The sequence below is a fragment of the Amycolatopsis sp. NPDC051045 genome (genome assembly GCF_040682955.1).
Lineage (GTDB): Bacteria > Actinomycetota > Actinomycetes > Mycobacteriales > Pseudonocardiaceae > Amycolatopsis.
Genome location: NZ_JBFBCC010000007.1, coordinates 172611 through 229040, shown reverse-complemented (window position 1 = coordinate 229040; position 56430 = coordinate 172611). Strand labels below are relative to the sequence as shown.

At 72.8% G+C, this 56430-nt stretch carries 53 protein-coding genes and 2 pseudogenes (2 of these 55 running past the window's edge); 38 read left to right on the top strand and 17 right to left on the bottom strand.

Annotation, left to right across the window (positions count from 1 at the left end; all coding sequences use genetic code 11):
* Positions 1-323, top strand: partial view of a GAF and ANTAR domain-containing protein gene (locus tag AB0M80_RS19230; RefSeq protein ID WP_364566236.1) — the 3' portion only. It extends 424 nt beyond the left edge of the window; only the last 323 of its 747 coding nucleotides appear in the window; its start codon lies beyond the left edge, outside the window; the stop codon is at positions 321-323.
* A gap of 148 nt (positions 324-471) precedes the next feature.
* Here the strand turns inward: AB0M80_RS19230 and AB0M80_RS19225 are convergent, their stop codons facing one another.
* From AB0M80_RS19225 to AB0M80_RS19215, 3 genes are all read right to left on the bottom strand, one after another.
* Positions 472-723, bottom strand: a complete 252-nt coding sequence (locus AB0M80_RS19225; protein WP_364566233.1) for a hypothetical protein — start codon at positions 721-723, stop codon at positions 472-474.
* Between the two features lie 17 nt (positions 724-740).
* The gene (locus AB0M80_RS19220) at positions 741-1523 is read right to left on the bottom strand and encodes an ANTAR domain-containing protein (RefSeq protein ID WP_364566230.1); all 783 of its coding nucleotides are present in this window, start codon (positions 1521-1523) and stop codon (positions 741-743) included.
* Positions 1524-1774: 251 nt separating this feature from the next.
* The gene (locus AB0M80_RS19215; protein ID WP_364566229.1) at positions 1775-2353 is read right to left on the bottom strand and encodes an XRE family transcriptional regulator; all 579 of its coding nucleotides are present in this window, start codon (positions 2351-2353) and stop codon (positions 1775-1777) included.
* Between the two features lie 161 nt (positions 2354-2514).
* On the opposite strand from AB0M80_RS19215, the gene AB0M80_RS19210 reads away from it, so the two are divergent.
* The 4 genes from AB0M80_RS19210 (at position 2515) to AB0M80_RS19195 (ending at position 5503) form a co-directional block, all read left to right on the top strand.
* Complete coding sequence (locus AB0M80_RS19210) at positions 2515-2997, top strand: DinB family protein (protein WP_364566647.1); 483 nt, start codon at positions 2515-2517, stop codon at positions 2995-2997.
* Positions 2998-3210: 213 nt separating this feature from the next.
* On the top strand, positions 3211-3711 hold the full coding sequence (locus AB0M80_RS19205) for a hypothetical protein (RefSeq protein WP_364566226.1): 501 nt from the start codon (positions 3211-3213) through the stop codon (positions 3709-3711).
* Between the two features lie 585 nt (positions 3712-4296).
* Positions 4297-4923 (top strand): choice-of-anchor P family protein, encoded by a 627-nt coding sequence (locus AB0M80_RS19200; RefSeq protein WP_364566224.1) that lies wholly within the window; start codon positions 4297-4299, stop codon positions 4921-4923.
* 4 nt (positions 4924-4927) lie between these two features.
* The gene (locus AB0M80_RS19195) at positions 4928-5503 is read left to right on the top strand and encodes a class F sortase (protein ID WP_364566221.1); all 576 of its coding nucleotides are present in this window, start codon (positions 4928-4930) and stop codon (positions 5501-5503) included.
* A 35-nt stretch (positions 5504-5538) separates the two neighbouring features.
* Here AB0M80_RS19195 and AB0M80_RS19190 read toward each other — a convergent pair whose 3' ends face one another.
* The gene (locus tag AB0M80_RS19190) at positions 5539-5952 is read right to left on the bottom strand and encodes an STAS domain-containing protein (RefSeq protein WP_364566218.1); all 414 of its coding nucleotides are present in this window, start codon (positions 5950-5952) and stop codon (positions 5539-5541) included.
* A gap of 192 nt (positions 5953-6144) precedes the next feature.
* Between AB0M80_RS19190 and AB0M80_RS19185 the strand changes: the two genes are divergently transcribed.
* The 5 genes from AB0M80_RS19185 to nrfD all read left to right on the top strand — a co-directional run bounded on the left by AB0M80_RS19185 (position 6145) and on the right by nrfD (position 13407).
* Positions 6145-7653, top strand: a complete 1509-nt coding sequence (locus AB0M80_RS19185) for an MFS transporter (protein ID WP_364566215.1) — start codon at positions 6145-6147, stop codon at positions 7651-7653.
* A gap of 55 nt (positions 7654-7708) precedes the next feature.
* Positions 7709-8002, top strand: coding sequence for a hypothetical protein (locus AB0M80_RS19180; protein WP_364566212.1), 294 nt, complete (start codon positions 7709-7711; stop codon positions 8000-8002).
* Positions 8003-8078: 76 nt separating this feature from the next.
* Entirely contained in the window at positions 8079-11360 is a 3282-nt protein-coding gene (gene fdh / locus AB0M80_RS19175) for a formate dehydrogenase (RefSeq protein ID WP_364566208.1), read from the top strand.
* Entirely contained in the window at positions 11357-12388 is a 1032-nt protein-coding gene (locus tag AB0M80_RS19170) for a 4Fe-4S dicluster domain-containing protein (RefSeq protein WP_364566205.1), read from the top strand. Before fdh ends, AB0M80_RS19170 begins: the two co-directional genes overlap by 4 nt.
* A complete protein-coding gene (gene nrfD / locus AB0M80_RS19165; protein ID WP_364566202.1) occupies positions 12385-13407 on the top strand; it encodes an NrfD/PsrC family molybdoenzyme membrane anchor subunit in 1023 nt (340 codons plus the stop codon). Before AB0M80_RS19170 ends, nrfD begins: the two co-directional genes overlap by 4 nt.
* Before the next feature lie 24 nt (positions 13408-13431).
* Here the strand turns inward: nrfD and AB0M80_RS19160 are convergent, their stop codons facing one another.
* Positions 13432-13848 (bottom strand): STAS domain-containing protein, encoded by a 417-nt coding sequence (locus tag AB0M80_RS19160; protein WP_364566199.1) that lies wholly within the window; start codon positions 13846-13848, stop codon positions 13432-13434.
* 327 nt (positions 13849-14175) lie between these two features.
* On the opposite strand from AB0M80_RS19160, the gene AB0M80_RS19155 reads away from it, so the two are divergent.
* The 4 genes from AB0M80_RS19155 (at position 14176) to AB0M80_RS19140 (ending at position 19238) form a co-directional block, all read left to right on the top strand.
* On the top strand, positions 14176-15540 hold the full coding sequence (locus AB0M80_RS19155) for a protein kinase (RefSeq protein ID WP_364566196.1): 1365 nt from the start codon (positions 14176-14178) through the stop codon (positions 15538-15540).
* Positions 15541-15703: 163 nt separating this feature from the next.
* Positions 15704-17083: a serine/threonine-protein kinase gene (locus AB0M80_RS19150; protein ID WP_364566193.1), complete on the top strand. Its 1380-nt coding sequence runs from the start codon at positions 15704-15706 to the stop codon at positions 17081-17083.
* A 125-nt stretch (positions 17084-17208) separates the two neighbouring features.
* Positions 17209-18300, top strand: coding sequence for a LacI family DNA-binding transcriptional regulator (locus AB0M80_RS19145; RefSeq protein WP_364566190.1), 1092 nt, complete (start codon positions 17209-17211; stop codon positions 18298-18300).
* A 92-nt stretch (positions 18301-18392) separates the two neighbouring features.
* The gene (locus tag AB0M80_RS19140; RefSeq protein WP_364566187.1) at positions 18393-19238 is read left to right on the top strand and encodes a protein kinase; all 846 of its coding nucleotides are present in this window, start codon (positions 18393-18395) and stop codon (positions 19236-19238) included.
* A 45-nt stretch (positions 19239-19283) separates the two neighbouring features.
* Here the strand turns inward: AB0M80_RS19140 and AB0M80_RS19135 are convergent, their stop codons facing one another.
* The gene (locus tag AB0M80_RS19135) at positions 19284-20396 is read right to left on the bottom strand and encodes a substrate-binding domain-containing protein (protein WP_364566184.1); all 1113 of its coding nucleotides are present in this window, start codon (positions 20394-20396) and stop codon (positions 19284-19286) included.
* On the bottom strand, positions 20396-22219 hold the full coding sequence (locus AB0M80_RS19130; RefSeq protein ID WP_364566181.1) for a heparinase II/III family protein: 1824 nt from the start codon (positions 22217-22219) through the stop codon (positions 20396-20398). The genes AB0M80_RS19135 and AB0M80_RS19130 overlap by 1 nt, the downstream gene beginning before the upstream one ends.
* A 107-nt stretch (positions 22220-22326) precedes the next feature.
* Here AB0M80_RS19130 and AB0M80_RS19125 point away from each other — a divergent pair, with 107 nt between their 5' ends.
* The 6 genes from AB0M80_RS19125 to AB0M80_RS19100 all read left to right on the top strand — a co-directional run bounded on the left by AB0M80_RS19125 (position 22327) and on the right by AB0M80_RS19100 (position 32267).
* Complete coding sequence (locus AB0M80_RS19125; protein WP_364566178.1) at positions 22327-23646, top strand: sugar ABC transporter substrate-binding protein; 1320 nt, start codon at positions 22327-22329, stop codon at positions 23644-23646.
* Positions 23646-24578 carry a sugar ABC transporter permease gene (locus AB0M80_RS19120; RefSeq protein WP_364566175.1) on the top strand — a complete coding sequence of 311 codons (933 nt, stop codon included), beginning with the start codon at positions 23646-23648 and terminating at the stop codon, positions 24576-24578. Before AB0M80_RS19125 ends, AB0M80_RS19120 begins: the two co-directional genes overlap by 1 nt.
* A 104-nt stretch (positions 24579-24682) precedes the next feature.
* Positions 24683-25492 carry a carbohydrate ABC transporter permease gene (locus tag AB0M80_RS19115; RefSeq protein ID WP_364566172.1) on the top strand — a complete coding sequence of 270 codons (810 nt, stop codon included), beginning with the start codon at positions 24683-24685 and terminating at the stop codon, positions 25490-25492.
* Complete coding sequence (locus AB0M80_RS19110; protein ID WP_364566170.1) at positions 25489-26502, top strand: hydroxyacid dehydrogenase; 1014 nt, start codon at positions 25489-25491, stop codon at positions 26500-26502. Before AB0M80_RS19115 ends, AB0M80_RS19110 begins: the two co-directional genes overlap by 4 nt.
* The gene (locus AB0M80_RS19105; RefSeq protein ID WP_364566167.1) at positions 26499-28451 is read left to right on the top strand and encodes a DUF2264 domain-containing protein; all 1953 of its coding nucleotides are present in this window, start codon (positions 26499-26501) and stop codon (positions 28449-28451) included. Before AB0M80_RS19110 ends, AB0M80_RS19105 begins: the two co-directional genes overlap by 4 nt.
* Before the next feature lie 57 nt (positions 28452-28508).
* Positions 28509-32267 carry a glycoside hydrolase family 2 TIM barrel-domain containing protein gene (locus tag AB0M80_RS19100; protein WP_364566165.1) on the top strand — a complete coding sequence of 1253 codons (3759 nt, stop codon included), beginning with the start codon at positions 28509-28511 and terminating at the stop codon, positions 32265-32267.
* Between the two features lie 93 nt (positions 32268-32360).
* On the opposite strand, the gene AB0M80_RS19095 is transcribed toward AB0M80_RS19100, so the two are convergent.
* Positions 32361-32738 carry a winged helix-turn-helix domain-containing protein gene (locus AB0M80_RS19095; RefSeq protein ID WP_364566162.1) on the bottom strand — a complete coding sequence of 126 codons (378 nt, stop codon included), beginning with the start codon at positions 32736-32738 and terminating at the stop codon, positions 32361-32363.
* A gap of 163 nt (positions 32739-32901) precedes the next feature.
* On the opposite strand from AB0M80_RS19095, the pseudogene AB0M80_RS19090 reads away from it, so the two are divergent.
* Together AB0M80_RS19090 and AB0M80_RS19085 are read left to right on the top strand one after the other, a co-directional pair.
* A pseudogene (locus tag AB0M80_RS19090) lies at positions 32902-33099 on the top strand (cold shock domain-containing protein); the annotation flags it as partial.
* Positions 33100-33129: 30 nt separating this feature from the next.
* Positions 33130-33849, top strand: coding sequence for a cold shock domain-containing protein (locus AB0M80_RS19085; protein WP_364566644.1), 720 nt, complete (start codon positions 33130-33132; stop codon positions 33847-33849).
* Between the two features lie 68 nt (positions 33850-33917).
* On the opposite strand, the pseudogene AB0M80_RS19080 reads toward AB0M80_RS19085, so the two are convergent.
* Positions 33918-34202: pseudogene (locus tag AB0M80_RS19080) on the bottom strand (transposase); the annotation flags it as partial.
* Between the two features lie 247 nt (positions 34203-34449).
* On the opposite strand from AB0M80_RS19080, the gene AB0M80_RS19075 reads away from it, so the two are divergent.
* The 3 genes from AB0M80_RS19075 to AB0M80_RS19065 are packed head-to-tail and all read left to right on the top strand — an operon-like array spanning position 34450 to position 36447.
* The gene (locus tag AB0M80_RS19075; protein WP_364566160.1) at positions 34450-35379 is read left to right on the top strand and encodes a TerC family protein; all 930 of its coding nucleotides are present in this window, start codon (positions 34450-34452) and stop codon (positions 35377-35379) included.
* The gene (locus AB0M80_RS19070) at positions 35379-35756 is read left to right on the top strand and encodes a bacteriophage spanin2 family protein (protein ID WP_364566158.1); all 378 of its coding nucleotides are present in this window, start codon (positions 35379-35381) and stop codon (positions 35754-35756) included. Before AB0M80_RS19075 ends, AB0M80_RS19070 begins: the two co-directional genes overlap by 1 nt.
* Before the next feature lie 52 nt (positions 35757-35808).
* Complete coding sequence (locus AB0M80_RS19065; protein ID WP_364566156.1) at positions 35809-36447, top strand: DedA family protein; 639 nt, start codon at positions 35809-35811, stop codon at positions 36445-36447.
* Here AB0M80_RS19065 and AB0M80_RS19060 read toward each other — a convergent pair.
* Positions 36444-36887: a MarR family transcriptional regulator gene (locus tag AB0M80_RS19060; RefSeq protein ID WP_364566154.1), complete on the bottom strand. Its 444-nt coding sequence runs from the start codon at positions 36885-36887 to the stop codon at positions 36444-36446. The two genes, AB0M80_RS19065 and AB0M80_RS19060, sit on opposite strands and share 4 nt — an antisense overlap.
* A 63-nt stretch (positions 36888-36950) precedes the next feature.
* On the opposite strand from AB0M80_RS19060, the gene AB0M80_RS19055 reads away from it, so the two are divergent.
* Positions 36951-37319 (top strand): VOC family protein, encoded by a 369-nt coding sequence (locus tag AB0M80_RS19055; protein ID WP_364566151.1) that lies wholly within the window; start codon positions 36951-36953, stop codon positions 37317-37319.
* 351 nt (positions 37320-37670) lie between these two features.
* Here the strand turns inward: AB0M80_RS19055 and AB0M80_RS19050 are convergent, their stop codons facing one another.
* The 3 genes from AB0M80_RS19050 to AB0M80_RS19040 all read right to left on the bottom strand — a co-directional run bounded on the left by AB0M80_RS19050 (position 37671) and on the right by AB0M80_RS19040 (position 42553).
* Entirely contained in the window at positions 37671-38453 is a 783-nt protein-coding gene (locus AB0M80_RS19050) for an isocitrate lyase/phosphoenolpyruvate mutase family protein (RefSeq protein WP_364566150.1), read from the bottom strand.
* 4 nt (positions 38454-38457) lie between these two features.
* Entirely contained in the window at positions 38458-39867 is a 1410-nt protein-coding gene (locus AB0M80_RS19045; protein WP_364566148.1) for a DHA2 family efflux MFS transporter permease subunit, read from the bottom strand.
* 160 nt (positions 39868-40027) lie between these two features.
* A complete protein-coding gene (locus AB0M80_RS19040; protein ID WP_364566145.1) occupies positions 40028-42553 on the bottom strand; it encodes a helix-turn-helix domain-containing protein in 2526 nt (841 codons plus the stop codon).
* A gap of 205 nt (positions 42554-42758) precedes the next feature.
* On the opposite strand from AB0M80_RS19040, the gene AB0M80_RS19035 reads away from it, so the two are divergent.
* Positions 42759-43799: an alpha/beta hydrolase-fold protein gene (locus AB0M80_RS19035; RefSeq protein ID WP_364566143.1), complete on the top strand. Its 1041-nt coding sequence runs from the start codon at positions 42759-42761 to the stop codon at positions 43797-43799.
* A 62-nt stretch (positions 43800-43861) separates the two neighbouring features.
* Positions 43862-44143 carry a hypothetical protein gene (locus AB0M80_RS19030; RefSeq protein ID WP_364566141.1) on the top strand — a complete coding sequence of 94 codons (282 nt, stop codon included), beginning with the start codon at positions 43862-43864 and terminating at the stop codon, positions 44141-44143.
* Positions 44144-44158: 15 nt separating this feature from the next.
* On the opposite strand, the gene AB0M80_RS19025 is transcribed toward AB0M80_RS19030, so the two are convergent.
* Positions 44159-45109, bottom strand: coding sequence for a WYL domain-containing protein (locus AB0M80_RS19025; RefSeq protein ID WP_364566139.1), 951 nt, complete (start codon positions 45107-45109; stop codon positions 44159-44161).
* A 63-nt stretch (positions 45110-45172) separates the two neighbouring features.
* Between AB0M80_RS19025 and AB0M80_RS19020 the strand changes: the two genes are divergently transcribed.
* Positions 45173-46321: an epoxide hydrolase family protein gene (locus tag AB0M80_RS19020; RefSeq protein ID WP_364566136.1), complete on the top strand. Its 1149-nt coding sequence runs from the start codon at positions 45173-45175 to the stop codon at positions 46319-46321.
* Between the two features lie 95 nt (positions 46322-46416).
* Positions 46417-46617, top strand: coding sequence for a hypothetical protein (locus AB0M80_RS19015; RefSeq protein WP_364566133.1), 201 nt, complete (start codon positions 46417-46419; stop codon positions 46615-46617).
* A gap of 180 nt (positions 46618-46797) precedes the next feature.
* Here the strand turns inward: AB0M80_RS19015 and AB0M80_RS19010 are convergent, their stop codons facing one another.
* On the bottom strand, positions 46798-47637 hold the full coding sequence (locus AB0M80_RS19010) for an LLM class F420-dependent oxidoreductase (RefSeq protein ID WP_364566130.1): 840 nt from the start codon (positions 47635-47637) through the stop codon (positions 46798-46800).
* A 38-nt stretch (positions 47638-47675) separates the two neighbouring features.
* Positions 47676-48254: a DinB family protein gene (locus AB0M80_RS19005; RefSeq protein WP_364566127.1), complete on the bottom strand. Its 579-nt coding sequence runs from the start codon at positions 48252-48254 to the stop codon at positions 47676-47678.
* Between the two features lie 75 nt (positions 48255-48329).
* Between AB0M80_RS19005 and ligA the strand changes: the two genes are divergently transcribed.
* Together ligA and AB0M80_RS18995 are read left to right on the top strand one after the other, a co-directional pair.
* The gene (gene ligA, locus AB0M80_RS19000; RefSeq protein ID WP_364566124.1) at positions 48330-50321 is read left to right on the top strand and encodes an NAD-dependent DNA ligase LigA; all 1992 of its coding nucleotides are present in this window, start codon (positions 48330-48332) and stop codon (positions 50319-50321) included.
* Between the two features lie 102 nt (positions 50322-50423).
* Positions 50424-50882, top strand: coding sequence for a hypothetical protein (locus AB0M80_RS18995; RefSeq protein ID WP_364566122.1), 459 nt, complete (start codon positions 50424-50426; stop codon positions 50880-50882).
* A gap of 277 nt (positions 50883-51159) precedes the next feature.
* Here the strand turns inward: AB0M80_RS18995 and AB0M80_RS18990 are convergent, their stop codons facing one another.
* Complete coding sequence (locus tag AB0M80_RS18990) at positions 51160-52080, bottom strand: LysR family transcriptional regulator (protein ID WP_364566120.1); 921 nt, start codon at positions 52078-52080, stop codon at positions 51160-51162.
* A gap of 122 nt (positions 52081-52202) precedes the next feature.
* On the opposite strand from AB0M80_RS18990, the gene AB0M80_RS18985 reads away from it, so the two are divergent.
* The 6 genes from AB0M80_RS18985 to AB0M80_RS18960 form a co-directional block, all read left to right on the top strand.
* Positions 52203-52910, top strand: coding sequence for an SDR family oxidoreductase (locus AB0M80_RS18985; RefSeq protein WP_364566117.1), 708 nt, complete (start codon positions 52203-52205; stop codon positions 52908-52910).
* A 2-nt stretch (positions 52911-52912) separates the two neighbouring features.
* Positions 52913-53266, top strand: coding sequence for an SgcJ/EcaC family oxidoreductase (locus AB0M80_RS18980; protein ID WP_364566115.1), 354 nt, complete (start codon positions 52913-52915; stop codon positions 53264-53266).
* Between the two features lie 580 nt (positions 53267-53846).
* Positions 53847-54608, top strand: coding sequence for a 3-oxoacyl-ACP reductase FabG (gene fabG / locus AB0M80_RS18975; RefSeq protein ID WP_364566112.1), 762 nt, complete (start codon positions 53847-53849; stop codon positions 54606-54608).
* 5 nt (positions 54609-54613) lie between these two features.
* Complete coding sequence (locus AB0M80_RS18970; RefSeq protein WP_364566109.1) at positions 54614-55066, top strand: MaoC family dehydratase; 453 nt, start codon at positions 54614-54616, stop codon at positions 55064-55066.
* Between the two features lie 102 nt (positions 55067-55168).
* A complete protein-coding gene (locus tag AB0M80_RS18965; protein ID WP_364566107.1) occupies positions 55169-56185 on the top strand; it encodes a phosphotransferase family protein in 1017 nt (338 codons plus the stop codon).
* Positions 56186-56430, top strand: the 5' end (the start) of a protein-coding gene (locus AB0M80_RS18960; protein ID WP_364566104.1) for an acyl-CoA dehydrogenase family protein. It continues 1009 nt past the right edge of the window; 245 of the gene's 1254 nt are visible here — the first part of the coding sequence; the start codon lies at positions 56186-56188; its stop codon lies beyond the right edge, outside the window.

Sequence of the window (56430 nt, the reverse complement as noted above, 5' to 3'; positions counted from 1 at the left end):
ACCTGTTCTACGACACCGCGGTGACGATGCCGCAGTGGCAGCTGGACCTGGCGCAGGTGGTGTCCGACCTGGCGGTGCTCGCCCTGGTCCAGGAGCGCGGCGACCGCCGCGCGGACCGGCTTTTCGAGGCCACGGTCACGGCCTTGAACGACCGGGTCCAGCTCGACCAGGCCGTCGGCTTGGTCGCCGGCACCCTCGGGATCACCCTGGCCGAGGCCCGCGCTCGCTTGACCGGCTACGCCACCGAGCACCGCCTCGTCCTGCGTGAGGTGACCCGCGCGGTCACCGACGGCACCCTCACCCCAGCCGACCTGGCCGGCTGACCAGGGTCAGCTCCGGTCCCCGAAATCCGGGTCGGCGGTACCGGGCACCGGCCCCTCGACAACGCCCCCGCCCGTGTCCCGCACCAGGCCACCCCGCGCCATCACCAACGGCACCCTCACCCCGGCCGACCTGGCGGGCTGACCACGGTCAGCCCCGGTCCCCGAAATCCGGGTCGGCGGTTCCGTCGGCCCGGGCGTCGACGACGGCCGCGACCCGGGCGGCCTCGGCACCCAGTCCCGCGCCGCCGGTGAGGTCGTGGCGGGCCTGTGCGGCGTCGCAGCCCTGCCAGCCCTGGAGGATGCCGACCGCTTCGTCGACCGCGACCCGTGCCGCCAGCGAATCCAGCAGCAGGCGCCCCGCCGCGGCGGGCGAGTCGGCATCGGGATCCGGGGGCGTCATGACCCCTACGGTCCTCTCTACCGCGGGCAAGCGCCAGGCCGGCCGGGCCGGCGCGTTATCGACGTGCCCTGCAGCACCGCGGTGACCAGCCGCTCGGCGCAGTCGCGCAGCTTGACGTTCTCCCGCTGCGACTGCACGACCAGCAGCCGGAACGCCTCGTCGGCGGAGATCCCGCGGGCTCCCATCAGGATGCCCTTGGCCTGGTCGATCGCCGCCCGCGACACCAGCGCGGTACTCAGCTGCCCGGCTTCGCGCCGGGCGGCCAGGTAGCGGGCCGTGGACCGCAACGCACCTTCGACCGCGGCCACGAACAGCTCCAGCAGCGTGCCTTCCACCTCCTGGTAGCCGTGGGCGTGCAGGCCGTAGAGGTTCAGCGAGCCGGTGTGCGCGGCGTCGACCGCCAGCGGCGCGGACAGGTAGCTCGCCACGCCGGCGTCCAGGGCCCTGCGGGTGAACTCCGGCCACCGGCCGCGCGCGGTGGCGACGTCGACCCGGACGACCCGGCGGGTCTCGGCGGCCTCCAGGCACGGCCCGCTCCCGGCGCGGTATTGGACGGCGTCGAGGTCGAAGGCACGGTGATCGGTACAGGCGGCCGTGCTCGGCACCCCGTTCCGGAGCAAGGTGATGCTGGCGAGGTCGGCGCCCGGGATGACGTGGATCAGCTGCCGGCACACCAGCTGCAGTGAGGTGTCCAGTTCGCCGTCGTCGTCCAGCGCCGCGGTCAGCGCCGCCAAGGCGCCGGTCACCTCGTCCAGCTGCCGGAGGATGCCGCCGGCCTCACCGTCGCCCGACAACGCCATCACCGCCCTCCGCCCGCCGAAGACCACCCCGATCACGGTAGCCCGTGGTGGTCTTCGAAGAATGCCACCATCCGGCGCTTCCCCCGACCGTGATGAGCCGGCGGACGTCGCGAGCGGGTCCTTCGTGGTGACGTTCTCGAACGCTTCGTCACGGTCGGTGCCGCGGTCCCGTGGCCAGTCCATGAGGAATCGATGCTTTGGCCACGGAGCGAAACACGCCCCTGACAGTCCCTTGTGGACGAACCTCGTGGTCAGCGCGAACGGGCGCGCAGGTGCGCCCGTTCGCCGTGGCGGCCGAACAGGATCAGCAGCTCGACCGGCTTTCCGTCGGCGCTGCCGAGCCAGTGCGGGATCGTGGTGTCGAACTCCGCTGCCTCGCCCGGGGGCAGGACCAGGTCGTGCTCGCCGAGGACCAGCCGCAGGTTTCCGTGGAGCACGTAAAGCCATTCGTGGCCTTCGTGGATCCGGTGTTCCGGGACCGGTGGGCGATCGGCGCCGGGAATGATCATCTTGTAGGCCTGCATGCCGCCCGGCCGCCGGGACAGGGGCACGAAAGTCATGCCGTGGCGGTGGATCGGGGTGAGGTGGATGCGGGGGTCGCCGGTGCGGGGCGCGCCGACGAGGTCGTCGAGCGGAACGTCGTAGGCGCGGGCCAGCGGCAGCAGGAGTTCCAGGCTCGCGCGCCGCTGCCCGCTCTCCAGCCGTGACAGCGTGCTTTGCGACACCCCGGTGGTGGCGGCGACGTCGGCCAGCGTCATCCCGCGGTGCCGGCGCAGGGCCCGCAGCCGGGGACCGACCGCGTGCAGCACGTCCTCGAAGTCGTCGCTCACCCCGCCAGTTTGCCGGAACCGCAAGAAAGCGTGCCGGAACCGCCGGGTCCGGGTGAGGGTGGCGGGCAGGACACCTGCGAGCAGCGGCCATGACGACACCGCCCGGCGAACCGACCGCCGAAGTCGCCGATCACCCGCACCACGACCCGGAGGGACGCACCATGCCCCGACCCCGGCGGCGGGACACCCCGCCCCCGCGCACCGGCCCGGCCGAGAAGGACGTGCTGCGCGGCTTCCTCGACCACCTGCGGGCCGCGGTCGACGCCAAGGCCCAGGACGTGCCGGGACCGCAGGTCCGGACACCCGGCGTCCCGTCGGGCACGTCGCTGCTGGGCCTGGTCCGGCACCTGACGCACGTCGAGCGGTTCACCTTCCTCGGCGAGGACCCGGCCGACTGGCCCGCCACGTTCCGGCCACGCCCGGAGGAGACCGCCGCCGCGGTCCTGGCCGGCTACCGCGCCGCGTGCGAGCGGGCGAACGAGGTCATCGACGCCTGCACCGACCTGACGCAGCCGGTGGCCCGCCCCGGCCGCGCCGCGCCGTCGATGCGCTGGGCCCTGGTCCACATGATCGAAGAGACCGGCCGCCACGCCGGGCACGCCGACATCCTCCGCGAGCTGATCGACGGCAGCACCGGCCGCTGACCCGGCCCGCGGGTGGGGCCGGCCGATGTGGACGGTCCCGGCGGCCGATCTTGCGCTTTTGGCCTCCGCGCCGGGGAACGGCTTACAAATCCACAGTGGAGCCGCGACGAGAAGGGGAAATCCAGTGCGCGGGACCCAGTGGGGAACGGTCCGGCCGACCACACCGCACCCGTTCGCCCTGCGGGTCACCCGAAAGAGTGCTATTTGATCATTATGACTGAATCACCGAACTACCCGCAGTCGCCGGCTTCCGCCTCGCCGGGCCAGGCACCCGCCCCGCCGCGGCCGGGCACGATCGAAGCCGCCTTCTGGGCGTTCATCGCCGCGCCCGTCATCGGGCTGATCGGCGGCCTGCTGATCTTCGCCGACCGGGACAAGATCGCGGCCACCCTGCGCGACACGAACAGACAACGCGGCGGCAACCTCACCGACGCGCAGATCGACCAGACGGTGAACGTCACGATGATCACCGCGGTGGTGATCGCGGTGATCATCGCCGCGCTGTACCTGCTGTTCGCCTTCAAGCTGCGCGCCGGCCGGAACTGGGCGCGCATCGTGCTGACGGTGCTGGCCGCCCTGCAGCTGATCTCGCTGCTGACCGGGCAGAGCACGATCGGCGGGTACCTCGCGGTGCTCGCCGCGGTGGTCGGCGTGGTGCTGTCGTTCACGGGCCCGTCGAACGCCTACATCGCGGCGGTCAAGGCCCAGCGCTGACCCCGATCCGCGCGGTGGCCCGGCCGGGCCACCGCGCGGATCGCCGCGCAGCCGGACTCCCCTTCGGCGCACGCGAATCCGGTTCCCCGCAGCGGAAACCCGGCCGTGGCGGTCACATTACCGTCCGTATTCTTCCGCACTCGTCCAGGTAATCACTCGTCCGTGTCAGATCCGGCCGGGTCCCGCCTCGAATGCCGCAGTGCGCACTACTGCCCGTCGGCGAATTCCGGGAACCCCGCGCCCGGGCGGCCACGCCAAGGTGGTCGCCGTGGTTCGAGATCACTTTTCGCGCACCTCCGCGGCCGTCGCCGGTTCCCGGGATCCTTGCCCGCCGCGACGATTTTGGTAGCTTGGCCGGGCTTCTCCCCGCGGACCGGTCGACGTCACCGGTCCGCGTCCCCGCTCGCGTTCCCGCATCCGTTGCCGCTGAAAGGAATTCTTCATGCGCACAGCCCTGCTCCGAGCCGGGGGCCTGGCCGGGGTGACCGCCGCCGTCCTCGCCACTTCCGCCGGCGTCGCGGTGGCGGACGACGCTGTCACGGCGTCCGCGTACGGCGCTTCGGCCACCGTTTCCCTGCTGCCGGGGTGCCGGCCGTCGGCGCGGGAACCACCGTCGACACCGGGCGGCTGGCGGCGTCCGGCGGCGGCGGCCCGGCCTCGGCGAGCGCCGCCGACGCGCCGCTCGAGGGGCTCGTCACCGCCAAGGCGATCACCAGTTCCGTCGTGACCGGCGCCGGTTCCGCGGTGGCCAAGGCCGCGGTCGCCGAGGCGGCGCTGCCGCTGCTCGGCCCCGCCGCCGGCCGCGTGCCGTCGATCCGCCTGATCAGCGCCCGCTGCGCGTCGGCCGACGGCCAGGTCACCGGCAGCAGCGACCTCGCCGGTGTCCAGCTCGGCCGGCTCGGCACGCTCCCCGCCGCCACCGCGCCGAACCAGCGGCTGGGTATCCCCGGCGTGGCCGAGGTGATCGTCAACGAGCAGCTCCAGCGCTACGACGGCAGCCTCGAAGTGACGGCGCTGCACGTCAAGCTGCTCGGCGAAAGCGCCACCGGCGCGCTCGGCCGCGGCGACGTGAAGCTGGCGTCGGCGATCTGCGGCCCGTCGCGGGAACGCGCACCCGAGGCGCCGCCACGGCCGGACCGGCCCCGTCAGGTGGCCGTCGTCCCCGCCGGTGCGCCTCAGACCGGCGACGGCAGCCTCACGGCGGAGGGCTGAGCCGATGCCCCGTCGCACGCTCCTGATCGCCCTGCTCGCGCTGGTGCTCGCCGGGTGCGGCGCACCGGCGACCCCCGCGGCGCCGGCCCCCGCGGCGCCGGCCCCCGCGCCCGCCCCCGCCGGGCCGGCGCGGTCCCTGCCGACCGCGCTCGACGTCCCGGCCATCGACGCGAAGTCCTCGCTGGTGCCGCTCGGTCTCAACGCCGACCGCACCGTCGAGGTCCCGCCGGTCGACCGGCCGCTGCAGGCCGGCTGGTACGAATACGGCCCGACGCCGGGCGAAGCCGGGCCCGCGGTGATCCTCGGCCACATCGACGGCGGGCACCGGAAAGGCATCTTCTGGCGGCTGCATGAACTCGAGCCGGGCCAGCAGGTGCACGTCGACCGCGCCGACGGCAGACGGCTGACGTTCGAGGTGACGAAGGTGGAGCAGATCGCGAAGAACGCGTTCCCGACCGAAGCCGTGTACGGCGACACGGCCGACCCGCAGCTGCGCCTGATCACCTGCGGTGGCCGGTACGACGCGGCGAACCGGAACTACCTCGACAACGTCATCGCGTACGCGAAACTCCAGCGGTGACGGCGTAATCAACTGTCCCTTGTGGACTGTCTGGGTCAGCTGTTCCACATCTGCGCGGCCAGCCGGAGGAACTCGCGGCCGTCGCCGGCGCACAGCGCGGTGCCGCGATCGACGTAGACGTCCAGCACCCGGTCCGCCCCCGTCAGCCGCAGCGCCCGGCTCACCACCGCGTTGCCGCCGGTGACGACCCTGAGCCGGGCGTTCCCGGCGGCGGCGTGGTCGGTCACCGCGCACAGGGCGCGGACCCCCGCCGCGCCGAGGAAGTGCACGCCGGCCAGATCCAGCACGATCGCCCGCGGTGCCGGGCACCCGGCCAGCGCGGCCGCCACGGCCCCCGCGGCGACGAGGACGGTCCCGGCATCGAGTTCGCCGGCCAGGACCAGGAGTACCGGCTCACCGTGCGAGCACGAGACCCGCAATCGCCCCGGCGGGGGGCCGAAGGACGCCACGCGAAAACACCCCATCTTCGGAGGACCGGCACGGACGGGAGTTGCGGCTCGTGCACGACCCGCCTCCGCGTCAGGCTAATGACGGTCACCGGCCGATCACAAGCCGTGACCACCCGAGTCGACCCGATCGTGTTTCGCCGCGGGGAGGCGCGGGAAGTCACGCGGGGCGGCTCGGCTTTCAAGGAGGTTGTCATGACGGCAACACCCGACTCGGCGGCGACCGGGGTGCGGACGCTCATCCCGGCGCGCATCGACCGGTTGCCCTGGTCCCCGTTCCACACCCGGATGGTGGTCGCCCTGGGGGTGGCCTGGATCCTCGACGGCCTGGAGATCACGGTGGCCAGCGCGGTCGCCGACACCCTCACCAAGCCCGAGACGTTGAACATGTCGTCGGCGGCCGTCGGGCTGCTGGCGACGATCTACCTCGCCGGCGAGGTGGTCGGGGCGCTGTTCTTCGGCAGCCTGTCCGACAAACTGGGGCGCCGGAACCTGTTCATGCTCACCCTGGCCGTCTACCTCGTCGGCAGCGGCCTGACCGCGCTGACCCTCGGCAACGGCGTGGGCTGGGTGGTCTTCCTCTACGCCACCCGGTTCGTGGCCGGCATGGGCATCGGCGGCGAGTACGCCGCCATCAACTCCGCGATCGACGAGCTGATCCCGGCCCGCTACCGGGGCCGGGTGGACATCGCGGTCAACGGCACCTACTGGGCCGGGGCCGTGCTGGGGACGATCGGCACGTACATCCTGCTCAACCGGCTGGACCTCTCGCTGGGCTGGCGGCTGGGCTTCCTGATCGGGCCGGTGCTCGGGCTGGTGATCCTGCTCGTGCGGCGGCACCTGCCGGAGAGCCCGCGCTGGCAGATCATGCACGGCAAGTCCGAAGCCGCCGAGAAGTCGATCGCCCAGATCGAGCACGAGGTGGAGGCCACCGGCCGCAGCCTGCCGCCGGTCGACGAGAAGAAGGCGATCCAGGTGACGCCGGCCGAGCGGATCGGCTACGTGGCCTTGGCCAGGGTGCTCTTCCGGGATTACCCGTCGAGGGCCGTCCTGGGCGCCTCGCTGATGATCAGCCAGTCGTTCCTGTACAACGCCATCTTCTTCACCTACACGCTGGTGCTCGGCAAGTTCTACGGGGTGTCGTCGGAGACCACGCCGATCTACCTCATCGCGTTCGCGGTGGGGAACCTGGTCGGCCCGTTCACCATCGGCCACCTGTTCGACACCCTCGGACGCCGGAAGATGATCTCCGGGACGTACGTGGTGTCCGGCGTCCTGCTCGCCGTCACGGCGGTGCTGTTCTACGCGGGCGCGCTCAACGCGATCACGCAGACGATCGCGTGGTGCGTGATCTTCTTCTTCGCCTCGGCCGGCGCCAGCGCGGGCTACCTGACGGTGAGCGAGATCTTCCCGCTGGAGGTGCGCGCGAAGGCGATCGCGGTGTTCTTCGCGATCGCGCAGTGCTTCGGCGCGCTGGGCCCGGTGATCTACGGCGCGCTGATCGGCACGGGCGAGCACCCGGTCCGGTTGTTCGTCGGCTACCTGCTCGGCGCGGCGGTGATGATCGCCGGCGGCCTGGTCGCCCGGTTCCTGGCGGTGGACGCGGAAGGCAAGTCGCTGGAGGACATCGCCCAGCCGTTGGCCGCCGTCGGCCGCCGCGGCCGCACCCGCGCGGAAGGGGCGTCGTCGCCGTTCTCCACGTGAGCCCCTCGGGGCCGCGGGTAACCCCGGGCCATCGCTCGCGAGCGGAGGGGACGAGATGAGCAGACGTACCGAACCCGCGGTCGCGGCCTCCGACCGCTGGGTCGACGACGAGGGCGTCCGGGCGCCCGGCGGGTCCGTGCACGCCTGGCGGCCGGGGACCAACCAGACCCTCTGCGGGATCCCGCTGCACAAGGCGGGCCTGCAGCGCTTCCCCCACGTGCTGTGGGTCGACGCGCGGTGGCTGGCCGACACCAGCGACGAGCGGATCGTCCTCTGCCACCGGTGCGCCGCCGCGGCCGGTGACCGGCCCGGGCGGCGCCGGTGGACTCGCGAACGCCCCCGGCCGTGACAGCGTTTAGCCGGGGCAGACCCCGGGTAGCCGCCCGTGCGGAGGCGGCCGGTGGGCCGCGGTAGGGAGGTGGGGCGTGGGACCACGGAAGTGGCTCGAGTCCTGGCCGGTCTACCGCCAGCTGACCGGCACCGACCCGCTCGGCCGGGGCAAGGCGGCGGAGTCCCCGCGCTCGGAAGCCCTGACCCCGCGTACCGCGGGCGCCGACCGCGTGGCCAGGTCGGTCTGTCCCTACTGCGCCGTCGGCTGCGGGCAGCAGGTCTTCGTCAAGGACGAGCGGGTCGTGCAGATCGAAGGCGACCCGCACAGCCCGATCTCCCGCGGCCGGCTCTGCCCCAAGGGCTCGGCGAGCAAGCAGCTGGTCACCGGCCCGCAGCGCGAGCAGAAGGTCCGCTACCGCGCGCCCTACGCCACCGAGTGGACCGACCTGGACCTCGGCACGGCGATGGCGATGGTCGCCGACCGCGTGCTCGACGCCCGGCGCAAAGGCTGGCAGGACACCGACGACCACGGGAAGCCGCTGCGCCGCACCATGGGCATCGCCAGCCTCGGTGGCGCCACCCTGGACAACGAAGAGAACTACCTGATCAAGAAGCTCTTCACCGCGCTCGGCGCGATCCAGATCGAGAACCAGGCCCGTATTTGACACTCCGCCACGGTTCCCGGTCTGGGGGCCTCCTTCGGTCGCGGTGGCGCGACGGACTACCAGCAGGACCTGCAGAACTCCGACTGCGTCGTCATCATGGGCTCGAACATGGCCGAGGCGCACCCGGTGGGGTTCCAGTGGGTGATGGAGGCGAAGGCCCGCGGGGCCGAGGTGCTGCACATCGACCCGCGCTTCACCCGGACGAGCGCGCTCGCCGACGCCCACGTCCCGCTGCGCGCCGGCACCGACATCGCGTTCCTCGGCGGGGTGATCAACCACATCCTGAGCAACGACCTGGACTTCCGGGAGTACGTGGTCGCCTACACCAACGCCTCGTTCCTGGTGCGCGAGGACTACCGCGACACCGAGGACCTCGACGGCCTCTTCAGCGGCTACGACGAGGCCAAGGCCGCCTACGACCCTTCGACGTGGCACTACGAGAGCGTCGCGCAGCCGGAGGGCGGCGGTCACGGCAAGGAGATGTCGTCGTCCTACCAGCACGGCTCGGGCGGCCCGGTGCTCGAAGGCGGCAGCGAGGAGATCGCCGCCGACCCGACGCTGCAGCACCCCCGCTGCGTCTTCCAGATCCTCAAGCGCCACTTCGCCCGCTACACCCCGGAAATGGTCGAGGCCACCTGCGGGACGCCGAAGGAGCTCTTCCAGCGCGTCTGTGACGCGTGGACGCGCAACTCGGGCCGGGAACGCACCGCCGCGCTGGTCTACAGCGTCGGCTGGACGCAGCACAGCGTCGGCGCCCAGTACATCCGGGCCGGCTCGATCATCCAGCTGCTGCTCGGCAACATCGGCCGGCCCGGCGGCGGGGTGTTCGCGCTGCGCGGGCACGCCAGCATCCAGGGCTCGACCGACATCCCGACGCTGTTCAACCTGCTGCCCGGCTACCTGCCGATGCCCACCCCCGACCACACCACCCTGGCCGAGTACCTCGACAGCGTCCGCGCTGACAAGCAGAAGGGCTTCTGGCGCAACGCCGACGCCTACACCGTTTCGCTGCTGAAAGAGTACTGGGGCGACAAAGCCACCGCGGACAACGACTTCTGCTTCGGCTACCTGCCGCGGATCAACGGCGACCACGGCACCTACCGCACCGTGATGGACATGGTCGACGGCAAGGTGTCCGGCTACTTCCTGCTCGGGCAGAACCCCGCCGTCGGGTCCGCGCACGGCCGGCTGCAACGGCTCGGCATGGCCAACCTCGACTGGCTGGTGGTCCGGGACCTGACGATGATCGAGAGCGCCACCTTCTGGAAGGACTCGCCGGAGATCGAGACCGGCGAGATCGTGCCGGAGCAGTGCCGCACCGAGGTGTTCTTCTTCCCCGCCGCCTCGCACGTCGAGAAGGAAGGAACGTTCACCCAGACCCAGCGGATGCTGCAGTGGCGCGAAAAGGCCGTCGAGCCGGCCGGCGACCAGCGGTCGGAGCTGTGGTTCTTCCACCACCTCGGGCGCCTGGTCCGGGAGCGGCTGGCCGGCTCCGCCGACGAACGCGACCGGCCGGTGCTGGACCTCGCGTGGGACCACGCGGTCCACGACGACGAACCGTCCGCCGAGGACGTGCTGCGGCGGATCAACGGCCAGGACCTCACCACCGGCCAGGAGCTCGGCGGCTACCTCGAACTCAAGGCCGACGGCAGTACGTCCTGCGGGTGCTGGATCTACAGCGGCGTCTACGCCGACGGCGTCAACCAGGCCGCCCGCCGCAAGTCCCGCTTCGAGCAGGACCTGTACGCGAGGGAATGGGGCTGGGTGTGGCCGCTGAACCGGCGGGTGCTCTACAACCGCGCGTCCGCCGACCCGCAGGGGCGGCCGTGGAGCGAGCGCAAGGCCCTGGTGTGGTGGGACGCCGAGCGCGGCGAATGGACCGGCCACGACGTCCCCGACTTCGAAAAGACCAAGCCGCCGGACCACGTCCCGCCGCCGGACGCCGTGGGCCCGGCCGCCCTGCGCGGCGACGACCCGTTCATCATGCAGTCGGACGGCAAGGCGTGGCTGTTCGCCCCGTCGGGGCTGGCCGACGGCCCGCTCCCGACGCACTACGAGCCGCACGAATCACCGTTCCGCAACCCGTTCTACACGCAGCAGGCGAACCCGGCGCGGAAGGTGTACGGCCGCCGGGACAACCCGTCCCACCCGTCGCCGCCCGAGGCCCACGGCGAGGTGTTCCCGTTCGTGTTCACCGCCGCGCGGCTGACCGAGCACCACACCGCGGGCGGGATGAGCCGGACGCTGCCGTACCTGTCGGAGCTGCAGCCGGACCTGTTCGTCGAGGTCTCTCCCGAGCTGGCGAAGCTGCGCGGCCTGGCGCACCTCGGGTGGGCGCACGTCGTCACCGCGCGGGCGGCCGTCGAGGCGCGGGTGTTCGTGACCGACCGGATGGCGCCGCTGCGCGTGCAGGACCAGGTCGTGCACCAGGTGTGGATGCCCTACCACTGGGGCGGCTCCGGGCTGGTCCCCCGCGACGTCGTCAACGACCTGTTCGGCGTGGTGCTGGACCCGAACGTGTTCATCCAGGAGAGCAAGGTCGCCACCTGCGACGTCCGGCCCGGGCGGCGCCCGCGCGGCGCCGCGCTGCTCGCCCTGCTCGACGAATATCGCGCCCGTGCGGGCATCACGCCGGAAACGGGTACCCAGGTCGCCACCGCGCACGACACCGAGCACGTCGAACCCGGCCACGCCACGGAGGACCGATCATGACGACCGAGAACCGGCTGTCCGGGCCGCTGCCGGACGTGGCCGCCGAGGCCGGGCACACCGGGCACCCGCCGCGCGTCGGGTTCTTCACCGACACGTCGGTGTGCATCGGCTGCAAGGCCTGCGAAGTCGCCTGCAAGGAGTGGAACGACGTCCCCGAGGACGGGCTCGACCTGCTCGGGATGTCGTTCGACAACACCGGCGCGCTCGGTGCGAATTCGTGGCGGCACGTGGCCTTCATCGAGCAGGAGCGCCCGCTCGGCGAACAGTCGCCGGGGCTCGCGGGCCTGCCGACCGGGCCGTCGGCGATCCGCGAGACCACCGGGTTCGTCGCCGGGGAACTGCACGGATCCCCGCGCGGCGGCGGGGAACTCGGCACCTCGCCGCTGGAGCGGGCGCCGGAGGATCTCGGCATGCCGTCGTTCGACCTCCCGGGCGCGACGACCGGGGCCGAAGGGCGCACCGACTTCCGCTGGCTGATGGCGTCGGACGTGTGCAAGCACTGCACCCACGCCGGCTGTCTCGACGTCTGCCCGACCGGCGCGCTGTTCCGCACCGAGTTCGGCTCGGTCGTGGTGCAGCAGGACATCTGCAACGGCTGCGGCTACTGCGTTTCCGGCTGCCCCTACGGCGTCATCGACCGCCGGCCCGGCGACGGCCGGGCGCAGAAGTGCACGCTCTGCTACGACCGCCTCCACGACGGCCTCGAGCCGGCGTGCGCGAAGGCCTGCCCGACCGACTCCATCCAGTTCGGGGAACTCGACGAGCTGCGCGAGCGGGCGGCCCGCCGCGTCGAGGACCTGCACGAGCGTGGCGTGCCCGAGGCACGGCTCTACGGCCACGATCCCGAGGACGGCGTCGGTGGCAACGGCGCGTTCTTCCTGTTGCTGGACGAACCCGAGGTCTACGGGCTGCCGCCGGATCCGGTGGTGCCGACCCGCGAGCTGCCCGCGATGTGGAAGTACGCCGGGATGGCCGCGTCGGCGTTGCTCGCCGCCGCGGTCGCCGCGTTCGGAGGACGCCGCCGATGAGCGAAGACCCCCTGCTCCGCGAACCGCGCAGCGACGCACGGGCCACCGACCGCCGCGCGCGGACGTTCGGCCGCAAGCGCCGCTCCCGCGAAGAGCTGATGGTGCCGCCGGCGGAGTTCCGGTCGTACTACGGCCGTCCGGTGCTCAAGCCGCCGGTGTGGGAGTGGAAGGTGCCGGCGTACCTGTTCACCGGCGGGCTCGCGGCGGGCACCTCGCTGCTGGCCGCCGGCGCCGACCTGACCGGGCGGCCGCGGCTGCGCCGGGTGGGCCGCACCGGGTCGATGGCGGCGCTGCTGGCCAGTGTCTACCTGCTGGTCGCCGACCTCGGGCGGCCCGAGCGGTTCCACCACATGCTGCGCGTCGCGAAACCGACGTCGCCGATGAGCGTGGGCACGTGGATCCTCAGCGCGTTCGGACCCGGGATGGGCGTCGCCGCGGCCGCCGAGCTGCTGCCCGCCGGGCTGCGCCGCTCTCTGCCCGGCCGGCTCCTGCGCGCGGCGGCCCGGCCCGCCGGGCTGTCGTCGGCGGTCGTCGCCCCGGCCGTCGCGTCCTACACGGCGGTGCTGCTGTCGCAGACCGCGGTCCCGGCCTGGCACGAGGCCCACGCGCAGCTGCCGTTCGTGTTCACCGGCTCGGCGGCCGCGAGCTCGGGCGGCTTCGCGATGGCGCTGGTGCCGGTCGAGGAGGCCGGCCCGGCGCGAGCGCTGGCCGCCTTCGGCGCGGCGACCGAGCTCGTGGCGGCCAAGGTGCTGGAGAAGCGCCTCGGGCTCACGGCGGAGGCCTACACGACGGGCCGGGCGCACCGGCTGCGCAAGTGGTCGGAGCGGCTGACCGCCGCCGGCCTGCTCGGCACGCTGCTCGGGCACCGCAGCCGCGCGGTGTCCGTGGCGGCCGGGACGGCCCTGTTCGCGGGCAGCGCGTTGCAGCGGTTCGGGGTGTTCGAAGCGGGCGTGGAGTCCACAAAGGACCCCAAGTACGTCGTCGTGCCCCAGCGCCGGCGGGCCGCGTCACGGCCGTGACGCCGGCACCGCGGCGGGGCCCGATCAGCGGTGGCTCGCCCGCAACCGGGGCAGCACGGCCAGCCAATCCAGCGCCGCGTCGACGGTCCGGTGGATCGGCAGCACCTGCTCCAGCCCCAGCACCCGGACCGGCCGCAGCACCGCCCGTCCCTGCGCCGCGAGCGCGAACGGCACGCCGCTGACGTGCGCCTCCGAGGCCGCCACCAGCAGCTCCGTGATCCCGCCCGCCCCGCAGAACACCACCTCGGTCAGATCCAGGACCAGTGCCCGCGGCGCGAGGTCGATCTCCTCGCCCAACCGGGTCCTGAGCCGGTCGAGGACCGGCAGGTCGATCTCCCCGCGGACCGCGACGACCGTCGCCTCCGCCGTGGCGGTCACCCGCAGGGTCATCGCGGACGGGACGTCGACGTGAAAGCGCGGAGCGGTGATCTGGTCGAGCACACGGGCCTCCTCGGAGCGAGGTACGGCCGGGGAGACGGGCGCGCCTCCCGGCCCACCTACGGGACGGACACGCAGGGGAACGAGCGGGCGGCTGCCGGTTGAACCGCGATGCCCACACCGTACGCCTCCGCGGCGGGCCGGGTCCGCGCTCCCACGGAATTCGTCGAATTCGCACCGGACACCCGAATATCCGGAATGGCCCGGCCGTCGAACACGTCGATCCCGGTAACGGTTCCCGTTCCGGGCGGCGCCGGAGCCCCGCCGGGACCGGTCTTCTGCTACAAAGTGGAGCGTTTTCGCGGTTCGTCGACCGACGCAGGGGTACGGGTGGCTTTCGAGGAACAGCTCGTCAACGGGCGCTACCGGCTCCTGGGGCACGTCGGCCGCGGCGCGATGAGCCTCGTGTGGCGGGCCAGGGACGAGCGGCTGGATCGCGTGGTGGCCGTCAAGCAGTTCCTGCACGAGCCGGGCGCGGACGTCTGCGAACGCGCCATCCGCGAGGCGCGGCTGGCCTCCCGGCTGCGGCACCCGCACGCCGTCGCGGTGTACGACGTGTTCGAGGACGCCGGCTCGATGTACCTGGTCATGGAGTACGTGCCCGCGCGTTCGCTGACCGAGGTCCTCGTCGACCGGGGACCGCTGCCGCGCTGCGACGTGCTGCGGCTCGGGCGCCAGATCGGCGCGGCACTGGCCGCCGCGCACGGCGACTGGATCCTCCACCGGGACGTCACGCCCAACAACGTGCTCGTCACCGACGACGGGACCGCCCGGATCACCGACTTCGGGGTGTCGCGCGCGCTCGGCGAGCAGCCGGCCGCCGACGAAGGCGTCGTCGTCGGCACGCTCCCCTATCTGGCCCCGGAAGTCGCGCGGGGCAGCCAAGCGGGCCTGCCGTCCGACGTCTACTCCCTCGGCGCCACGCTCTACACCGCGCTGGAGGGCACTCCGCCGTTCGGCACCAGCGACGACCCGATCACGCTGCTCCGGCGGATCACCGAGAACCAGCTCACCCCGCCGGCCCACGGCGGCCCGCTGACCGGCGTGCTGATGCGGATGCTCGACCGCGATCCGGCCGCGCGTCCGTCGATGCAGGAGACGGTGGATCTGCTCGCGGCGGTGGGCCGGCCGGTTCCGGCGCCCCGGCCCCGCCGCCGGTGGCTGCGCCGCGCCGCCGCGACCGGGGCCGCCGCGTGCCTGACGTCGGTGAGCGTGGTGGCCGGCCTCGCCCTCGCCGACCGGCCCGGGACCACCACCGCGGCCCCCGTCGAGCACCCGCCGACGACCGTCACCGCGGACCGCACCGTCCGCAGCACCACCACGGCCCCCGCACCGGTCCCGGCGCGCGCCTCCGCCGGGCCGACGCGGCGCTCCGGCACGCCCGTGGCCGCCGGGTGCACCGCGCGCTACGAGGTCACGAGCGCGTGGCCGGGCGGCGCTCAGGCACAGGTGACCGTGCACAACGACGGGCCGGCGCGGCTCACCGGCTGGACCGTCACCTGGGTGCTGCCCGGCGGGGTCGGCGTCCGCGATCTCTGGAACGGGACCCTCACCCGGGCCGGCTCGGCGGTGACCGTCACCGACGCGGGCTGGAACGCCCTGGTCGAACCGGGCGGCTCGGTTTCGTTCGGGCTGAACCAGACCACCACGGCCGGCCGCCCCGCTGTCCCGGTCCTCGGCTGCCGGTCGAACTGACCCACCGATACCGTTATCCTTCCGTCACAACCGGATCGGCATTTCTTCCGTAGCGGCCGGTGCCGTTTCCGTCATTCGGAACGAAATCGTCGAAGGCTTTTTCCGGCCCCCACCCAGGTGAGTGAATCGGGGGCGCGCGCCGAACTGCGCGCCGGAACCGGCCGTGTTCCCCCATGACGGAACGACGGAGGGGAGCGTGCGCGTGCACGAAGGAGCAGTGATCGCCGGCCGGTACCGCGTGCTCGGCCGGGCGGGTCACGGCGCGATGGGCACCGTCTGGCGGGCGAAGGACGAACGGCTCGACCGCCTGGTCGCGATCAAGCAGCTCTTCCCCGACTCCGCCGCCGGCCCGGCGGCCGAGGAGCGCACGCGCGCCCGGACGCTCCGGGAGGCCCGGGTCACCGCCCGCCTCCGCCACCCGCACGCGGTCGTCGTGTACGACGTCGTCGAGCAGGGAGCCGCGGCCTACATCACGATGGAGTACCTGCCGTCCCGCACGCTCACCGACCTGCTGGAGGAGCACGGCCCGCTGGTGCCGGAGTACGTGGCGGAACTGGGCGCCCAGCTCGCCTCGGCACTGGCCGCGGCGCACGCGGAAGGCGTCGTGCACCGCGACATCAGTCCCAACAACGTGCTCGTCACCACGGAGGGCACGGCGAAGATCACCGACTTCGGGGTGGCCCACGCGCGCGGCGAGGGCACCGCCACCGGTCGCGGGCTGGTCGTCGGCACGCCGGCCTACCTCGCCCCGGAAGTCGCGGACGGCGCCGAGCCCGGCTTCCCCTCCGACGTCTACTCGCTCGGCGCGACGCTCTACACCGCGCTCGAAGGGCGGCCGCCGTTCGGCACCGACGAGAACCAGCTGGCCCTGCTCAAACGCGTCGGCGGCGGCCACATCACCCCGCCCGCCACCAGCGGCCCGGTCACCGACGCCGTCCTCCGGCTGCTCCACCGGGATCCGGCCGCCCGCCCCGCGATGGCCGGGGCGGCCCGGTTGCTGACCCGCGCCACCACGCCGGGCGTGGTCCCGGCGGCGGCCCCGCCGGACAGCGCGCCCGCGCCGCCCGGCCGGCGCCGCTCCCGGGTGGCCTTCGCCGGGACGGCGCTGGCGCTGACGGCGGCCGCGATCGTGGCGGCGACGTCCATCCCGTCCGGCCGGGAGCCCGCGAGCGCGGCGGCCCAGCTGGCTTCGGCGCCGTCGACGACCCCGTTCACGTCCCGGACCGCCGGTCCGGCCGGCTGCGCCGCGCGCTACCAGGTCGTGAAGTCGTGGAACGGGGGCTTCCAGGGGCTGGTGACCGTCCGCAACAGCGGGCGGGCCGACGTGACGGCGTGGACGGTCAGCTGGCCGACGCCGGCCGGGACGAGCATCGACGACCTCTGGAACGGCAGGCTGGTGCGGACCGGGGCCACCTCGGCGATCGCGAACGCCGAGTGGAATGCGGTGCTGAAGCCCGGCGAATCGACCACCTTCGGCTTCGTCGCCCTGGCCCGCGGCGGCAACCGCGGGCTGCCGGTGACCGAGTGCCGCCCCGGGGAATGAATCGAGGCCCGCTATTTTTCGACGATCCGACGAAGGTGTCTTGACCAGGCGCGTTGACCGGCATTAGGGTCGGCCCTCACCCCTTCTTGTTAGCGCTAACTTCCGACCGGACAACGGATCGGACAATGGGTATCGAGAAAGTCCTCACGATGATGACGAATTTCCGCGACGCAGCGGGCCGGCCGTCCGGAGACGGCCGCGGCACGGTGACGATCACCGACGTGGCGAACGCGGCCGGCGTCTCGGCGAGCACCGTGTCCTACGTGATCACCGGGAAGCGGACGATCTCCCCCGCGACCCGCCGCCGGGTCGAAGAAACCATCCGCACCCTCGGCTACCGGCGCCGCGGCGGTTCGCCCGCGCCCCGCGCCGGAGTCCTCGCGGTGGCGGTGCCGCTGCCCGCCGACCGGCAGCTGGGTATGGCGATGGAGTTCTTTTCCGCGGCCGCGGGTGCGGCCCGCGAACTCGGCTTCGACCTGCTCCTGGTCACCGACGACGAAGGCAGCTCGGGCCTGCACCGGGTGACGGCGGCCGCCCTGGCCGACGCGGTGATCGTGCTGGACGCCGGCGACGACGACCCGCGCGTGCCCGTCCTGCTGGCCTCCGGCCGCCCCGCGGTGCTGGTCGGCGCGCCGGGGCAGCACCACGGGCTGGCGTCGGTGACGCTCGACTTCGCGCCGGCCGGCCAGGCCTGCCTCACCCACCTCGCCGACCTCGGCCACCGCTCGGTCGCCCACCTCGCGCCGTCGGCCACGCAGCCCGGCCACCGGCTCCGGTACTTGAAGGACTTCGTGGAAGGGTTCCGGGCGACGGCCGACGATCGCGACGTGAAAGCGCTTTCTCAACCGTGCGCGCCCACGGCCGAAGACGTCGCCCGCTGCTTGGACGACCTCTTCGCCGTTGGCGGACCGACCGGATTGGTCGTCCACGACGAAGCGGCCCTGCCGGTGGTCATGACCGCCCTCCGGCACCGCGGGCTACGGGTCCCCGTCGACGTTTCCGTCGTCGCGGTGTGCTCGGACACCGTGGCGGGGCAGCAGCGGATCCGGCCCACCGCGGTGGTGGTCCCGGCCCGCGAACTGGGGGCGCTGGCCGTCCGCCAGGCGGTGCGCCTGCTCGACGGCGGACCGGTTGCCCAGCCCGACGCCGTGACCCCCGTGCTCGTCACCGGCGAAAGCACCGCCGTCCGGGAAGAACCGTCGATGTCCCGGACGTGAAAATTCCGGGAAAACCGGCCGCGTGACCGAACCCTTCGCCGTTGGCGGCCGTATTTCCTTTCGAGGCCGTCGACGTCGACAGGGGAATACGGGTGGCAGCGAAAAAAGCAGCATTGGCCGGGCGGTACCGGCTGCTCGAACCCGCCGGCCACCACCCGGACGGCGCGGTGTGGCGGGCCAGGGACGAATTGCTCGACCGGTTCGTCACCGTCGAACGGCTCCCGGCGGGGTGCCCGTTCGACGCAGCCCATTCCGATCGCGTCCGGGCCAAGGCGATCCGCGACGCGCGCGTGGCGATCCGGCTGCACCACCCCCACGTCGTCGTCGTGCACGACGTCTTCGAGCTGGACCTCATCCCGTACGTGGTGACGGAGGACCTGGCGACCCGCACGCTGGCCGAGCTGGTCGACCGGCACGGGAGCTTCCCACCGGACCGCGTCGCGGCGCTCGGCGCCCAGCTGGCGTCGGCACTGGCGGCCGCGCACGCCGAGGGCATCCTCCACCGCGGGCTCGGCCCGGACAAGGTGCTGATCACCGCGGACGGGACGGCCAAGATCACCGGCTTCGGCCTGGGTGGCGGTTTCCCCGCCCCGGAGGTGACCGGCCCGGGCTTTCCCGCGGACGTCTACTCCCTGGGCGCCACCCTGTATTTCGCGCTGGAAGGGCGAGCGCCGGGCAGCGCGGTCCCGCCCCGGGCCGGCGGCCCGCTCCTCGACGCCCTGCTGGAATTCCTGCGCCCTGAACCATGGGCCCGCCCGGCGATGGCCGAAGCCGAGCGGACGCTCACCGGCCTCGCCGTGTCCGGCCCGCTCGCGGAGATCCCGGCCCGCGGAGGCCGGTCCCGCGCGCGCCTCCTGGTGACGGGCACGGTGCTCGTGGTCGCCCTCGGCACGGCGGTGACCACCCACGCCGCCCGCCGCCGCCTCACGGCGCCCTGACTGTCCCCCAGCGGCTCGAGGTGGCCTTCGGGCGATTCCACGGGCTCACGGCTGCCGCGCTTCGAGTGCACTCCCGCAGGACTCCCGCACCACGAGCGTCGGCCAGAGCTGGAGCCGGTGCACGGGGCGCTCGGTCGTGTCGGCGAGCCGGGCCAGTGCGAGCTCCGCGGCCACCGCGCCGAGGCGGTGCTTCTGCGGGCACACCGCGGTCAACGGCGGGTCGGACGCCGCCGCGACTTCGTCGTCGTAGGAGACCACCGCCAGCTCGCCGGGTACCGCGATGCCGCCGTCGCGGGCTCGCTGGATCAAGCCGATGGCCTCGCGGTCGGAGTGCACGAGCAGGGCGCCGACCCCGGCCCGGCCGCACCGGTCCAGCAGGGCGTCGTACTCCGCCGCCCATCCCGGGGAGCCGTAGACCGGGACGTCGAGGTCCAGCGCCGTGGCGGCGTCCAGGCCCAGGGACTCGATCGTCGCGCGCCAGCCGGTGCGCAGCGCCCGGCTCGTCGGGCTGGACCGGGACGTCACGAGGCCGACCGCGCGGTGGCCCAGCGAAACCAGGTGGCGGACCGCCAGGCCCGCGCCGAGTGCGTGCGCCGTCGTGGCCGCGTCCAGTGCGAGGGTGGGCAGCTCCGGCGGCGGCAGGCGCTCGACGAGCACCACCGGGACGCTCAGCGAACCCAGCCAGCGCAGCAGGTCCAGAGCGCCCCGGCCGCTGGTGGCCGGCGCGACGAGCAGCGTCTGCACGCCGCGCTCGAGGAGCGTGGTCACCTGGCGGCGGTCCTCCGCCGCGTCGTAGCTGGACGCGCGCAGGACCAGCCGGCCGCCCGCCGCGGCCACAGTGGACTGCGCGCCCTGGATCACCGGTGGCCAGTAGTACTCCACCGACGGCGCGACCATGCCGACCAGCGCGCCCGGCACGGCGGGGCCGAACACCGCGGAGGCGCCGGCGCGGCCGGTCTCCGGCTGGCCGCCGCGGGGCCGGGTCAGCGTGACGCCGCCGTGCACCCGCGTCAGCAGGCCGCGGTCGGCCAGCTCGGTGACGTCCCGCCGGACGGTGACCGCGGTGACGCCGAGCCGGTCGACGAGCTCGGCGAGCCGGATCGCGCCGTGCTCGCGCACCAGCGAAAGGATGATCTGGTGGCGTTCGGAGGCGAGCATCACCGGACCTGCTCCAGCCGGACCCGGGCCGGGCCCTCCCGCACCAGCAGGGTGAGCCGGGTGAGGTGCTCGCCCCACGCGGCCCGCAGCACGGGGTCGTCCAGCGGCCGCCGCTCGAGTTCCGCGGTGGTGTGCCGGGGATCCCAGCTCAGCCGCAGGACCCGCCGTCCGGCGAGGGAGACGAACGCTTCGCCGTCCCCCGGTTCGACGTCGCCCGCGAGGACGTGCCGCAGCCGGACCGGCCGGACGGAGTCGTCGTCCTCCACGAGGACGTGGGCGCGGGGTTCGCGGACCAGCCGCACCGTCCGGATCCAGCGCGCCAGCGAAGGGTAGGCCCCGGCGAGGTCCGCCGACAGCGTCGCCGCGGACGCGGTGAGCTCGACCCGGACGTCTCGCGCCCCGAAGGCTTCCCCCGGTTCCTGCGTGACGCCCGGCTCGGGGACGTTGTGCCACTCGCTGCGCACCGGCCAGGCCCGGTAGCGGTCCGGCCCGAAACTGTCCGCGGTGTAGGTCGGCTGGCCGGCGTCGGCCACCACCGGCACCCCCTCGACCGCCACCCAGTACGACCCGACGTCGAGGTGGTTGTGCCGCTCGCCGTTGTGCCCGGCCTTGACCGCCACGGTCAGCCCGCGCGGCGTGCCCGCCGTCTCCCGGGCCACGAGCACCTGCACCCGCGGCAGCCACTGTTCGCGAGCCAGCCAGCTCGCCCCGGGCTCCGCGGTCATCGCCTTCCGCCAATCCGGGTCGGCCAGGCCGGCCAGGGCCCGGCCGAGGCCGGCTTGCGGCCACACAGGCCGCCCGCTCGCTCGTGCCTGGCTCACCGCGTGCGCCCGGACGTCGTCGTCGCCGAACCGCTCCCCCCACCGGTGCAGGACGTGCCACGGCTGGGCCAGTGGCAGGCGGGCCGGAGCGTCCCCGGCGTTGACGTACGCGTCGCCGCCCAGGTGCATCCGGTGCGGAAAGCGGATCAGCGGGGCCAGCACGGGGAGGTCCCGCGCGTCGAGTCCGGTCGCGTCGGCCAGCAGGTCGAGGCTCTCCAGCAGCCGGCACGCGCCGTGCCACCAGTAGGCGACGCCCTCGTCGATGCCGCCGTCGTCGGGGAGCACGGCGACGTAGTGGTCGAGGCCTTCGACGACCAGCCGCACCAGCCGCAGCCGCCGCTGTTCGTCGTCGACGAGCAGGAGCGCGGCGGTGAGGACGGCGCTGTGGATCCACGGGTTCCAGTTGTGCGCGTCGCCGTCCAGGCCGAGCCAGTGCCAGTCGCGGATCCGCTCGAACGGCGTCAGGACGCGGAGGTCGACTTCCCGCCGCAGACGCTTGCGCAGGCCGGGGGCGCGGACGTCGAAGAGCGGGCCGAGGACGTGGTCGGCCCAGGCGAACAGGGACGCGACCTCGGCCGCGCCCAGGTCGAGGAAGGGATCACCGGGATCGGCGACCACCTCGCCCCGGGCGGCAGCGTGCCGGTCGTGGGGCGCCCAGCACCAGGTGGTCGCCTCGGCCAGCGCGACCAGCCCGTCGATCGCGCCGTCCAGGAACGACACCTCGTCCGGGGGCGCCAGCACCGCGGCCAGCACCAGCAGCGTCACGCGTTCGCGGAGCTCGCGAGCCGCGTCTTCGTAGTCGGTCCGGACACCGTCGCGGAAGGTCCGGGCCCACGCCGTGGCCGTCAGGACGGGCGCCGGGCGGGCGAGCACAACCGCGGCTTCGGCGAGCAGCGCATCCCCCGCCACCGCGTCCCACACCGCCCGATCGCGCACGTCCGGGAAGGAGACCCGCAGGGCCGGATGGCCGTCGAAGAGCGCGCTCAGCCGCTGCCGCAACACCGCGGCCCCTTTCGGTCCTGATCACTTCTGATCGTTTTTGACGCAAATTGTTGACTCGAACTATGGCACACCCCGACAGTGACAGCCATCACTTCGACGGAGGAGCAATGACGCTTCGGGGATCGGCGGGCCTGCCCCGCCGGACGTTCCTTTCGGCCACGGCCGCGCTCGCGGCCGGCGGGCTGCTCGGCGGCTGCGCGTCGTCGACCACCACGGCGTCCGGCGCCACCCGCGTGCGCATCTGGTCCTGGCTCACCGGCATGGACAAGTACGTCGCCGGGTTCAACGCGGCGCACCCGGACATCTCGGTGGAGCTCAACGTGATCGCGGCCGGGCTCAAGGGCGGCTACGCCCAGGAGACCAACGCGCTGCGCGCCCACAACGCACCGGACATCCTGCACGCCGAGTACCAGGGCCTGCCGCAGCTGCTCACCACGGGCGGCCTGCGGGACCTCACCGACGACCTGGCGGACCTGGAGCGGGGCTACTCCCCCGCGGCCTGGCAGAGCGTCCGGCCCGGCGGGCGCACCTGGGCGGTGCCGATGGACCTCGCCCCGATGGTGCTCTACTACCGCAAGGACCTGTTCGACCGGCACGGGATCGCCGTGCCCCGCACGTGGGACGAGTTCCGGGCCGCCGCGCAGGCCGTGAAGAAGGCCGACCCGGCCGCGCGGGTGACGACGTTCCCGCTCAACGACGGCTCCTTCTTCGCCGGGATGTGCTGGCAGGCGGGCGATCCGTGGTGGCGGGTCGACGGCGGCTCGTGGCGGGTGGACATCGACGGCGAAGGCACCCTGCGCACCGCGGACTACTGGCAGGGCATGATCCGCGACGGCCTGGTCGCCACGGCCCCGACCGGTGACCAGGACTGGATCGGGGCGATGCACCAGGGCCGCCTGTGGGGCCTGCTCGGCGCCTCCTGGAGCGTCGGCTCGCTGGTGAAGTCCATCCCGGAGGACAAGGGCCGGTGGGCGGTCACCACGATGCCGACCTGGGACGGCGCTCCGGCCAACGGCGTCCAGGGCGGCAGCGCGTTCGCCGTCTCCGCCGAAAGCAAGGTGGCGGACGCGGCCGTGAAGTTCCTGCGCTGGCTGAGCACCGACCCCGCCGGCTTCCCGAAGATCGGGGCGACGTTCAGCACGCCCTTCCCGGCCTACCTGCCGAGCCGGGACGTGGCCCGCAAGGCGTACAAGGGCGGGTACTTCCTCGGCGCACCGGTGTACGACGTGCTCGACGAAGCCGCCCGGCGGGTCCCGGACTGGACGTGGGGCCCCAACGCCCTGCGGATCTTCTCCACCGTCGTCGACCGCATGAGCGGGGTGAAGACGGGGGGCACGACCCTGGCCACCGCCGTCCGGCAGACGCAGGCCGACGCCGTCGCCGCGCTGCGGGAGCGGGGATTGACCGTGCTGGAAGGGAAAGCCTGATGACCGTCCTCACCCCCGAGCGCGCCGCGGGCGTGCCGGCGCCGGTTCGCCCCGGCGCTCCGGCGCGGGGCGGCCGTGGCCGCGGCCGCGCCGGCCTCGTGCTGGCGGCCCCGTTCGCGATCCTGCTGACCGCGACCGTGCTCGTGCCGATCGGGTACGCCCTCTACCTGAGCCTGTTCACCGATCGGCTGTCCGGCCTGGGTTTCTCCGGTCCGACGCAGGCGTTCGTCGCGCTCGGCAACTACGCCGACGTGCTCACCGACAGCGCGTTCCACGCGAGCCTCGGCAACGTGGCGCTGTTCGTCGTGGTCCACATCCCGATCATGCTCGGCCTGGCGCTCCTCCTGGCCCTGTTGATCGACTCCGCCGTCGTGCGGCTCAAGCGCGTGTGGTCGCTGGCGGTTTTCCTCCCCTACGCGGTGCCGACGGTGATCACCGGGCTCATCTGGGCCTACCTGTACAGCCCGAATTCCGGGCTGACCGCGCTCCTGCCGTTCGACCCGCTGGGCAAGACCGGCATCCTGCCCTCGATCGTGAACATCGCGACCTGGCAGTGGGTCGGCTACAACATGATCATCTTCTACACGGCGCTGCAGGCCGTCCCGCGTGACGTCCTCGAAGCCGCGCGCGCCGACGGCGCCGGAGGCATCCGGACGGCGTGGTCGGTCAAGGTCCCGATGATCCGGCCGACCATGTTCGTCGCCCTCGTGTTCACCGTCATCGGGTCCCTGCAGCTGTTCACCGAACCCCTGGTGCTGCGCGGGTTCACCGGGTCGGTGACGAGCACCTGGTCCCCGAGTCTCTATGTGTACGAAGCCGCGTTCATCGCCAACGACTACGGCCGCGCCGCCGCCGCGTCCGTGCTGCTGGCGCTGGTGTCCGCCCTGCTCTCGGCGCTGGTCATGCGCCTGTCCGCCCGGAGGTCCCGGTGACCCTGTCCCCTGCCGCTGCGCCATCCGAGGCTTCGCCTCGGGCCGGGGGCTCCGCCACCCGGAACCCCCCCAAAGCAGCTTCGCGGTGGACGTCACGCACGGTCGTGCACGTCCTGCTGGTGCTGGCCGCGCTGTACGCGGTCCTGCCGCTGATCTGGCTGGTCACCTCGGCCACCAAGTCCGTCGGCGACTTCTCCACGACCGGGGCGTTCGAGTTCGGGCAGTTCCACCTCGGCGCCAACCTCAGTGCGCTGTTCACGCAGGAGAACGGCGTCTTCCTCGCCTGGATCCGCAACTCGCTGCTCTACGCCGGCCTCGGCGCGGTCCTCGGCTCGCTGATCTGCGCGGCGTGCGGGTACGCGATCGCGAAGCTCGACTTCCCCGGCCGCCGCGCGCTGTTCGCGATGACCCTGGCCGGTGTCCTCGTGCCGACCACCGCGCTGGCCCTGCCGCTGTACCTGCTGGCCTCCCAGCTGCAGGTGGTCGGGACGTTCTGGGCGGTGTTCATCCCGTTGCTGACCAACCCCTTCGGCGTCTACCTCGCCCGCGTCTACGCCGACGCCGCGGTGCCCGGTGAAGTTCTCGAGGCCGCCCGGACCGACGGCGCCGGCGAACTGCGGACGTTCTTCACCATCGCGCTGCCGATGATGCGGCCCGGTCTGGTGACCGTCTTCCTGTTCCAGTTCGTCGGGATCTGGAACAACTTCTTCCTCCCGCTGGTGATGCTCACCGACCCGAAGCTGTTCCCGATGAGCCTCGGCCTGTACCAGTGGAGCACGCGCGTGACCCAGTTCCCGCAGTACAACCCGCTCGTCATCACCGGCTCCCTGCTGGCGGTGCTGCCGCTGGTGGTCGCGTTCGTCCTGCTGCACCGGCAATGGCGGTCCGGGCTGGCGGCGGGCAGCGTCAAGTGACGCGCCGCCCGGAGACCCTGCTGGTGATGGCGCGGGACACGATGCGGCTGCAGTTCGGCGAAGCGGAACTGCAGCGGCTTCGCGCCACGGCCCGGCTGGGCGAGCCGCTGTGCACCGACGAGCTCGCCTCGGCGCCGGTCCGGGCGCGGCTGGCGGCGGCGGAGGTGCTGATCACGTCGTGGGGCTGTCCCCCGCTCGACGACGCGGTCCTGCGGGCCGCGCCGAACCTGCGGGCGGTGCTGCACGCCGCCGGCAGCGTCCGCGACCACGTCGGCGCGGCGGTCTTCGACCGCGGCCTGCTGGTCACCACCGCCGCCGACGCCAACGCCGAGCCGGTCGCCCAGTACACCCTGGGCGCGATCCTGTGGGCGTTCAAGAAGGTGCCCTTCCTGGCCGCCGACGCCCGGGCGTTCCGGGAGGACTGGGGTTACCGCGAACTGCGCGGGGAGCTGTCCGGCCGGGACCGCACGGTCGTCCTGGTCGGCTTCTCCCGCGTCGGCCGCCGGGTCGCCGCGCTGCTGCGGCTGCTGGACCTGGCCCGGGTGCTCGTCGTCGACCCGGTGGCCGATCCGGGCGAGATCCGCGCGGCCGGTGCCGAGCCCGCCGGGCTGGCCGAGGCGCTGCCCCAGGCGGACGTGCTCAGCCTGCACGCGCCGTCGCTGCCGGAGACCCGGCACATGATCGGCGCGGCGGAACTGGCGGCCCTGCCGCCCGGCGCGGTGCTGGTCAACACCGCGCGAGGAGCGCTCGTCGACACCACGGCGCTCGAACACGCCTGCGCCACCGACGGCCTGCACGCCGTCCTCGACGTCACCGAGCCCGAGCCGCTGCCCGCCGGCTCCCCGCTCTACGACCTGCCCAACGTGGTGCTGACGCCGCACGTGGCGGGCTCGCTGGGCTCGGAGACCCGCCGGATGAGCGCCGAGGCGCTCGGCGAGCTCGAACGCTACGCCGCCGGCCTCCCGCCCCGGGCCCCGGTGACCCGGCATTCCCTGGCCGTGCAGGCATGACCGCCGTCGAGGACCGGCGGCTGTCGCCGTACACGGGCTGGACCCGCGGGCACTGGACCGCGCTGGCGGACCGGATGCTGGCGGCGGCCGGGGAGTACCGCTCCCCGGCCGGCGCCCGGATCGACCTGCCCGGCCCGGCCAGCCGCAACGGCCGCGTTTCCGACGGCCTGGAAGGGTTCGCCCGGACGTTCCTGCTCGCCGGCTTCCGCGTCGCCGGGGAGGGCGGCGCGGATCCGGGTGGTTTCCTCGAGCACTACGCGCGCGGGCTGGCCGCCGGCACCGATCCGTCGTCGCCCGAGGCGTGGCCCCGGCCCGACGAGCTCGGCCAGTCCAAAGTGGAGGCGGCGTCGATCGCGCTGGTGCTCCAGCTGACCCGGCCGTGGCTGTGGGACCGGCTCGACGACGCCGTCCGCGACCGGGTCGTCGCCTGGCTCGCGACGGTGGTCGGGCAGCCCTACCCGCCGATCAACTGGGTGTGGTTCCGGATCGTCGTGGAGTCGTTCCTGCGCGAGGCCGGCGGCCCGTGGTCGGCGGCGGACGTCGAGGAGGACCTCGCCGTGCACGCGTCGCTGCGGCGGCCCGGCGGCTGGCTCAGCGACGGCGACGAGCGCGCGTACGACCACTACACGGGGTGGGCCCTGCACCTGTACCCGCTGCTGTGGACGCACCTGTTCGATGTCACCGGCACCCTGTGCCCCGGCGCCCTGCGCCACCAGTGGGCCGCGGATCTGCGCCACTACCTCGACGACGCCGTCCGGCTGGTGGGCGCCGACGGTTCGCCCCTGCTCCAAGGCCGCAGCCTGGTCTACCGCTTCGCCGCCGCGGCCCCGTTCTGGGTCGGCGCGCTCACCGGGACTTCGCACCTGTCCCCCGGCTTGACGCGCCGGGTCGCCGGCGGGATGGTGCGGCACTTCGCCGACCGGGGCGCCCCGGACGGCCTGCTGAACCTCGGCTGGCACCACGCCTGGCCCGCCATGCGCCAGGCGTACTCCGGGCCCGGCTCGCCCTACTGGGCGACCAAAGGGATGCTGGGGCTCGCGCTGCCCGCGCACCATCCCGTGTGGACGGACGTCGAGGACCCGCTGCCGATCGAGACCGGCGACGTCGCCCGTGTCGTCGCCGCGCCCGGCTGGCTGGTTTCGGGACGGCGTCGCGACGGCATCGCCCTGGTGGTCAACCACGGCACGGACCACGCACGTCCCGGGGATCCGCGCGGCGACTCGCCGCTCTACGCGCGGCTCGGCTACTCCACCGCGACGGTGCCGCCGCTCGGTTCCGTACCCGACAACACGGTCGTCGTGCTGGACGCGGACGGCCGGGCGAGCCACCGCGCGGGGTACGTAACCTGCTACGCGACCGAGCTGCCGGGCGGGGTGCTGGCCGCGGCGTCGCAGGGCCGGGTCCGCTGGGTCGACACCGACGCCGACGATGCGCCGGACCACGGTTCGGGCCGCAGCGGGCCGGTGGTACCGGGGCCGGTGCTGACCGTGGCTTCCGTGGTGCGGTGCGGTGTCGAGGTCAGGTTGGCACGGCTCGACGGTGCCGGGGGTCCGGTCCGCTCGCTGAGGCTGAGCGGCTGGCCGGTGGCGGACGCGGCCCGCCCGGCCACCGATCCGGGCGTAGCCGCCGCGCGGACGCCCGCCCTGCGGTCGGAGGTGCGTTCCCTGCGCGGCTTCACCACCGCCGACGTGGTCCTCGAGTCCGGCGTCTCACCCTTGGGCGAGTGGACCGCGATCCCCTTCGTCGCCACCGACGGTCCCCCGGCCCCGGGCGCCGTGCTCGCCGCCGTCGTGGTCCTGGACCGCGGCGGTCCCGATGAACCCGATCCGGCCCTGGCGGTCGCCGCGGACGGCCAAGGCGGCCACCGCATCACCCTCACGTGGCCCGACGGCCTCACCGCCGAAGTCGCCTTGCCGGCCTTCCCCGTTCCGCACCGAATGTCCTCTTGACCTCCGGCCGACCGTGATGTTCCATTTTGTTGGGTTCTGTCCGAATCATGTCGGAACATGGAGGTTTCCCCCGTGCGCCTGCGCGCTCTTGGTGTGGTCTTGGTGGCACTCGCCGGGGTCCTGGTGCCCGCCGGGCCGGGCAGCGCGGCTTCGCCACCCACCGACGACGTCTACTCCTACCTCGAAGATCCGCGGAAGGTCGGCGAAGGCCAGGAGCCGCCGCACGCGTTCCTCGCTCCGCACGCCGACGTCGATTCCGCCGTCCGGGGGCAGGAACACACGCCGTTCACCAAAACCCTCGACGGCAAGTGGCGCATCGCGATGGCGGACACCCCCGCGCAGGTTCCCGCCGGTTTCCACGCCGCCGGGTACGACACGTCGGGGTGGCGCGAGGTCTCCGTGCCGCACACCTGGCAGACCGACGGCCTCGACCACCCGGTCTTCCGCAACATCGCCACCGAGATCCAGCCGGACGCGCCGCCGCGGGTGCCCCGCGACGTCAACCCGACAGCGGCCTACACCCGCGACTTCGACCTGCCCGCCGACTGGGCGCAGCGGCGCACCTTCCTCCGCTTCGACGGCGTGACCTCGGCGTACTTCGTGTGGGTCAACGGCCGGTACATCGGCTACGACCAGGGCGGCTACACGCCCGCGGAGTTCGACATCTCCGCCGCGCTACGGCCGGGCCGCAACCGGCTCGCCGTCCAGGTGCACCGCTGGAGCGCGGGCGCCTACCTGGAGGACTACGACCAGTGGCGGTACGCGGGCATCTTCCGGTCGGTGACGCTGACTTCCGCGCCTGCCACCCACCTCCGGGACGTGACGCTGCGGACCGATCTCGACCCGACGTACACCGACGCCGTCCTTTCCGCCGCCGTCGAGGTCGCGCGCGAACCGGGTGGCACCACCGGGAAGCACACGGTCGGGCTCAGCCTGCGCGACGCGGCCGGCAAGGAGGTCGGGACCGCCACCCAGGACGTCGAAGTCGGGGACGCCGGCGGCGCGGTCACCCTCACCCTGCCCGTGCGGAACCCGGCCAAGTGGACCGACGAGACGCCGAACCTGTACACCACCGTGCTGACCCTCACCGGCCCGGACGGGAAGACCACCCACATCACGCGCGAGACGACCGGCTTCCGCGAGATCGAGATCCGCGACAAGCAGCTGCTGGTCAACGGCAAGCGCGTGCTGTTCAAGGGCGTCAACCGCGCCGAGACCGATCCCGAGCACGGCCGGCACGTGCCGCGCCAGGCGCAGGAGCGCGATGTCGCGCTGCTCCGGCAGCTCAACGTCAACGCGGTCCGCACGTCGCACTACCCGTCCGACCCGTACTTCTACCGGCTCGCCGACGAACACGGCCTGTGGATCGACGACGAGGTCGACATCGAGACGCACAACCACGAGAACTGCGCCCAGTGGTGCCAGGCGAACCAGCCCGAGTGGCGTGACGCCTTCCTCGACCGGCTGGCCGGCATGGTGGAGCGCGACAAGAACCACCCCAGCGTCTTCCTGTGGGACACCGGCAACGAAGCCGGCCTCGGCGCCCACCACTACGCGATGGCGGACTGGCTGCGGGCCAACGACCCGACGCGCCCGATCTACCACCAGTCCAACAACCCCGACGGCGACGCGCCGTTCGCCGACGTGTGGGGCCCGCGGTACCCCTCGCCGGAGAAGTTCGCCGATCAGGCGAAGAAGACCACGAAACCGCTGATCTTCGGCGAGTACGCGCACGCGATGGGCAACAGCCTGGGCAACTTCCGCGAGTTCTGGGACATCATCCGCGCGAACCCGCAGACCCAGGGCGGGTTCATCTGGGACTGGGCCGAGCAGAACATCCGGCAGCCGGTGCGCGTCGTCCCGGACGTCTCCGGGCACGGCATCGCCACCCACCTGTCCGGGGCCCCGAAGCTGGTCGACGGGCACCGCGGCAAAGCCCTGGAACTGTCCGGTTTGGACGACTTCGCCGAGGTTTACCGCGACCGCAGGCTGGACCTCACCGGAACCGCGCTGACGCTGGACGCGTGGGTGAAACCGGGCAAGTGGACCGGCAGCTTCCCGATCATCACCAAAGGCGACCACCAGTACTCGCTGAAGATGAAGAACGAGACGACGCTGGAGTTCTTCGTCCACAGCGGCACGTGGATCCCCGTGCAGGCCCCGGTCCCCGCGGACTTCTACGGCAACTGGCACCGCGTCAGCGGCACCTACGACGGCGCCACGCTGCGGCTGTACATCGACGGGCGCGAGGTCGCGCAGAAGGCGTTCACCGGCGCGATCGACTCCTCCTCGGCCGAGGTGAACATCGGGCGCGACTTCGAGACGTCCTGGAACGACCCGTCCACCATCGGCTGGATGGCGCGCGGCCAGGTCGACGACGTCCGCATCCACGACCGCGCGCTCGGCGCGGCGGAGCTCGCGGGGCCGGAGCCGGCCCCGGGCGCGGTACTGGCGCTCGACTTCGACAGCGTGACCGAGCGGGGCACGTACCTGTCCTACGGCTCCAGCCTGTCCGGTGTGGACGGTCTGATCGGCTCGGACCGGAAGCCGCAGCCGGAAACCACGCAGCTGGCGTGGGCCCACCAGCCGCTGCGGTTCGCTTACGCCGATGGCGTGCTGTCGGTGACGAACGAACGCCAGTTCAGCGACACCGGCGACGTGAGCCTGCGGTGGCGCGTCACCGAAGGCTCGAAGACGGTCAAGAGCGGCGAACAGCCGTTGCGCGTCGCCGCGGCCACCACCGGCCGGCTCACCCTGCCGGTCAAGGCGGGCGACCGCGAGCGCTTCCTCACGGTCGAGGCGGTCGTCAAGACGCCGCGGCCGATGCTGCCCGCGGGCCACGTCCTGGCGCACGACCAGTTCCCGCTCGGCGGCACCCGCGTGCCGGGTCTCGACCGGGCGCCGCTCGACTGGGGCCTGGTGACCGCGCGGGAGACCGCGGATGCGGTCACCGCCGCGGCCGGCCCGGTGAGCTACCGGGTCGACAAGCGGACCGGCACGCTGGTGTCGATGCAGTCCTGGGGCAGGGAACTGCTGGCGAGCGGCCCGAAGCTCGACGCGTGGCGGGCCCCGATCAGCAACGAGACGTTCGCCTGGGGCCGGGCCGAAGGCGAGGACTGGCGCAAACTCGGCCTCGACCGCCTGCGCACGACCGTCACCGGCGTGCGCGTGGAACGCGCGGGCAGCGTCCGCGTCGTGGTGGACAGCCGGGTCGCGGCGCCGGACGTGGCGGGCGCGTGGTTCGACCAGACGATGACGTACACAGTGGACTCGGCGGGCGTGCTGCACCTGGCGCACAACGTGACCCCGCAGGGCACCCTGCGCACGCTGAACTACCTGCCGCGCATCGGGGTGTCGCTGGCCGTCCCGGACAGCTTCCAGCGGTTCGCCTGGTACGGCCGCACCGCGGAGAGCTACGTCGACCGCAAGGACGGCACCCCGATCGCGGTCAACAAGTCCACTGTGGACGAGCAGTACGTGGACTACCACCGCCCGCAGGACCACGGCAACCACACGGACGCCCGCTGGGCGCTGCTGACCGACGGCCGGCTGTCGGGGCTGCTGGTGAGCGGGATGCAGGACGTCAGCGTCACGCCGTACGACGACCTGGACCGGGCGGCGTACCCGTTCCAGCTGCAGCGGAACCCGGGCTGGTTCACGCTGCACGCCGACCACGCGGCCACCGGCGTGGGCGACACCCCGAACCCGGTGCGCGAGAAGAGCCAGGTCGCGGCGGACCCCACGTACGCGTACACGTTGTCGCTCCGCCCGCTGACCTTGGCGGAAGCCCTGACGGGGCTGCCCGCGGGCGGCTGATCTCCCGCCGGAGGGGCCTTTGCGGCCCCTCCGGCGGGGGCTCAGGCTGTGGTGACGCGCGCCAAGCGGCCTACCGCCCGACGCGGTGCGGTGCTACCGGTCGGCTTTCCGGGCGCTGAAACGGGAAGCGGCCGATCCCGGCTGCCCTTCTCGAACGACTCCGGCGGCGGCGGCCGGACGCGTGCCGCGCTCGGCGTCGTCGAGGCCGAGCGCCGCGACCAGATCGGCGACCCGGTGGTGCGCCTCCAGCGGGTGGCGCAACCGGCCTTCCGGGTGAATCCGGTAGTGGTTCCGCCGGCCGACCCGCTCGCGCTCGAGGTAGCCCTCCGCGATCAGGTCCGCGAGGATGAGCTGCACCCCGCGCTCCGTGATCCCCACGCGCTCGGCGATGTCGTGCAGCGTGCGGTCGGGATCCGCGGCCACGCACAGCAGCACGTGCGCGTGGTTGCTGAGGAACGTCCACGAAGCCATACCGGCCACCTTAGACCTGGTCTCAAAACTCGGCGTGTCGCTAGGTGAACCAACGGCCCGCCCGTGGCTCCGCACCGCCCGCCTGTGGGGCCCGGCCGACGGACCGCGAGGTCTGTCAGAGAGACTGGGGGCCATTGCCCGCCCTCTCGACCTGGAGCCTTTGATGCCGCAAGGGACCGTCCGTTGGTTCGACGCCGAACGGGGTTTCGGCTTCCTCGCGCCCGAGGACGGCTCGCCGGACGTGTTCGTGCACGCCTCCGAGATCGTCGGGGACGGCGGCGCGAAAGTGCTCCGCGAGGGTCAGGCCGTCGTGTTCGAGGTCGGCGAGAACGACCGCGGGCCCCAGGCGCTGCGCGTTCGCGTCACCGCCGATGCGGCCACCGGCAGCGCCGTGGGCCTGCTCGGCACCATCAACTGGTACGAGCCGGGCAAGGGGTACGGCTTCGCGTCGCCGGACGGCGGCGGCGCCGACATCTTCGTGCACAGCTCCGCCATCGTGACCGGCGGCGTGGTCAGCGAGGGGCAGCGGGTGGCCTTCCTGATCGTCGAAGGCGAGCGCGGCCCGCAGGCCGGGCACGTGATCCCGCTGGGAGCAGGGGCCGGCTCACCCGCTGCGGCTGGTATCGCGGACGGTGCCGACGGCACGGTGGCCTGGTACGACGAGGACAAGGGCTTCGGCTTCATCAACCCCGACTCCGGCGCCGGGGATGTCTTCGTTCACGCCCGGGCCCTGGCCGAGGGGCTGACGTGGCTCGCGGAGGGCGACCGCGTCGCCTACGAGGTGGCTAGTGGAGACAAGGGCCCGCAGGCCCGCGACGTGCACCTGGTCCGGGGCGCCGAGCCCCAGACGGCGCCGCAGCGGTCGGCACCTGCCGCGGCCGCAGGGCCGGCGGCGCGGGACGTGCCCGTACGAGGCGGCGAGGGCGTCGTCGCGCGCTACGACGGCGACCGCGGCTTCGGCTTCATCACCCCGGACGCAGGCGGCGACGATCTCTTCGCCCACGCGTCCGTGATCATGGGGTCGGAGCCGCTGCAGAAGGGTGACCGGGTCCGGTACACGGTGCGTCAGAGCGACCGGGGCCCGCAGGCCGACCGCATCGAACGCCTCTGAAGAGGCGGCCCCACCGATGGCTGATCACTTCCCGGCGAGAGTGCTCGTTCATCCCCGTCGATGGTGGACAGCTCGTCGAGCACGAGCTGGTGCAGCCGGTCCCACACGCCGGCGTCCTGCCACTCGCGTAACCGCCGCCACGCGGTGTGCCCGGAACCACATCCGAGCTGCTCGGGTAGGTCTCGCCGGCGGCAGCCGGTGTCGAGCACGAACAAGATCCCCTCCAGCGCGGCACGGTCATCGATCCGGGGCCGCCCACCCGGACCGCGCGGCGCTGGTCGGGACGGGATCAGGGGTTCGATCAGCTCCCAGAGCCGGTCTTCGACCCGCCGCTGCTGCGTCGTCTTCGCCACGACTGCCCACGATCGACGACCAGGACCGGCAGGTTACGCAGTGACGCACCCTTAAGGTTTTGAGACCAGGTCTTAGCCGTCCGAACTTGACAGACGAAGTGCAGTTCGTCATTCTGGAGTCAGCGGAGGGGAGTACCCGCCCGGTCCGGCATCGTCAATACGGCTGCCCCAGCGCAGCCCGGTGCCGGCGTCACCTTCGGGTGACCGGGGAGACCTCCGGTTCGGCACCGAACCGGAGGAATGTCTCGTGACCGTCCCGTTCTGGGCCTGGGCCGCCGTGCTCGGCGTCATCCTGGTCATGCTCGCGATCGACCTGGCCGCCCACCGCCGGGCCCCCGTCGTCGGCGTCCGATCGGCGCTCGCGTGGTCCGGCGCGTGGGTGGTCCTGGGGCTCGCCTTCGGCGCCGTGGTCTGGTGGGTCTGGGGCGCGGAGTTCGCGGGCCAGTACTTCGCCGGCTACGTCATCGAAAAGTCCCTGGCCGTCGACAACGTCTTCGTCTTCGCGATCATCTTCGGCTACTTCGCGGTCCCCCGCGAGTACCAGCACCGCATCCTGTTCTACGGCGTCGTCGGTGCCCTGGTGTTCCGGGCGGTGTTCATCGCCGCGGGCTCGGTGCTGATCGCGAGCTTCGCCTGGATCCTCTACGTGTTCGGCGCTTTCCTCGTCATCACCGGCGTGCGGATGGCGCTGCACCGGGACGAGACGGTCGACTACGAGCAGAACCGGGTGCTGCGGGCGTTCCGCCGGATCGTCCCGTCCACCGACGGCGACCACGGCGGCCGGTTCCTGGTGCGGCAGGCCGGTCGTTGGGTGGCCACGCCGCTGCTCGCGGTCCTGGTGCTGATCGAGGTGACCGACATCGTCTTCGCGGTCGACTCGATCCCGGCGATCTTCGCGGTCACCCAGGAGCCGTTCCTGGTGTTCACGTCGAACGCCTTCGCCGTCCTCGGCCTGCGGGCGATGTACTTCCTGCTCGCCGACGTCATGCACCGGTTCGTGTACCTGAAGCTCGGCTTGGCGCTGGTGCTGGTCTGGGTGGGCGTGAAAATGCTGCTGCTGGACGTCTGGAAGATCCCGACCGCGCTCTCGCTGGGAGTGGTGGCCGCGATCCTCGCGACGGCCGTCGCCGCCAGCCTGCTCCGCACCCGAACCCCGCTTCCCCGAAAGGAACGATGATGAACCACCTCACGAAGGCCCTCCTCGCCGCCGGAGTTTCCCTGACCCTCACCGCCTGCGGCGCGGCCGCCGAGACGGCGGGCCAGGTGGGCAACGCCGCCTCGACGGCGGCGGTCTGCGCGGAAGCGGTGCAGATCGCCACGGCCAATTCGGACGTGACGGACCCGGCGGCCGCGGCCGACCGAGCCCACAAAGCCGCCGACGAGCTGACGGGCCTGGCCTCCCGGGCGGCGAACACCACGGCGGCCGAAGCGATCACCAAGCTGGCAACCACCTACCGCGAGACAACGGCCGCCGAGCTGGCCGCAACCCCGGCAGCGTGGGTCCGCGAGAAGACGGACCAGGTGGCGGCCCTGACCAAGGCCTGCGGCGGCTGACTCCCGCCCACTACGCGCGACGAACTCGCCCGACCCCGCCCCAGGAGCCACCATGACCGGATCCCCCGCCCCGCCGGCCGCCGCGGGAGAACTCACCGGGGTGGCCGGGTGGGCCGTCGGGCTCATGGAATCGCTCGGTGGTCCCGGGGCGGCCCTCGTCGTCGGGCTGGACAACCTCTTCCCGCCCCTGCCCAGCGAACTGGTCCTCCCCCTCGCCGGGTTCGCCGCCGGCCGGGGCGCGTTCGGCCTCGGCGAAGCCGTCTTCTGGACCACGCTGGGCTCCGTCGCCGGTGCCGTCGTCGTCTACCTGCTCGGCCGGCGGCTCGGGCACGACCGCACGCGCCGGCTGGTGGCCCGGGTGCCGCTGGTCAAGGCGGCCGATTTCGACCGCACCGCGGCCTGGTTCGCCCGGCACGGCGGCAAAGCCGTCTTCCTCGGCCGCATGGTCCCGGTCTTCCGCAGCCTCGTCTCCGTGCCCGCCGGGGTCGAGCGCATGCCGTTCGGGCGGTTCCTGCTCTACACCACGGCCGGCAGCCTCGTCTGGAACACCGGGTTCGTCGTCGCGGGCTACCTGCTCGGCGAGCACTGGCCGGTGGTCGAGCGGTACGCGTCGGGCTTCCAGTACGTCGTCCTCGCGGCCATCGCCGTCACCGCCGGGGTGTTCGTGGTCCGCCGGGTCCGGGCGCGCTAGGCGCCGTCGCGCAGCGCATGGATCATGCTCCGCAGGATCCGGAACGCCCCCGATCGCTCGGCCTCGGTCAGGCCGGCCAGCATTCTGACCTCGACGGACCGGACCGCCGCGGACGCCTTCTCGAGGCTCCGCCGGCCGCGAGGCGTGAGCCGCGTGGGAAGAGCCTTTCCGACGGGTGCCTCCGCGGGCCTGGTCACGTAGCCGTCTCGTTCCAGGGCCTGGAGCAGCACGTTCATCGTCTGCCGGGTCACGAACGCGCCCCGGGCTAGCTCGGAGTTCGACAAGCCCGGCCGTTGCGCCAGCAGCTCGAGGCAGGAGTAGTGCGTCACGCTCATCCCGAGCGGCCGCAGCACCTCCTCCATGGCTACGCGCAGCGCGCTCGACGCCTCCTTCAGCAGGTAGCCCAGTGACGTCTCCAGGTCGACACCGTCTTGACTCATGTCAGTATTCTGACATAGATTGACCCGTGTCAGAAAACTGACACGCAAACGAAGGAGCACACCATGCCCGCCACCGGTCCCGACTTCATCTCGCTCCAAGCCCGCGACCTCGACGCTTCGCAGGCGTTCTACGAGCGGTACCTCGGCCTCGTCCGCTCGCCGGCCGGACCTCCGCACGCCGTCGTCTTCGAGACGAAGCCGATCGCGTTCGCCCTCCGCGACGTCGTTCCCGGCACCGATCTCGCCTCCGTGGCCCAGCCCGGCATCGGTGCCGGGATCTGGCTCCACGCCACCGACGTCCAGGCCATTCACGACGCTCTCGTCGCCGACGGTCACCCCATCGTCTCCGCACCGATCGACGGCCCCTTCGGCCGGACGTTCACCTTCGCCGACCCCGACGGCTACCGGATCACCCTCCACGACCGCACCTGACAGCTCGGCCGCGCAAGGTCAGGGCAGCCACGCGACCTCCCCGGGGCGCCGAGCACGGCGTCGGGTAACGGCCCCAGCCACGCGATCGAGTCGTCGGCGAACACCGGCGTCCCGGGATCGTCCGCCGGCGCGCCGAGCCCGGGCGGGCAGCACGCGCCGGCTCCGGTGGTTCAGCTCGGCGAGGCAGGTGTGGGTCGCGATCCGGTCTGGGGGATCGCCTCGGAAGACATCACACACTCCCTGCTCGTGCCGGACATCGTCGGTCAAGGACGCGGATCGCGCCCGAGGTCGGCGAGCCCGATCTCCGCCGCCGACGTGACCGCGTAGTCCAGGGCGGCGGCGAGCACCGCCTCATCCGCGGGACGCCCGGGCACCCGGACCCTCCTGGCCGCGCAGTTCCTCGAGCGCGGTGCGCATCGCAGGCAGGCCCGCCCGGTAGAAGCGGGGTCCGTAGGACACCCTGGCGACCCCCAGCGACGCCAGGGTACCCAGGTCCAGTTCCGCGCCGCTGTTTCCGTTGACCGGCCCGGAAATGCCGTCGACCAGCCGCTTCAGGCCGTCGGCGCTCGACACCCCGATCGGGTAGACGCAGTCCGCACCCGCCTGCCGGTAGAGCCGGCCGCGCCGGATCGCCTCGGCCGTCCGGTCCGGTCCGCAAAACCCGCTGGGCGGCAGGAAAGTGTCGATCCGCGCGTTGACGACGAGCGGGACGCCGGCCGCGTCGGCCGCCGCGCGGACCCTGGCCAGGAAATCCGCGTGCGCCGCGGCGTCCACGAGGCCCCCGGCCCGGTGATCGGTGTCCTCGAGGTTGCAGCCGGCAGCCCCGGCTTCGAGCAGTTCGGCCACGAGCCGGTCCGGCTCCAGGCCGTAGCCCGCCTCGGCGTCCACGGTCACCGGGACGGGCACGGCGCGGGCGATCCGGGCGGCGGCGGCGAACATCTCCCGCCACGGGGCCTGTTCCCCGTCCGGGTGCCCCAGCACGTCCGCCACGGCGGCGCTGGAGGTCGCCACGACCGGGAAGCCGGTCTCGACGACGAGTTCGGCGCTGGCTTCGTCCCAGGCGTTCGGCAGCACCAGCAGCTTCCCGTGGTGCAGCTCGCGCAGCAGGTCGGCGTGGGCCTTCAGGTCGGACATGGCCTTACTCCTTCGGTTCGCGGCGAGGGATGAGGGAACCGGCCAGCGCACCCACCGCGGCGAGGACGGCGCTGGCCACCGCGGCGGCGGCGAACCCGGCGGAGAACTCCGCACTCGACGCGTAGCTGCCGGCCAGCGAGAACCCGGCGACCAGGATCGCGACGCCGAACGCCCCGCCGAGTTGCCGCATCGCGCTGAAAGCACCGGAGGCCTTGCCGAGGAACCGCGGCGCGACCGAGGTCAGCACCGCGCTCTGCGCGGCGGGCAGGCACATCGCGATGCCCGTGCCGGACAGCACGAGCGGCGCGGCGATCGCCCAGTAGCCGATCGCCGGGCCGGCGACCAGGGCGATCCAGAGCATGGCGAGCCCGTGCAGCCCGAGCCCCGCGACGATGAAGGGCCGTTCGCCGAACCGGCCGACCAGCCGGCCCGCCACCTGCGGGACGACCGCCGTCGTCAGACCCCACGGCGCCAGCCCGAGCCCGGCGGCCAGCGGCCCGAACCCCAGCCCTTCCTGCAGGTACTGGGCCATGAAGAACACCGCGCCCAGCGCGGAGGCCCAGTGGAAGAAGATCACGGCGTTGCCGGCGGCGAACCGGCGCGAGCGGAACAGGTGCAGGGGCAGCATCGGGTGGGCGGCTCGTCGCTGCCAGGCCACGAACGCGCCGAGCGCCACCAGGCCGGCCGCGAGCGGGCCCAGCACCGCCACGCTGGTCCAGCCGGCCGCGTTGCCCTGGATCAGGCCCCACACCACCCCGAAGGAGCCGGCGCCGGCCAGCACCAGGCCCGGGACGTCGAGGGCGGCATCCGGGCCGTGGCTCTCCTCGGTCCGGGTCAGGACGAAGCAGACCAGCGCCACTCCCACCGGGACGTTGATCCAGAAGATCCACGGCCAGGAGATGCCCTCCACGACGGCGCCGCCGAGCAGCGGCCCGAGCGGCACCGCCACGCCGCTGACGCTCGCGAAGACGCCGAGGGCCTTGGGCCGGGCCTCCGGCGGGAACGCGGCCCCGAGCAGAGCGAGCGCGAGCGGCATGACGAACGCGGCCCCGGCGCCCTGCAGCACCCGCCCGGCGATCAGGATTTCGACGTTCGGCGCGACCGCGCAGATCAGCGACGCCACCGCGAACAGGGCGACCCCCGTCGCGAAGACCCGGCGACGGCCCCAGCGATCACCGACCGCCGCCGACGTCATGAGCAGGACGGCGAAGCTGAGACCGTAGGCGTTGACCGTCCACTCGAGCTCGGTGATCGACGCGCCGAGGTCGCTCTTGATCGCCGTCAGCGCGGTCGCCACGACCAGCGCGTCGAGGACGACCATCATCGACGCGACCGAGGTGATGGCCAGCACCCATCTTCGCTGCGTCCGCCCCTCGGCCGGGGCCGCCGGCGGGGGTGAAGTCCTGGTGCGCACTCGGGTCTCCTTCTGGCTCCGGTGGCCGGCGTTGCGCCGCTTCCGAAGACATGGACACCGCGCGGTCCCGGAAGGAATCGGCGTGCGGGCGAAGTTCCTCCGCGACCGAGCAAAGCCGTGAATGCCACCTTGAGGGACTTGGCGTCCCTCAAGGTGGCATTCACGGGCTTTCGGTCCTGGCCAGGTGGTCCTGCAGCCGGGCGTGGCGGAACTGGTAGAACGCGCCCGCTTGGCGCAGGATCCCGCGGCGGTAGGCGTCCTCGAGGAACGCGGCCGTCGCCCACGGCAGGCGGCCCGTCAGGGGCAGCCAGACCCGCGACACCACCAGCCACTGGCCCCACGCGGTGAACGCGAAGACGTACGCGACCGCCCCGCCGAGGCCGCCCACCGCGCCGACGATCAAGCCGCCCGAGAGGGTCCAGACCAGCGGCCCGAGGACACCCTGCAGGAGCTCGACCACGATCCGGCCGCCGGCCGCGATGGCCAGGGCCAGCAGCGGGCCGAACGCCAGCACCTGGCGCAGCACCGTCGTGCGGTTGGCGCGCAGCAGCATGGCGGGGCCGGCGGCCGAGCTGATGTCGAGCGGGGTTTCCAGCACGGAGACGAGCCCGAACGTCGCCCCGGCGGCCAGGCCGAACACGAGCCCGCTCGCGAGCGTGTTGACCAGCGCGGTTTCCACCAGCACGCCGATCCCGGGCGTGAAGCCGGTCGCCATCGCCCGGGAAATCACGGTCACCGGCCCGTAGCCCAGCCCGACGACGAACCCGCCCAGCAGCCCGGCGACGAACCGGCCGGCGTAGCGGCGCAGGAGGCTGCCCTCGGGTCTCCCGGTGCGTCCGCGCAACCGGACCTGCAGCCGGGACGGCTCGAACACCAGGCCGCCGTAGACCACCATGATCCCGTGGACCAGGCCGAACGCGAGGCCGACCACCGCGCCGACGAGCAGCCCGTCCAGCAGCCCGGCGCCCAGCCCGGGCAGGAAGCCCATGGTGACGACGTCCACGGGCACGAAGAACAGCCAGTCGGCGACGGCGGTGGCGAGCATGGCCGAGAGCACGACGGCGAGGATCCGGGACGAGCGGGGCAACGAGCCGCCCAGCCGCCACCACGCCAGGTCGCGCGTGCCGAGCCGGTCGAGGTGGCGGGCGAGGTAGCCGAGCCAGCGCCGGGCGCGGCCGGGGTCCCACCGGGGCCGGTCCCGGTACACCGTCGGCACGAAGCTGCCCAGCAGGTGGTCTTCGACGGCTTCGGCGGTCGGGAAGCGGGTGGTGTCGAGCAGGACGGCGGGGTCTTCCCCGGGCGCGTCGCTGTACACCGTCCGCGCGAGCACGACCATCAGCGGCGTGCTGAGGACGGCGGCGAGCGCGGCACCGGCTTCGCTGCCGGACTCGGCGAGCACGGGGTCCCACACCGTCCCGGGCGCGCCATCGGGCGCCGGGCGGCGGGTGGTGCGGGGCAGGTAGGCGAGCACGTCGCCCGGGGTGAGATCGGTCAGTTCGATCCCGGCGGCCGCGGTCAGCACGTCGGTCGCCGCGACCGCCGCGGCGTATTCGGCCGGGCGGCTGGTCAGCACCAGCGGCAGGGTGGTGCCGTTCAGCGCTTCCAGCGCGGCGCGGTGCAAGCCGTCGGCGATCTCGTCGAACCCGTCGAGCACCGGCAGGACGTGCCCGGCCTCGACCAGCGCGGCGGCGAGCGTCGAACCACCGCCAGGCGCGGCCGCGGCGAGTCCGGGGTAGTCGCGCAGCAGCGCGTCGATCAGCCAGTCCCGCAGCGCCGCCGCCCCCGGATCCCACGAGCCGAGGCCGAGCAGCACCGGCACGGGCTCGGTGTCCGCGCGGTCGCGCAGCCGGTCCAGGACGAACCGCAGGGTCAGCACGGTCTTGCCCGACCCGGCCCGGCCGAGGATCACCAGCCGTCCGGACGGGATCCGCCGGTAGGTGGCCGCGATTTCCCCGAGTTCGCCCGCCAGGTCCAGCGGATCGGCGGTGGCCCCGGCGGGAACGCGGCGGATGTTGGCCCAGTGGTCGGTCAGCCGCGCGGGCAGCGGCCGCCACCGCACGGGCAGCGGGAAGGGATCGTGGATCCGGCGCTGCTCTTCCTCCCGCTGCCACCGCCCGGCAACGGCGTGAGCGAGCCCCTCGGCCGCGGCGGCCAGCTCGCCGCGGGGCGTTGTCCGCGGGGCGCCCTCGCCGGAAACCGCGACCCCACCAGCCGCCTTACCCTGGGCCGCCACCCCCGGTACGACATCGCCGGGTACCGCGCTGCCGCCGGCCGTCGCCCCCGGCCCGAGGTCGCCCGGCACCGGGATGCCCTCCGCCGGAACCGCGGCGCCACCCGCCACCTCACCCGGAGCCGCCGCCTCCGACACCAACCCACCCGGCACCGGCATGCCTTCCCCGAGAACCATGGCGCCACCGGCCGACTCGCCGCCCGGCACCGCGATGCCCTCCGCCGGAACCGCGGTGCCACCCGCGGTCACGGTCAGCAACCTCCGGTGGTCCTCCGGCGCGATCCCCAGTGCGTCGGCGAGCAGCTTCACGGTGCCGAGGCGGGGGTTGGTGCCGACCTCGCGCTCGAGGCGTCTGATCGTGCGCACCGCGACCCCGGACCGATCGGCCAGCTCGTCCTGCGTCATCCCCGCCTGCCGCCGCAGCTCTCGCAGCAGCGCGCCGAACCCGCTCGTCACGTCCGCGCATCCCCCCAGCAGCGGTGTTGCGTTCCCGATCGACCCTAGCGTGCCGACCGGCCTTATTTGGCCGGTCTGCGTCCTGGCTCCCCGACCTGCGCGAACAGCAGGCTCGGCTCGTCATCGGAAACACCGAATCGGAAACACCGAAGAGGGGATCTCCATGGAGAGTCATTCACGAACGGGGCTGCAGCGCGGAGCCGCGGTGGCCACCGTTTTCGCCACCGCACTGGCCCTCGCGGCCCCCGTGGCGGCCGCCGAAACCGGGCCACCGCAGTTCGACAACGGCTTCGGGCTGACCGTCACCGAGCAGCCCGCGTGGGTCGACGGCAACCACCGGACGTTCACCTTCGCCGTCCGCTCCGACCAGGTGCCCACCCCGTCGGTGCTGCCGGGCCAGCTGCCGGGACAGCACGTCGTCATGGTCACCCTGCCGGTGGGCTACGACGGCACGGCCGCCACCCGCTACCCGGTGCTGTACTCGCTGCACGGCAACGCCGACCTGCCCAACACCCAGCGGAACCTGGACATCACCGAGTCGTCGACGCGCGCGGCGCCGCTGATCACGGTGCACCCCAACGGCGGCCGCAGCTGGTACTCGAACTGGGTCAACCCCGGCGCGCTCGGCACGCAGAACTGGGAGAACTTCCACCTCGGGCAGGTGATCCCGCTGATCGACGCCAACCTGCGGACGATCCCGGCGCGGACCGGCCGCGCGATCGCCGGGCACTCGATGGGTGGCTTCGGCGCGGTCCACTACGCCGAGCACCGGCCGGAGGAGTTCGGCTACGTCGGCAGCTTCTCCGGCGGCCTCGACCTGCAGAACTCCGAACAGCGGGCGGTGGTGGCGGAAACCGAGCTGGATCCCGCGTCCGGCACGCCGACGACGTCGGTGGACGCGATCTTCGGGCCGCCGATCTGGCCGTTCGACGGCATCTGGAACGCGCAGAGCCCCGCCCAGCACGTCTCGGCCCTGCGCGGCATGGGCGTGGCGCTCTACATCGGCAACGGCGGTGACCTGACCGTCGACCCGCTCCACGCGGTGGTCGAGAGCCGGGCCCGGGAAACGAACCTGGTGACCGCGGCCAACCTGACCGCCGAGGGCATCCCGTTCACCTTCGCCGACTACGGCGACGGCAGCGCGTGGGCGCCCGGCTGCACCGGCAAGCACAACCAGCAGCCGTGCCTGCAGGCCGACATGGACCACTTCGTGGGTCTGCTCATGCGGACGCTCCAGCACCCCTGATCTTCCGGGCCGGGCGGTGACGGGGGCCGCCCGGCCCGGATCCCTCGACGGAAGGAGGCCCGATGGCCGCGAACTACCGGTACTGGTGTGGCGAATGCTCCTACCGGACGCCGTGGCTGACGGAGTCCCGCGGCGCGGCGACCCAGGCCCGCCACTACGCCCGGCGACACGCGCGGACGGTACCCGGCGGACGGGTGGAGGTCCGCGCGAAACGCACCGAGGGCGGCGGTTGCGTGTGGCTCGTCGCGGTGCTGTTCCTGGTGCTGCTGCTGGCATCCACGTGCCGTCAGGAGGCGCGCAGCGCGCCGGCACCCGAGCCGTGCGGCACGTGCGCGGTGCGGTGATCGCGGAGATCCCGCTCAGCCCACCGCCCTGCCCAGGCGGGCCGCCAGCGCCCGGACGTGCTCGACGAGCTCCGGTGGCTCGTGCACCTGGAAGTCGAAGCCCTTGCCGGCCACGTAGATGGCCAGCTCGTCGAGCGAGTCGGACCCCGCGCGCAGGGTGCAGCGGTGCTCGTCGATCGGCTCCAGCGCCGCGGTGGTCGGGGCGATGCGCTCCGCCGCGGTTTCGGCGCTGACGTGCAGGGTGAAGCGGCCCTGGTAGCGGTAGGCCGAGGTCGAGATCGCCCGTGAGGTGTAGCCGGAGAGATCGGGGTCCGGCGGGGTGCGCGGGGTGAACCGGGGCCCGGTGGGCGTGCGGGGTTCGAGGCGGTCCACGCGGTAGGTGCGCCAGTCCTCGCGGTCGACGTCCCAGCCGACGAGGTACCAGCGCCGTCCGGTGTGCACCAGCCGGTGCGGCTCGGTCGTGCGGATGCTTTCGGTGCCGTCGTGGGCGCGGTAGCCGAAGCGCAGCCGCAGCGCGTCCCGGCAGGCGGCGGCGATCGCGGTCAGGGTGTCCGGGTCGGCGGTCGGGCCGGTGTTGGCCATCGGCACGGTCACCGACCGCAGGGCGTTGATCCGGTGGCGCAGCCGCGACGGCAGCACCTGTTCGAGCTTGGCCAGCGCGCGCACCGACGTCTCCTCGATGCCGGTGATCGAGCCGCCCGCGGCCGTGCGCAGGCCCATCGCGACCGCGACCGCCTCGTCGTCGTCGAGCAGCAGCGGGGGCAGGTCCGCGCCGGCGCCCAGCCGGTAACCGGCGGTGCCCGCGGTGGCGAGCACCGGATAGCCGAGGGCGCGCAGCCGTCCGATGTCGCGGCGCACGGTGCGCGGGGTGATCTCCAGCCGCTCGGCCAGTTCGGCTCCGGACCAGTCGCGCCGGGTCTGCAGGAGCGAGAGCAAACGCAGCAGCCGCGCCGAGGTTTCCCACATACCCGCGATTCTGCCGGTCGCTTAGGACCGAACCTGACCTAACCGGCTCCTACAGTCGAAGACATGCAGAACACCAGCGAGATCCGGCCCTTCACCATCGACATCCCGCAGGCCGACCTGGACGACCTGCGCGACCGGCTCGCCCGCACCCGGTGGACGGCGGACCTGCCCGGGACCGGCTGGAGCCGCGGGGTCCCGGTGAGCTACCTCAAGGAGCTGGCCGGGTACTGGCGCGACGGCTACGACTGGCGCCGCCACGAGCGCGCCCTGAACGAGTTCCCGCAGTTCACCACCGAGATCGACGGGCAGGACATCCACTTCCTGCACGTCCGCTCGCCCGAGCCCGGCGCGCTGCCGCTGATCCTGATCCACGGCTGGCCGGGGTCGATCGTGGAGTTCCTCGACGTCATCGGCCCGCTGTCCGACCCGCGAGCCCACGGCGGCGACCCCGCGAACGCGTTCCACCTGGTGATCCCCTCCATCCCCGGCACCGCCTTCTCCGGGCCGACCCGCGAGACCGGCTGGGACACCGACCGGATCACCCGCGCGTTCGCCGAGCTGATGAACCGGCTCGGTTACGACCGCTACGGCGCGCAGGGCGGCGACACCGGCGCCGTCATCGGCCCGGGACTCGGCCGGCTCGCCCCGGACAAGGTCGTCGGGGTGCACGCCAACGGGCTCGCCGCGTTCACCGCCCGGGACGCGGGGATCGAGCTGACCGAAGCCGAGCAAGCGCGGCTGAAGCACTTGGAGTACATGGAAACCGAGCAGTCCGGTTACGTGGCGCTGCAGACGACCCGGCCGCAGACGCTGGCGCACGGCCTGCACGACTCCCCCGCCGGTCAGCTGGCCTGGATCGTGGAAAAGTTCAAGGAGTGGACCGACCCGGCGGCCGAGCTGCCGGAGGACGCGGTGGACCGGGACCGGTTGCTCACCAACGTGATGCTCTACTGGCTGACCGGCACCGGCGGCTCCTCGGCCAACTGCTACTACGAGACCGCCCACGCCGGTGCCTGGGGTGCGAGTGAGCGGTACCCGGTCCCGACGGGCGTCGCGGTGTTCCCGCTGGACGTGTCGATCCGCAGCGCGCTCGACCGCGAGCACACGATCGTGCACTGGTCCGAGTTCCCCCGCGGCGGCCACTTCGCCGCGATGGAGGCGCCGGATCTGCTGGTCGAGGACGTGCGGGCGTTCTTCGGCAAGCTGCGGTGAGCACCGGGTCCTCCCGCCCGGCCGCGCGCCGGTGCAACCCGGCACAGGGGCCGTCCCGTCCCGTCCGGGAAGCAGCGAAGGCAGGGAGGAACCCGATGCGAAGGCTGTTCGTCGTGCAGTGTGTGGTCTTTCTCGTCCTCACGGCCGCGGCCTGCGGCCGCAACGAGCAGGGTGCCGGGGGCGGGGAGGTGCTGTGCTCTGACCTGTCCGACATCCTGAGGAAAGTCCGGGACCTGACGCAGGACCGGCTCCGGCAAGCACGGACTGACCGGAACAGCATCCTGCCGGGCGGTTGAGCAATAGTCCACTGTGGACGTTGCGGCCGGACGTGGTGGCGCTCCGGAAAACGTGGTCGCCGCCGGGCGCGACCAAGCCCACGACCTCGCCACCGCGACCGGGCCCTCCCGCCGGGCGATCGGCCTCGTGGAGCCTTGGCCGTCGCCCGGCCTCGCGGGCAGCGCGGTGCCGGGCGCGGTTCAGCGCAGCGGCTCGAGCGCCTTCGCCAGCGGCTCCAGCACGGCCGGGGTGTGCGGCGGCGGCAGGTACACGATCGCCAGGTCCACGCCCGCTTCACCGAGGGCCTCCGCTTCGGCGGCGACCTTCGCGTAGTCGAGGTCCGGGCCGAGGCGGACGTGCGAGGACAGCGTGATCTCGGCCGGGTCGCGGCCGATGTCCGCGCAGTGGCGGTGCAGCACGTCACGCTTGTGGGCGAACTCCTCGGGCGTGCCGCCGACGAAGTTCCAGTGCTGGGCGTACTTCGCGGTCGTGCGCAGCGTGCGCTTCTCGCCGCTGCCGCCGATGCAGATCGGCGGGTGCGGCTTCTGCACGCCCTTCGGCTCGCAGCGGGCATCGGTCAGCTGGTAGTGCTCGCCCCGGAAGGTCGTCGTCTCCTGGGTCAGCAACCCGACGAGGACCTCGCAGGCTTCCTCGAACCGGTCGCTGCGTTCCTTGACCGAGCCCAGCTGCATGCCGTACGCGCCCGACTCCTCTTCGTTCCAGCCGGCGCCGACGCCGATCTCCAGCCGGCCGCCGGAGACGATGTCCAGCGTCGCGGCCATGTTCGCCAGCAGCGCCGGGTGGCGGTAGTGGATGCCGCTGACCAGCGTGCCCAGCCGGAGCCGCTTGGTCGCCTGGGCGAGCGCCGTGAGCGTCACCCACCCTTCCAGGCAGGGACCGGTCGAATCGGAGAAAATGGGATAGAAGTGGTCGAAGGTCCAGCCGGATTCGAACAGCTCGATTTCGTCGGCGGCCTGCCACACGGCGAGCATGCCGGCCCATTCGGTGTTCTGGGGCGAGGTCTTGATGGCGAATCGCATGATCTTGATCGTAACCCTGGAGTTGTTCCAGGTTGCGGTCATTGACCGAGGCGGCCGTCGATCCGTTCGCGGAGGAGGTCGACGTGCCCAAGGTGGCGGGCGTACTCCTCGATCATGCCGACCACCGCTTCGCGCAGCGACATCGCCCCGCCGCCGCTGCCGTGCTGGTTCGCGGAATCCTCGGCGGTGACGTCCAAACTCGGCGCCGCGGCCAGGAACTCCGTCGCGAAGCCGGCTTCCGCCCGCCACGCCGCCCAGGCCTGCTCGACGACGTCCGGATCCGGCACGGCGCCGGTGAAGTCGGCGTCGCGGTCGGCGCCAGTGGTGTAGAGCCGGGGCACGTCCTGGCCGGCCAGGAGCACCCGGAAGGTGGCCCGCTCCACCTCGGCCAGGTGCCGCACGAGGCCCAGCAACGACATCGTCGACGGCTCGACCGCCCGCCGCGCCATGGCCTCGGCGTCGAGGCCAGCGCACTTCAGCTCCAGCGTGAGCCGCAGGCAGCGCAGGGATTCGGCCAGCGTGGTGCGCTCGTCGCCCAGGCGCACCCGGTGCTCGCGCGGGTCGTCGGGCGACGGCCTGCCGTCCTCGGTGAACATGTCGGCTCGTCGGGTCGCCATGCCCGTCATCGTCGGCGACCCCGCGGAACCGCGGCAAGCGGTTTTTTGTCGGGGGTGCCCGGTAACGTCCTTCCGGTGAACGCTCAGGAACGCATCCAGGAACTCGCCGATCGCATCACGGTGCTGCGTGACGCCTACTACCGCGGTTCGCCGCTGGTGGCCGACGCGGAGTACGACGCGGTCGAGGACGAGCTGCGGAGCCTGATCGGGGCGCACCCGGAGCTCGCGCCCGACCCGAACCCCCTCGACCAGGTCGGCGCGCCCGCGGTGCTGCACGCGCCGATCCGGCACTCGCGCCCGATGCTCTCCCTGGAGAAGGCGACCAAGCCCGAGCAGGTCGCCGCCTTCTTCGACCGCTTCCCCGGCCAGCCGGTGGTCGTCATGCCGAAGCTGGACGGGCTGTCGCTGGCCGTCGTCTACGAGAACGGACGGCTGGCCCGGGCGGTCACCCGCGGGGACGGCACGACCGGCGACGACGTCACGGTGCTCGTACGGGCGCTGACCGACGGCATCCCCGGTCACGTCGACGCGCCGGGCCGCGTCGAGGTCCGCGGCGAGGCCGTCATGCTGCGCTCCACCTTCGCCGCCTACAACAGCGCCCACCCGGACAAGCCGCTGATCAACCCGCGCAACGCCGCCGCCGGCACCCTGCGCGCCAAGGACCCCGCCACCGTCGCCGAGCGGCGCCTGCGGTTCTTCGCCTTCGACCTGTACACCGAGCCCGACAGCGCGGAGACCGACCTCGGCGGCGCGCTGCACACGCTCGGCTTCACCGCGGCCGACATGCGGCGCTGCGCCGACGCGGAGTCGGCCCAGCGCGTGATCGGCGAGATCGAGCAGCAGCGCAACGACCTCGACTACGACCTCGACGGCGCCGTGCTGCGGCTGGCGAGCCGGGACGCCTACGCGGCGGCCGGGACCCGGTCGAGCTCGCCCCGCGGTGCGCTCGCGTTCAAGTTCGCTGCCGAGGAGAAAACCACCGTGCTGGCCGACGTGGTCTGGGACGTCGGCAAGACGGGCAAGATCGCCCCGGTCGCCTGGCTGGAACCGGTGTTCGTGGGCGGCACGACGGTCACCCGCGCGACGCTGGCCAACCAGGAGGTGATCCGGGCCCGTGGCATCAGGATCGGCGACACCGTGCTGGTGCGCCGCGCCGGTGACGTGATCCCGTTCGTCGCCGGCGTGCTCGACGCCTCGAAGCGCACCGGCGCCGAGCGGGAGATCGTCCCGCCGGACACGTGCCCGTCGTGCGGGCAGCCGCTCACCGAGCAGGGCAACAGCCGGGAACTGTTCTGCACCAACGTTTCCTGCCCGGCCCAGACCGTCCGGCGGCTGATCCACTGGGCGTCGCGGGCCGCGGCCGACATCGACGCCATCGGCGGCGTGTGGATCGAACGGCTGGCCGAGGCGGGGATCTTGGAGCACCCGTCGGACTTCTACGGGCTGACCAAGGAAAAACTGCTGGAGTTCGACCGAATCGGCGAGGTCTCGGCCACGCGGATGATCGAGTCGATCGACGCGAGCCGGTCGGTCGGCCTGCGCCGGGCGCTGATCGGGCTGGCGATCCCGATGGCGTCCGAAGGCACCGCCGCCCGCCTGTGCCGGGCGGGGTTCGGCGCCCTGGAGGACGTCGCGGACGCGGGCGTCGACGGGCTCGTGGCCGTGGAGGACATCGGGCCGAAGGTCGCCGCGTCGCTGATCGAGCACCTCACCCGGTTGCGCCCCGAACTCGAGCGGCTGCGGAAGGCGGGCGTTTCCCTGGACGTGCGCGAGGAGGACCTCCCGCCGGTCGTCGCGGCCGGCGCGCCGCTGGCGGGCAAGACGGTGGTGGTCACCGGCGCGATCCACGATCCCCGTTCGGGGGAGAAGGTCCCCCGTCCGACGTTCCAGCGGCTCTGCGAGAAGGCGGGCGCGACCACGGCGTCCTCGGTCTCGGCGAGCACCGATCTGCTCATCACGGGCGCGGACGTCGGGGCGAGCAAGCTGACCAAGGCCGAGAAGCACGGCGTCGAGGTCGTCGACCAGGGCGAGATCTGGCAGCAGCTGATCGCGGCCGGGATCGTTTGACCCGCGCCCTGTCTCGGTTCCCGGATGCGGGTCGCCCAGTCGTGGCGGACCCCCGAGGGCGACACTGAGCGTGGGTAACCGCCTCGTTCGAAGGGATGCACGATGACCACGCCGCCGACCGATCTGGCGCTCGCCCGTCAGCTCCGCGTGCACGAGTTCCTCACCGGGCGGGGCTGGCACCTCGACGGCGACAGCGATCCCGGCCGCGTCTGGTTCGCCGACGACGTCCACGCCAGGTGGCACTACCCCGCCACCTACGGCGGTCAGCACATCAACGACGTCGCCGACACCACCCCGGTGCGGCTGCAGTGCTATTTCACGTTCGACAACCAGGGCGACGAGGTCTTCACCGTCGTCCCGGCGGGCAACCTCCGGGGCAGCGGCTGCGCCGAGCACGACACCATGGAGCGGTTCTTCCCCTTCACCGCCGACGGTGCCGTGGACCTGGCAGAGATCGCCGCACTGCTCGACACGCTCGAGCCGCGCGCGCGATCCCTCGACCCCCGGGCCCTGATCGAGTGCCGGTACTTCGGGCCCTGCCGGAGCCGGGCTCGGGGGTAGCCCGGCCGCCGCGCAGGTCGGCCGGCACCTTCGGGCGCGGGGATCTGCCCGGGCGGCGGCCCGGACGGGACCGCCTGCCCTGGTGACCGCTCATGCCGCGCTCGGGCCGCAGCGCCCGGTGGGCAACGCGGTGTTGACCAGCCTGCTGGACGGTGGGCGACCGGGCCGCCCTGGGGCACTCGCGGTGCAACGCTGCGGGTCCACACCGCCGGAGGAATGTCCGTGCCACGACGAGGCGAACGCCGCCCCCGAGCGCGTTGCCCCTGGCGACCGCCCGTCAGGCGGGCCGGCCCCGCTCGACGGCGTGCGGGTCGTCGGCGGGCAGCCATCCGGTGCCGAGGTCCAGGGAGCCGACGTCCCGGGTGAGCGCCGCGATGGTCGCGCGGACCGGCGCGCGGGTCTCGTCGCGGCGGGACACCAGGGACCACGTCCAGAACGGTGCCGGGTCCACCACCGGCCGCCGCCCGAGGTCCGGCGGTACCGGCGTCGTCTGGCCCTTCGGGTTGTTGAGCACCGGACGCCGCAGCCGGCGGACGTGGTCGAACAGCGCCGGGCCCGTGGACCCCCCGTCCTCGGTGTGCACCACCTCGGCGCCCGTCGCCCGGGCGAACTCCTCGGCGTAGGCGTTCCACGACGCCCAGCTGGCCGTGTCGGCGTCGACCAGCACGACGACGTCCCGGGCCGCGACCTCGGCGGTGCCGGTGCCGACCGCGTAGAGCCGGTCCGCGCCGATCAAGCGGGCTTCCAGACCGAGTTCGGCCAGTTCGGCGGCCCTCGCCCAGCAGATCGCCAGGTCGATGCTCCGGTCGGCCACCCGGCGCAGCTGGGTGTGCGAAGGCAGCACCCACGTGTCGACGTGCAGGTGCGCGACGCCCGCCACCCGGTCGAGCAGGTCGGCCGGGCGCCAGTTCACGTAGCCCAGCCGCACCGGCTCGCGCGCCGCGATCCCCGCGGCCGTGCGGCGTAGCTCGTCCGCCTGCTCCAGCAGCGCCCGGACCTGGGGCAGCAGCGATTCCCCGCAGTCGGTCAGCGTGACCGAACGGCGGTCACGGTCGAAGAGGCGGACACCGAGGTCACGCTCAAGCGCCTTGATTTGCTGGGACAGCGACGGCCCGGCGATGCGCAGCCGTTCGGCGGCCCGGCCGAAGTTCAGCTCTGTGGCGACGGCCACGAAGTACCGAAGCTGGCGTAGCTCCATGGCGGCAGCTTAATGCGGTGGGAGGTTGCGCCTCTCAAGTGAGAGCGAACCGGTCGTGGCGAAGCGCTCGGGTCCGGCACACCATCGGCTTCGGAAGCACCACTTCGAGGAGGTCCACAGAAATGAGCACCCAGAAGGTCGCGGTCGTCACCGGCTCATCGCAGGGCATCGGCGCGGCACTGGTCGAGGCGTACCGCAAGCTCGGCTACGCGGTCGTCGCGAACTCGCGGTCCATCACCCCGTCGGGCGACGCCGGGATCCTGGCCGTCGCGGGCGACATCGCCGACCCGGCCGTCGGCGCCCGCGTGATCGAGCAGGCCCTGGCCACGTTCGGCCGCGTCGACACCCTGGTCAACAACGCCGGCGTCTTCGTCGCGAAGCCGTTCACCGACTACACCGCCGCCGACTTCGACCTGGTGACCGGCGTGAACCTGCGTGCCTTCTTCGAGGTCACCCAGCGGGCGATCGCCGCGATGCTCGAAGTCGGCGGCGGGCACGTCGTCAACGTCACCACCAGCCTGACCGACCACGCGAACAGCGCGGTGCCCTCGGCGCTGGCGTCGCTGACCAAGGGCGGCCTGAACTCGGTGACGAAGTCCCTGGCCGTCGAGTACGCCACGCGCGGCGTCCGCGTGAACGCCGTGTCTCCGGGCATCATCCGCACTCCGATGCACCCGGCTTCGACGCACGAGGCCCTGGCCGCGCTGCACCCGGTCGGGCGGATCGGCGACCCGGGCGACATCGTCGACGCGGTCGTCTACCTGGAGGGCGCGCCGTTCGTCACCGGCGAGATCCTGCACGTCGACGGCGGCCAAAGCGCGGGACACTGACCATGGCCACCGAAATCCTCACCGGCGTGCTGGACGCCTGGAAGGCGGCGGTCGACGCGCACGAGCCCGAGCGCGTCGCGGAGGTCTTCACCGAGGACGCGATCTTCCAGGGGCTGCACCCGTACAGCGTGGGCCGGGACGGCGTGGCGGCGTATTACGGCTCCCAGCCACGGGGCATGACGGCGGACTACCGGATCGTGGAGACCCGCCGGTTGGCCGAAGACGTGCTCCTCGGGTATGCCCGTGTCGACTTCGGCTTCACCGATCGGCCGACGCTGTCGGTGCACCTGAGCGTCATCGTCCGCCGCGCCGGGGACCGCTGGCTGATCGCGCACTACCAGGTCTCGCGGCTCTGAAAGGGGCACGACGATGGAGTTCCTCGTCGACCTGGTGACCACGGTCCCTCCGGGCACCCCCGAAGCAACGGTCGAGGCACCCCTTGTCAGCCGACCGTCAAGCCCGCCTCGCGGAAGAGGCGGGCCTGACGGGGATGCGGGCTTGGACGGGCCGGTGCGGGTCCACGCCGAACTCCGGGCGCGCGATCTCGTGCCCGGAGGCTGACCTTCGCGTGCGGCGTCCGGTCAGCCGGCGTTCGCCTTGAAGCGCAACAGGTTCCCCGCGGCACATCCGCGGCCGGTTCCTCGCCGAGCCGGTTGCACCCGTAACGCCGCGGCACCCGGTCCTGCGAACACCGGTCGTCGAGGATTGCGCCGTCCCGTCTACAGCAGTCTTCGGCGGCAAGTCAAGAGCACCGCGAACCGGACTACCTGAAGCGGTTCCCCCAAGCGGAGTAGTCCGTTTTGCGCTCTCGGTCATGGCTATGATCCTGCGCATGGCGATCACCACTTTGGGGATCGATCCCGCGTATCGTCGAGTGACCAACCGCTTAGTAGGCTCGCGGGCACGAGCCCGCTTCTCAACGACGAGGAGGTCCCCGTGACCGATTCCCCTTCCCGTGTCGCCGTGGTCACCGGTGCCGGCCGCGGCATCGGCGCCGCCGTCGCGGCGCGGCTGGCCGATGACGGCTTCGCCGTCGGGCTGCTGGACCTGGACGAGGCCGGCGTCAAGCAGGGCGCCGAGGCGATCGTCGCCAAGGGCGGCAAGGCCGTCGGTGTCGCGCTGGACGTCAGTGACGCCGAGCAGGTCGAGGCGGCCGTCGGCCGCGTCGCCGACGAGCTCGGCCCGCCGGTCGTGCTGGTCAACAACGCCGGCATCACCCGCGACAACCTGATCTTCAAGATGACCGAGCAGGAGTGGGACTCCGTGCTCGGCGTGCACCTCAAGGGCTCCTTCCTGATGACCCGCGCGGTGCAGAAGCACATGACCGAGCAGAAGTACGGCCGGATCGTCAACCTGTCGAGCACGTCGGCGCTGGGCAACCGCGGCCAGGTCAACTACTCCGCGGCGAAGGCCGGCATGCAGGGCTTCACCAAGACCCTCGCGATCGAGCTGGGCAAGTTCAACGTCACCGCCAACGCGATCGCGCCGGGCTTCATCGCCACCGACATGACCGCGGCGACCGCCGAGCGCCTCGGCATGAGCTTCGAGGACTTCAAGGCGGCGGCCGCGTCGCAGATCCCGGTGCAGCGCGTCGGCACGCCCGAAGACATCGCCAACCTGGCGTCGTTCCTGGTCAGTGAGGGCGCCGGGTTCGTCTCCGGCCAGGTCATCTACGTCGCCGGCGGACCGAAGGACTGAGGCCGATGCGGGAATTCCAGAGCCTCGACGAGTTCGCCGCCGCGGCCGGCGAGCACCTCGGGTACAGCGAGTGGCTGACCATCACCCAGGAACGGGTGAACCAGTTCGCCGACGCCACCGACGACCACCAGTGGATCCACGTGGACGAGCCGATGGCGGCCGCCGGCCCGTTCGGCGGCACCATCGCCCACGGCTTCCTGACGCTGTCGCTGCTTTCGGCGTTCGGCCCGAAGATCTACAAGGTCAACGGCATCCGGATGGGCATCAACTACGGCCTCAACAAGGTGCGTTTCCCGCAGCCGGTGAAGGTCGGTTCGAAGGTGCGTGCCGGGGCCGAGCTGGTGGAGATCGCCGACATCCCGGGCGGGAAGCAGGCGGTGTCGAAGTGGACGGTCGAGATCGACGGCGAAGCGAAGCCCGCTTGCGTCGCCGAGTGGGTGACGCGTTTCCTCGCATGACGCCGTCGGAGCGGCACTTTCACGGGAAGTGCCGCTCCGAGGCCGCTGTACGTCATACCGACTAGTCGGTATGCTCTCCGGGACCGAGCTTGAGGAGGCTGGATGAACCCGCCAGGACTCGACCTGGGCCGCCTGCGCGCCCACCTGGACGCGCGCCGGCCCGGCCTGGTCGCCGGGGAGCTGACCGCGGACGTCGTGGAGGGCGGCCGGTCGAACCTCACCTACGTGGTGGGCGACGGCCGGTCGCGCTGGGTGGTGCGCCGGCCGCCGCTCGGGCACGTGCTGCCCACGGCGCACGACATGAGCCGCGAGTTCCGGGTGATCTCCGGCCTGCGGACCACCGCCGTGCCGGTACCCGAAGCGCTGCTCCTGTGCGAGGACGCCGACGTCGTCGGCGCGCCGTTCTACGTGATGAGCTTCGTCGAGGGCACGCCCTACCGGACCGCGGACGAACTCGCGGAACTCGGCGCGGACCGCACCCGGGCGATCGCCGACGCGTTGGTCGGCACCCTGGTCGACCTGCACGCGGTGGACCCGGCCGCCGTCGGACTGGGTGACTTCGGCCGGCCGGAGGGCTTCCTGGAGCGGCAGCTGCGGCGGTGGAAGAAACAGCTCGACGCGTCGCGCAGCCGCGACCTCCCCGGCATCGACGAGCTGCACGACCGGCTCGCGGCGGCGGTGCCGGTGTCCGGCGAGCCGTCGATCATCCACGGCGACTACCGGCTGGACAATGTGCTGGTCGACCGGAACGACCGGATTTCGGCGGTGCTCGACTGGGAGATGTCGACGCTGGGCGACCCGCTGACCGATCTGGCACTGCTGGTGGCTTACGCCGAGCGGGACAAGGTGTCGCTGCCGTTCGTCTCCAACGCCAGCTCGGCGCCGGGCTACCCGGCCACCGACGAGGTCGTCGCCCGCTACGCCGAGCGCTCCGGGCGGGACGTTTCGCAGCTGAACTGGTACGTCAGCTTCGCGTTCTTCAAGCTGGCCGTGATCCTGGAAGGCATCCACTTCCGCTTCACCAGGGGGCAGACGGTCGGGGCCGGCTTCGAAGGCGTCGGGGCCGGGGTCGCGCCACTGATCGCGCACGGCAACGAAATTCTCAAAGAGGAGAAGTAAATGGACTTCGCGTTCGACGAGAAGACCGAGGAGCTGCGCGGGCGGCTCCTCGAGTTCATGGACTCGCACATCTACCCCGCCGAGCCGGTGTTCGAGCAGCAGCTCGCCGAACGCGACGACCCGTGGGCCATCCCGCCGGTCGTCGAGGAGCTCAAGGCCGAGGCCCGCCAGCGCGGGCTGTGGAACTTCTTCCTCCCCGGCGACCGCAGTGTTGGTGCCTCCAATGCCGGCAGGCATGGGCAGGG

Excerpts from the sequence above, each read along its gene's own strand:
- AB0M80_RS19225 (WP_364566233.1), bottom strand. The coding sequence starts at position 723 with ATGACGCCCCCGGATCCCGATGCCGACTCGCCCGCCGCGGCGGGGCGC.
- AB0M80_RS19220 (WP_364566230.1), bottom strand. The coding sequence starts at position 1,523 with ATGGCGTTGTCGGGCGACGGTGAGGCCGGCGGCATCCTCCGGCAGCTG.
- AB0M80_RS19210 (WP_364566647.1), top strand. The coding sequence starts at position 2,515 with ATGCCCCGACCCCGGCGGCGGGACACCCCGCCCCCGCGCACCGGCCCG.
- AB0M80_RS19205 (WP_364566226.1), top strand. The coding sequence starts at position 3,211 with ATGACTGAATCACCGAACTACCCGCAGTCGCCGGCTTCCGCCTCGCCG.
- AB0M80_RS19195 (WP_364566221.1), top strand. The coding sequence starts at position 4,928 with ATGCCCCGTCGCACGCTCCTGATCGCCCTGCTCGCGCTGGTGCTCGCC.
- AB0M80_RS19185 (WP_364566215.1), top strand. The coding sequence starts at position 6,145 with ATGACGGCAACACCCGACTCGGCGGCGACCGGGGTGCGGACGCTCATC.
- AB0M80_RS19180 (WP_364566212.1), top strand. The coding sequence starts at position 7,709 with ATGAGCAGACGTACCGAACCCGCGGTCGCGGCCTCCGACCGCTGGGTC.
- AB0M80_RS19170 (WP_364566205.1), top strand. The coding sequence starts at position 11,357 with ATGACGACCGAGAACCGGCTGTCCGGGCCGCTGCCGGACGTGGCCGCC.
- nrfD (WP_364566202.1), top strand. The coding sequence starts at position 12,385 with ATGAGCGAAGACCCCCTGCTCCGCGAACCGCGCAGCGACGCACGGGCC.
- AB0M80_RS19145 (WP_364566190.1), top strand. The coding sequence starts at position 17,209 with ATGGGTATCGAGAAAGTCCTCACGATGATGACGAATTTCCGCGACGCA.
- AB0M80_RS19135 (WP_364566184.1), bottom strand. The coding sequence starts at position 20,396 with ATGCTCGCCTCCGAACGCCACCAGATCATCCTTTCGCTGGTGCGCGAG.
- AB0M80_RS19125 (WP_364566178.1), top strand. The coding sequence starts at position 22,327 with ATGACGCTTCGGGGATCGGCGGGCCTGCCCCGCCGGACGTTCCTTTCG.
- AB0M80_RS19120 (WP_364566175.1), top strand. The coding sequence starts at position 23,646 with ATGACCGTCCTCACCCCCGAGCGCGCCGCGGGCGTGCCGGCGCCGGTT.
- AB0M80_RS19105 (WP_364566167.1), top strand. The coding sequence starts at position 26,499 with ATGACCGCCGTCGAGGACCGGCGGCTGTCGCCGTACACGGGCTGGACC.
- AB0M80_RS19100 (WP_364566165.1), top strand. The coding sequence starts at position 28,509 with ATGGAGGTTTCCCCCGTGCGCCTGCGCGCTCTTGGTGTGGTCTTGGTG.
- AB0M80_RS19095 (WP_364566162.1), bottom strand. The coding sequence starts at position 32,738 with ATGGCTTCGTGGACGTTCCTCAGCAACCACGCGCACGTGCTGCTGTGC.
- AB0M80_RS19070 (WP_364566158.1), top strand. The coding sequence starts at position 35,379 with ATGAACCACCTCACGAAGGCCCTCCTCGCCGCCGGAGTTTCCCTGACC.
- AB0M80_RS19065 (WP_364566156.1), top strand. The coding sequence starts at position 35,809 with ATGACCGGATCCCCCGCCCCGCCGGCCGCCGCGGGAGAACTCACCGGG.
- AB0M80_RS19060 (WP_364566154.1), bottom strand. The coding sequence starts at position 36,887 with ATGAGTCAAGACGGTGTCGACCTGGAGACGTCACTGGGCTACCTGCTG.
- AB0M80_RS19055 (WP_364566151.1), top strand. The coding sequence starts at position 36,951 with ATGCCCGCCACCGGTCCCGACTTCATCTCGCTCCAAGCCCGCGACCTC.
- AB0M80_RS19050 (WP_364566150.1), bottom strand. The coding sequence starts at position 38,453 with ATGTCCGACCTGAAGGCCCACGCCGACCTGCTGCGCGAGCTGCACCAC.
- AB0M80_RS19030 (WP_364566141.1), top strand. The coding sequence starts at position 43,862 with ATGGCCGCGAACTACCGGTACTGGTGTGGCGAATGCTCCTACCGGACG.
- AB0M80_RS19025 (WP_364566139.1), bottom strand. The coding sequence starts at position 45,109 with ATGTGGGAAACCTCGGCGCGGCTGCTGCGTTTGCTCTCGCTCCTGCAG.
- AB0M80_RS19020 (WP_364566136.1), top strand. The coding sequence starts at position 45,173 with ATGCAGAACACCAGCGAGATCCGGCCCTTCACCATCGACATCCCGCAG.
- AB0M80_RS19015 (WP_364566133.1), top strand. The coding sequence starts at position 46,417 with ATGCGAAGGCTGTTCGTCGTGCAGTGTGTGGTCTTTCTCGTCCTCACG.
- AB0M80_RS19010 (WP_364566130.1), bottom strand. The coding sequence starts at position 47,637 with ATGCGATTCGCCATCAAGACCTCGCCCCAGAACACCGAATGGGCCGGC.
- AB0M80_RS19005 (WP_364566127.1), bottom strand. The coding sequence starts at position 48,254 with ATGGCGACCCGACGAGCCGACATGTTCACCGAGGACGGCAGGCCGTCG.
- AB0M80_RS18995 (WP_364566122.1), top strand. The coding sequence starts at position 50,424 with ATGACCACGCCGCCGACCGATCTGGCGCTCGCCCGTCAGCTCCGCGTG.
- AB0M80_RS18990 (WP_364566120.1), bottom strand. The coding sequence starts at position 52,080 with ATGGAGCTACGCCAGCTTCGGTACTTCGTGGCCGTCGCCACAGAGCTG.
- AB0M80_RS18985 (WP_364566117.1), top strand. The coding sequence starts at position 52,203 with ATGAGCACCCAGAAGGTCGCGGTCGTCACCGGCTCATCGCAGGGCATC.
- AB0M80_RS18980 (WP_364566115.1), top strand. The coding sequence starts at position 52,913 with ATGGCCACCGAAATCCTCACCGGCGTGCTGGACGCCTGGAAGGCGGCG.
- AB0M80_RS18970 (WP_364566109.1), top strand. The coding sequence starts at position 54,614 with ATGCGGGAATTCCAGAGCCTCGACGAGTTCGCCGCCGCGGCCGGCGAG.
- AB0M80_RS18965 (WP_364566107.1), top strand. The coding sequence starts at position 55,169 with ATGAACCCGCCAGGACTCGACCTGGGCCGCCTGCGCGCCCACCTGGAC.